58 protein-coding genes, 3 tRNA genes, 1 rRNA gene, 1 other RNA gene and 1 riboswitch (1 of these 64 only partly in view) are annotated in these 53,478 nt (G+C 71.0%); of the genes, 31 read left to right on the forward strand and 32 right to left on the reverse strand.

Going from position 1 to position 53,478, the window contains the following annotated elements:
* Nucleotides 1-80: ribosomal RNA gene (locus tag F8S09_RS12250) — 16S ribosomal RNA — on the forward strand; the annotation flags it as partial.
* A gap of 111 nt (nt 81-191) precedes the next feature.
* On the opposite strand, the gene F8S09_RS12255 is transcribed toward F8S09_RS12250, so the two are convergent.
* Both F8S09_RS12255 and F8S09_RS12260 read right to left on the reverse strand, forming a co-directional pair.
* On the reverse strand, nt 192-695 hold the full coding sequence (locus F8S09_RS12255; protein WP_152871788.1) for a CarD family transcriptional regulator: 504 nt from the start codon (nt 693-695) through the stop codon (nt 192-194).
* A 140-nt stretch (nt 696-835) separates the two neighbouring features.
* Nucleotides 836-1,579, reverse strand: coding sequence for a HesA/MoeB/ThiF family protein (locus tag F8S09_RS12260; protein WP_152871789.1), 744 nt, complete (start codon nt 1,577-1,579; stop codon nt 836-838).
* Between the two features lie 68 nt (nt 1,580-1,647).
* Here F8S09_RS12260 and F8S09_RS12265 point away from each other — a divergent pair, with 68 nt between their 5' ends.
* From F8S09_RS12265 to F8S09_RS12275, 3 genes are all read left to right on the forward strand, one after another.
* A complete protein-coding gene (locus F8S09_RS12265) occupies nt 1,648-2,214 on the forward strand; it encodes a glycerol-3-phosphate acyltransferase (RefSeq protein WP_152871790.1) in 567 nt (188 codons plus the stop codon).
* On the forward strand, nt 2,211-4,304 hold the full coding sequence (locus F8S09_RS12270) for a hypothetical protein (RefSeq protein ID WP_322618790.1): 2,094 nt from the start codon (nt 2,211-2,213) through the stop codon (nt 4,302-4,304). The genes F8S09_RS12265 and F8S09_RS12270 overlap by 4 nt, the downstream gene beginning before the upstream one ends.
* Nucleotides 4,305-4,390: 86 nt before the next feature.
* A complete protein-coding gene (locus F8S09_RS12275; protein WP_152871910.1) occupies nt 4,391-6,124 on the forward strand; it encodes a stalk domain-containing protein in 1,734 nt (577 codons plus the stop codon).
* Between the two features lie 90 nt (nt 6,125-6,214).
* Here F8S09_RS12275 and F8S09_RS12280 read toward each other — a convergent pair whose 3' ends face one another.
* The 3 genes from F8S09_RS12280 to F8S09_RS12290 are packed head-to-tail and all read right to left on the reverse strand — an operon-like array spanning nt 6,215 to nt 8,315.
* Complete coding sequence (locus F8S09_RS12280; protein ID WP_152871791.1) at nt 6,215-7,078, reverse strand: 4-(cytidine 5'-diphospho)-2-C-methyl-D-erythritol kinase; 864 nt, start codon at nt 7,076-7,078, stop codon at nt 6,215-6,217.
* The gene (ispD, locus tag F8S09_RS12285) at nt 7,075-7,752 is read right to left on the reverse strand and encodes a 2-C-methyl-D-erythritol 4-phosphate cytidylyltransferase (protein WP_322618791.1); all 678 of its coding nucleotides are present in this window, start codon (nt 7,750-7,752) and stop codon (nt 7,075-7,077) included. The genes F8S09_RS12280 and ispD overlap by 4 nt, the downstream gene beginning before the upstream one ends.
* Nucleotides 7,749-8,315: a UbiX family flavin prenyltransferase gene (locus tag F8S09_RS12290; RefSeq protein ID WP_152871792.1), complete on the reverse strand. Its 567-nt coding sequence runs from the start codon at nt 8,313-8,315 to the stop codon at nt 7,749-7,751. The genes ispD and F8S09_RS12290 overlap by 4 nt, the downstream gene beginning before the upstream one ends.
* A gap of 124 nt (nt 8,316-8,439) precedes the next feature.
* Here F8S09_RS12290 and F8S09_RS12295 point away from each other — a divergent pair, with 124 nt between their 5' ends.
* Nucleotides 8,440-9,666 carry a cytochrome P450 gene (locus tag F8S09_RS12295; protein WP_152871793.1) on the forward strand — a complete coding sequence of 409 codons (1,227 nt, stop codon included), beginning with the start codon at nt 8,440-8,442 and terminating at the stop codon, nt 9,664-9,666.
* A gap of 203 nt (nt 9,667-9,869) precedes the next feature.
* Here the strand turns inward: F8S09_RS12295 and F8S09_RS12300 are convergent, their stop codons facing one another.
* The 4 genes from F8S09_RS12300 to F8S09_RS12315 all read right to left on the reverse strand — a co-directional run bounded on the left by F8S09_RS12300 (nt 9,870) and on the right by F8S09_RS12315 (nt 13,421).
* Nucleotides 9,870-10,472, reverse strand: coding sequence for a response regulator transcription factor (locus tag F8S09_RS12300; RefSeq protein WP_322618792.1), 603 nt, complete (start codon nt 10,470-10,472; stop codon nt 9,870-9,872).
* Nucleotides 10,469-11,620, reverse strand: coding sequence for a sensor histidine kinase (locus F8S09_RS12305; RefSeq protein WP_152871794.1), 1,152 nt, complete (start codon nt 11,618-11,620; stop codon nt 10,469-10,471). The genes F8S09_RS12300 and F8S09_RS12305 overlap by 4 nt, the downstream gene beginning before the upstream one ends.
* A gap of 80 nt (nt 11,621-11,700) precedes the next feature.
* Nucleotides 11,701-12,498, reverse strand: a complete 798-nt coding sequence (locus tag F8S09_RS12310) for an ABC transporter permease (RefSeq protein ID WP_152871795.1) — start codon at nt 12,496-12,498, stop codon at nt 11,701-11,703.
* Nucleotides 12,499-12,530: 32 nt separating this feature from the next.
* Entirely contained in the window at nt 12,531-13,421 is an 891-nt protein-coding gene (locus tag F8S09_RS12315; protein ID WP_152871796.1) for an ABC transporter ATP-binding protein, read from the reverse strand.
* Between the two features lie 384 nt (nt 13,422-13,805).
* Here F8S09_RS12315 and F8S09_RS12320 point away from each other — a divergent pair, with 384 nt between their 5' ends.
* The 4 genes from F8S09_RS12320 to F8S09_RS12335 all read left to right on the forward strand — a co-directional run bounded on the left by F8S09_RS12320 (nt 13,806) and on the right by F8S09_RS12335 (nt 15,430).
* Nucleotides 13,806-14,408 carry a single-stranded DNA-binding protein gene (locus F8S09_RS12320; RefSeq protein WP_152871797.1) on the forward strand — a complete coding sequence of 201 codons (603 nt, stop codon included), beginning with the start codon at nt 13,806-13,808 and terminating at the stop codon, nt 14,406-14,408.
* A gap of 4 nt (nt 14,409-14,412) precedes the next feature.
* Entirely contained in the window at nt 14,413-15,174 is a 762-nt protein-coding gene (locus F8S09_RS12325; protein ID WP_152871798.1) for a metallophosphoesterase, read from the forward strand.
* Between the two features lie 101 nt (nt 15,175-15,275).
* Nucleotides 15,276-15,351 (forward strand) — tRNA-Asp (locus tag F8S09_RS12330).
* Nucleotides 15,352-15,354: 3 nt separating this feature from the next.
* Nucleotides 15,355-15,430, forward strand: a tRNA-Phe gene (locus F8S09_RS12335).
* A 37-nt stretch (nt 15,431-15,467) separates the two neighbouring features.
* Here F8S09_RS12335 and F8S09_RS12340 read toward each other — a convergent pair.
* Together F8S09_RS12340 and F8S09_RS12345 are read right to left on the reverse strand one after the other, a co-directional pair.
* Nucleotides 15,468-16,061: a ferredoxin reductase domain-containing protein gene (locus F8S09_RS12340; RefSeq protein WP_152871799.1), complete on the reverse strand. Its 594-nt coding sequence runs from the start codon at nt 16,059-16,061 to the stop codon at nt 15,468-15,470.
* Complete coding sequence (locus tag F8S09_RS12345) at nt 16,051-16,473, reverse strand: group III truncated hemoglobin (protein ID WP_152871800.1); 423 nt, start codon at nt 16,471-16,473, stop codon at nt 16,051-16,053. The genes F8S09_RS12340 and F8S09_RS12345 overlap by 11 nt, the downstream gene beginning before the upstream one ends.
* Nucleotides 16,474-16,655: 182 nt before the next feature.
* On the opposite strand from F8S09_RS12345, the gene F8S09_RS12350 reads away from it, so the two are divergent.
* The gene (locus F8S09_RS12350) at nt 16,656-17,099 is read left to right on the forward strand and encodes an RrF2 family transcriptional regulator (RefSeq protein ID WP_152871801.1); all 444 of its coding nucleotides are present in this window, start codon (nt 16,656-16,658) and stop codon (nt 17,097-17,099) included.
* Between the two features lie 73 nt (nt 17,100-17,172).
* Nucleotides 17,173-17,529: an MmcQ/YjbR family DNA-binding protein gene (locus tag F8S09_RS12355; protein ID WP_152871802.1), complete on the forward strand. Its 357-nt coding sequence runs from the start codon at nt 17,173-17,175 to the stop codon at nt 17,527-17,529.
* Between the two features lie 49 nt (nt 17,530-17,578).
* On the opposite strand, the gene alaS is transcribed toward F8S09_RS12355, so the two are convergent.
* Nucleotides 17,579-20,257 (reverse strand): alanine--tRNA ligase, encoded by a 2,679-nt coding sequence (alaS, locus tag F8S09_RS12360; RefSeq protein ID WP_152871803.1) that lies wholly within the window; start codon nt 20,255-20,257, stop codon nt 17,579-17,581.
* Between the two features lie 110 nt (nt 20,258-20,367).
* On the opposite strand from alaS, the gene F8S09_RS12365 reads away from it, so the two are divergent.
* Nucleotides 20,368-21,162, forward strand: coding sequence for an aminoglycoside N(3)-acetyltransferase (locus F8S09_RS12365; protein ID WP_152871804.1), 795 nt, complete (start codon nt 20,368-20,370; stop codon nt 21,160-21,162).
* A gap of 61 nt (nt 21,163-21,223) precedes the next feature.
* Here the strand turns inward: F8S09_RS12365 and F8S09_RS12370 are convergent, their stop codons facing one another.
* Both F8S09_RS12370 and F8S09_RS12375 read right to left on the reverse strand, forming a co-directional pair.
* Nucleotides 21,224-21,772 carry a hypothetical protein gene (locus F8S09_RS12370; RefSeq protein WP_152871805.1) on the reverse strand — a complete coding sequence of 183 codons (549 nt, stop codon included), beginning with the start codon at nt 21,770-21,772 and terminating at the stop codon, nt 21,224-21,226.
* 172 nt (nt 21,773-21,944) lie between these two features.
* Entirely contained in the window at nt 21,945-22,979 is a 1,035-nt protein-coding gene (locus F8S09_RS12375; RefSeq protein WP_152871806.1) for a response regulator, read from the reverse strand.
* A 77-nt stretch (nt 22,980-23,056) separates the two neighbouring features.
* Here F8S09_RS12375 and F8S09_RS12380 point away from each other — a divergent pair, with 77 nt between their 5' ends.
* Nucleotides 23,057-24,562: an amidohydrolase gene (locus tag F8S09_RS12380; RefSeq protein WP_152871807.1), complete on the forward strand. Its 1,506-nt coding sequence runs from the start codon at nt 23,057-23,059 to the stop codon at nt 24,560-24,562.
* Nucleotides 24,563-24,572: 10 nt separating this feature from the next.
* On the opposite strand, the gene F8S09_RS17690 is transcribed toward F8S09_RS12380, so the two are convergent.
* The 4 genes from F8S09_RS17690 to F8S09_RS12395 all read right to left on the reverse strand — a co-directional run bounded on the left by F8S09_RS17690 (nt 24,573) and on the right by F8S09_RS12395 (nt 27,944).
* Nucleotides 24,573-24,743, reverse strand: coding sequence for a hypothetical protein (locus F8S09_RS17690; protein ID WP_194165331.1), 171 nt, complete (start codon nt 24,741-24,743; stop codon nt 24,573-24,575).
* 72 nt (nt 24,744-24,815) lie between these two features.
* Nucleotides 24,816-25,550 carry a YebC/PmpR family DNA-binding transcriptional regulator gene (locus F8S09_RS12385; protein WP_152871808.1) on the reverse strand — a complete coding sequence of 245 codons (735 nt, stop codon included), beginning with the start codon at nt 25,548-25,550 and terminating at the stop codon, nt 24,816-24,818.
* Between the two features lie 97 nt (nt 25,551-25,647).
* Nucleotides 25,648-26,295 (reverse strand): carbonic anhydrase, encoded by a 648-nt coding sequence (locus tag F8S09_RS12390; protein ID WP_152871913.1) that lies wholly within the window; start codon nt 26,293-26,295, stop codon nt 25,648-25,650.
* A 161-nt stretch (nt 26,296-26,456) separates the two neighbouring features.
* Nucleotides 26,457-27,944 (reverse strand): NADP-dependent isocitrate dehydrogenase, encoded by a 1,488-nt coding sequence (locus F8S09_RS12395; protein WP_152871809.1) that lies wholly within the window; start codon nt 27,942-27,944, stop codon nt 26,457-26,459.
* A 143-nt stretch (nt 27,945-28,087) separates the two neighbouring features.
* On the opposite strand from F8S09_RS12395, the gene F8S09_RS12400 reads away from it, so the two are divergent.
* From F8S09_RS12400 to F8S09_RS12410, 3 genes are read left to right on the forward strand one after another with little or no spacing between them, the layout of a single operon-like run.
* Complete coding sequence (locus F8S09_RS12400) at nt 28,088-28,393, forward strand: helix-turn-helix transcriptional regulator (RefSeq protein WP_152871810.1); 306 nt, start codon at nt 28,088-28,090, stop codon at nt 28,391-28,393.
* A 34-nt stretch (nt 28,394-28,427) separates the two neighbouring features.
* Nucleotides 28,428-28,808 carry a hypothetical protein gene (locus tag F8S09_RS12405; RefSeq protein ID WP_152871811.1) on the forward strand — a complete coding sequence of 127 codons (381 nt, stop codon included), beginning with the start codon at nt 28,428-28,430 and terminating at the stop codon, nt 28,806-28,808.
* A 5-nt stretch (nt 28,809-28,813) separates the two neighbouring features.
* A complete protein-coding gene (locus tag F8S09_RS12410; RefSeq protein ID WP_152871812.1) occupies nt 28,814-29,752 on the forward strand; it encodes an aminoglycoside phosphotransferase family protein in 939 nt (312 codons plus the stop codon).
* 16 nt (nt 29,753-29,768) lie between these two features.
* Here the strand turns inward: F8S09_RS12410 and ffs are convergent.
* Nucleotides 29,769-29,867, reverse strand: an RNA gene (ffs, locus tag F8S09_RS12415) — signal recognition particle sRNA small type.
* 103 nt (nt 29,868-29,970) lie between these two features.
* Nucleotides 29,971-30,055: transfer RNA gene (locus F8S09_RS12420), tRNA-Leu, on the reverse strand.
* Nucleotides 30,056-30,239: 184 nt separating this feature from the next.
* On the opposite strand from F8S09_RS12420, the gene rpsO reads away from it, so the two are divergent.
* On the forward strand, nt 30,240-30,515 hold the full coding sequence (gene rpsO / locus F8S09_RS12425) for a 30S ribosomal protein S15 (RefSeq protein ID WP_322618793.1): 276 nt from the start codon (nt 30,240-30,242) through the stop codon (nt 30,513-30,515).
* Between the two features lie 43 nt (nt 30,516-30,558).
* On the opposite strand, the gene F8S09_RS12430 is transcribed toward rpsO, so the two are convergent.
* Nucleotides 30,559-30,981, reverse strand: a complete 423-nt coding sequence (locus F8S09_RS12430; RefSeq protein ID WP_322618794.1) for a gamma-glutamylcyclotransferase family protein — start codon at nt 30,979-30,981, stop codon at nt 30,559-30,561.
* A gap of 96 nt (nt 30,982-31,077) precedes the next feature.
* On the opposite strand from F8S09_RS12430, the gene F8S09_RS12435 reads away from it, so the two are divergent.
* On the forward strand, nt 31,078-32,223 hold the full coding sequence (locus F8S09_RS12435) for a S1C family serine protease (protein ID WP_152871814.1): 1,146 nt from the start codon (nt 31,078-31,080) through the stop codon (nt 32,221-32,223).
* Nucleotides 32,224-32,329: 106 nt separating this feature from the next.
* Nucleotides 32,330-32,809, forward strand: coding sequence for a multidrug DMT transporter (locus F8S09_RS12440; RefSeq protein ID WP_152871815.1), 480 nt, complete (start codon nt 32,330-32,332; stop codon nt 32,807-32,809).
* Nucleotides 32,810-33,200: 391 nt separating this feature from the next.
* Here F8S09_RS12440 and F8S09_RS12445 read toward each other — a convergent pair whose 3' ends face one another.
* Complete coding sequence (locus tag F8S09_RS12445) at nt 33,201-33,926, reverse strand: GNAT family N-acetyltransferase (RefSeq protein WP_152871816.1); 726 nt, start codon at nt 33,924-33,926, stop codon at nt 33,201-33,203.
* 70 nt (nt 33,927-33,996) lie between these two features.
* On the opposite strand from F8S09_RS12445, the gene F8S09_RS12450 reads away from it, so the two are divergent.
* Complete coding sequence (locus tag F8S09_RS12450) at nt 33,997-36,423, forward strand: glutamine--tRNA ligase/YqeY domain fusion protein (protein ID WP_152871817.1); 2,427 nt, start codon at nt 33,997-33,999, stop codon at nt 36,421-36,423.
* Between the two features lie 72 nt (nt 36,424-36,495).
* Nucleotides 36,496-37,257 carry an ABC transporter substrate-binding protein gene (locus F8S09_RS12455; RefSeq protein ID WP_152871818.1) on the forward strand — a complete coding sequence of 254 codons (762 nt, stop codon included), beginning with the start codon at nt 36,496-36,498 and terminating at the stop codon, nt 37,255-37,257.
* Between the two features lie 64 nt (nt 37,258-37,321).
* Here the strand turns inward: F8S09_RS12455 and F8S09_RS12460 are convergent, their stop codons facing one another.
* Nucleotides 37,322-38,725 carry a tetratricopeptide repeat protein gene (locus tag F8S09_RS12460; RefSeq protein ID WP_152871819.1) on the reverse strand — a complete coding sequence of 468 codons (1,404 nt, stop codon included), beginning with the start codon at nt 38,723-38,725 and terminating at the stop codon, nt 37,322-37,324.
* A gap of 126 nt (nt 38,726-38,851) precedes the next feature.
* Between F8S09_RS12460 and F8S09_RS18175 the strand changes: the two genes are divergently transcribed.
* The 3 genes from F8S09_RS18175 to ftsH all read left to right on the forward strand — a co-directional run bounded on the left by F8S09_RS18175 (nt 38,852) and on the right by ftsH (nt 41,188).
* A complete protein-coding gene (locus F8S09_RS18175) occupies nt 38,852-38,977 on the forward strand; it encodes a hypothetical protein (RefSeq protein ID WP_265469061.1) in 126 nt (41 codons plus the stop codon).
* Between the two features lie 49 nt (nt 38,978-39,026).
* Nucleotides 39,027-39,197, forward strand: a complete 171-nt coding sequence (locus tag F8S09_RS17695; RefSeq protein WP_194165332.1) for a hypothetical protein — start codon at nt 39,027-39,029, stop codon at nt 39,195-39,197.
* Between the two features lie 122 nt (nt 39,198-39,319).
* Entirely contained in the window at nt 39,320-41,188 is a 1,869-nt protein-coding gene (gene ftsH, locus F8S09_RS12465) for an ATP-dependent zinc metalloprotease FtsH (RefSeq protein WP_194165333.1), read from the forward strand.
* A gap of 61 nt (nt 41,189-41,249) precedes the next feature.
* On the opposite strand, the gene F8S09_RS12470 is transcribed toward ftsH, so the two are convergent.
* From F8S09_RS12470 to F8S09_RS12485, 4 genes are read right to left on the reverse strand one after another with little or no spacing between them, the layout of a single operon-like run.
* The gene (locus tag F8S09_RS12470) at nt 41,250-41,768 is read right to left on the reverse strand and encodes a DinB family protein (RefSeq protein ID WP_152871821.1); all 519 of its coding nucleotides are present in this window, start codon (nt 41,766-41,768) and stop codon (nt 41,250-41,252) included.
* A complete protein-coding gene (locus tag F8S09_RS12475; protein WP_152871822.1) occupies nt 41,768-42,289 on the reverse strand; it encodes a DinB family protein in 522 nt (173 codons plus the stop codon). The genes F8S09_RS12470 and F8S09_RS12475 overlap by 1 nt, the downstream gene beginning before the upstream one ends.
* A gap of 40 nt (nt 42,290-42,329) precedes the next feature.
* A complete protein-coding gene (locus F8S09_RS12480; protein ID WP_322618795.1) occupies nt 42,330-42,638 on the reverse strand; it encodes a DUF1905 domain-containing protein in 309 nt (102 codons plus the stop codon).
* Between the two features lie 5 nt (nt 42,639-42,643).
* Nucleotides 42,644-43,126: a DinB family protein gene (locus F8S09_RS12485; RefSeq protein WP_152871823.1), complete on the reverse strand. Its 483-nt coding sequence runs from the start codon at nt 43,124-43,126 to the stop codon at nt 42,644-42,646.
* A gap of 88 nt (nt 43,127-43,214) precedes the next feature.
* On the opposite strand from F8S09_RS12485, the gene F8S09_RS12490 reads away from it, so the two are divergent.
* Together F8S09_RS12490 and F8S09_RS12495 are read left to right on the forward strand one after the other, a co-directional pair.
* The gene (locus F8S09_RS12490; protein WP_152871824.1) at nt 43,215-44,201 is read left to right on the forward strand and encodes a helix-turn-helix transcriptional regulator; all 987 of its coding nucleotides are present in this window, start codon (nt 43,215-43,217) and stop codon (nt 44,199-44,201) included.
* Nucleotides 44,176-44,715 (forward strand): (4Fe-4S)-binding protein, encoded by a 540-nt coding sequence (locus F8S09_RS12495; protein WP_152871825.1) that lies wholly within the window; start codon nt 44,176-44,178, stop codon nt 44,713-44,715. The genes F8S09_RS12490 and F8S09_RS12495 overlap by 26 nt, the downstream gene beginning before the upstream one ends.
* 23 nt (nt 44,716-44,738) lie before the next feature.
* Here F8S09_RS12495 and F8S09_RS12500 read toward each other — a convergent pair whose 3' ends face one another.
* Nucleotides 44,739-45,542 (reverse strand): hypothetical protein, encoded by an 804-nt coding sequence (locus tag F8S09_RS12500; RefSeq protein WP_152871826.1) that lies wholly within the window; start codon nt 45,540-45,542, stop codon nt 44,739-44,741.
* 135 nt (nt 45,543-45,677) lie between these two features.
* The gene (locus tag F8S09_RS12505; protein ID WP_152871827.1) at nt 45,678-46,082 is read right to left on the reverse strand and encodes an ACT domain-containing protein; all 405 of its coding nucleotides are present in this window, start codon (nt 46,080-46,082) and stop codon (nt 45,678-45,680) included.
* Between the two features lie 32 nt (nt 46,083-46,114).
* On the opposite strand from F8S09_RS12505, the gene F8S09_RS12510 reads away from it, so the two are divergent.
* The 5 genes from F8S09_RS12510 (at nt 46,115) to F8S09_RS12530 (ending at nt 51,558) form a co-directional block, all read left to right on the forward strand.
* Nucleotides 46,115-47,422: a thymidine phosphorylase gene (locus tag F8S09_RS12510; protein ID WP_194165334.1), complete on the forward strand. Its 1,308-nt coding sequence runs from the start codon at nt 46,115-46,117 to the stop codon at nt 47,420-47,422.
* Nucleotides 47,423-47,484: 62 nt separating this feature from the next.
* Nucleotides 47,485-47,943, forward strand: a complete 459-nt coding sequence (locus F8S09_RS12515; protein WP_152871916.1) for a LapA family protein — start codon at nt 47,485-47,487, stop codon at nt 47,941-47,943.
* Nucleotides 47,944-48,049: 106 nt separating this feature from the next.
* Nucleotides 48,050-48,913: an acetyl-CoA carboxylase, carboxyltransferase subunit beta gene (accD, locus tag F8S09_RS12520; RefSeq protein WP_152871829.1), complete on the forward strand. Its 864-nt coding sequence runs from the start codon at nt 48,050-48,052 to the stop codon at nt 48,911-48,913.
* Nucleotides 48,910-49,857: an acetyl-CoA carboxylase carboxyltransferase subunit alpha gene (locus tag F8S09_RS12525; protein WP_322618796.1), complete on the forward strand. Its 948-nt coding sequence runs from the start codon at nt 48,910-48,912 to the stop codon at nt 49,855-49,857. The genes accD and F8S09_RS12525 overlap by 4 nt, the downstream gene beginning before the upstream one ends.
* A gap of 87 nt (nt 49,858-49,944) precedes the next feature.
* Nucleotides 49,945-51,558, forward strand: coding sequence for an aspartate:alanine exchanger family transporter (locus F8S09_RS12530; RefSeq protein ID WP_152871830.1), 1,614 nt, complete (start codon nt 49,945-49,947; stop codon nt 51,556-51,558).
* A gap of 53 nt (nt 51,559-51,611) precedes the next feature.
* Here the strand turns inward: F8S09_RS12530 and sugE are convergent, their stop codons facing one another.
* The 3 genes from sugE to F8S09_RS12545 all read right to left on the reverse strand — a co-directional run.
* A complete protein-coding gene (sugE, locus tag F8S09_RS12535) occupies nt 51,612-51,932 on the reverse strand; it encodes a quaternary ammonium compound efflux SMR transporter SugE (RefSeq protein ID WP_152871831.1) in 321 nt (106 codons plus the stop codon).
* A 9-nt stretch (nt 51,933-51,941) separates the two neighbouring features.
* A riboswitch (guanidine-III (ykkC-III) riboswitch) is annotated at nt 51,942-52,001 on the reverse strand.
* 116 nt (nt 52,002-52,117) lie between these two features.
* On the reverse strand, nt 52,118-52,825 hold the full coding sequence (locus F8S09_RS12540; protein WP_152871832.1) for an ABC transporter ATP-binding protein: 708 nt from the start codon (nt 52,823-52,825) through the stop codon (nt 52,118-52,120).
* Nucleotides 52,818-53,478, reverse strand: the 3' portion of a protein-coding gene (locus F8S09_RS12545; protein WP_152871833.1) for an ABC transporter ATP-binding protein. The gene runs 173 nt beyond the window's last position; 661 of the gene's 834 nt are visible here — the last part of the coding sequence; its start codon lies beyond the right edge, outside the window; it ends in the stop codon at nt 52,818-52,820. Before F8S09_RS12545 ends, F8S09_RS12540 begins: the two co-directional genes overlap by 8 nt.

Genomic DNA, 53,478 nt, shown 5'->3' on the forward strand with positions numbered 1-53,478 from the left:
CGTCTAGACTGTGGCGCATGACTGGGGTGAAGTCGTAACAAGGTAACTGTACCGGAAGGTGCGGTTGGATCACCTCCTTTCTATTGCGCTCCGCTCCTCTTCCCATCCCTCTGGCCTCACCGCCAGATACAACCCACGCTGACCTCGCCCCCCCGGCTCCCGCCGGGGGGGCGCGCCTTTTGGATCTCTCGTCAATTTGGCGTCTCGGTCCAGGCGTGGTCCAGCAGGGAACGCACGTCGCAGGCGCAGGGGTCTTCCAGGCCGCGCACCTCCTGTTCCAGCAGCCGGATCGCGCGGCGCAGGGCCTGTCGGTCGAGGTCAGGGAGGCCGCGCTCGACATTCCAGCGCCGCAGTTCGCAGGTGAGGGTGGCGAGTTCGTAGGGGTCGCCACCCGCCAGAATTTCGGTTACGCGGCGGTGCCGCGCCGCCCACTGCCGGGGCAGGTTGAGGGTCTGGCTGTCTTGCAGGTGGCCCAGCAGCGTGGGGAGTTCCGCACTCGTCAGGGCCGCGCGGAGCCCGGTGCCCTGGGGGGCGTCGACGGGCACATACGCCTGACTCGCCGTGTTGGGGAACTCGATGCGGTAGTAGGCCAGCAGCTCGCCCGCGACCGGACGCTGGCAGGTGTCACGCACGACCCCCAGGCCGTAGGGCGGGAGGACGACGCGGTCACCGGGCTGAAAGGACGCAGTTTTCAAGGCGGATCACCCCTGATTGGAGAAGACGCGGCGCCCCCGGCCACCGCAGCAAAAAGCCCAGCGTGAAGCTGGGCGGGGAATCAAGACAACAGGTGACTTCCGGGCCGAGGCCCAGAGACAGTCACGCAGCGAAGCATGGATCACAGTTTAGCAGAGGGCGGCGCCACTTCCGGCCGCAGGCGCAGGGTCCGCACCCCCGCCGTCAGGCCGTCGAAGGTCCACAGGCGCCCCCGCAGCGGCTCGCCCACCTCGCCCAGCAGCTTGAGCGCTTCGAGCGCCATGACGTGTCCCACGACGGCGGGCACCGGGCCGAGGACCCCTACCTCCGCGCAGGAGAGGGCGTCGGCCGGATCAGGAAAGATGTCGCGCAGGCCCAGCGAAGGGCCAAACACGCTGACCAGCCCCGAGGTGCCGCTCGCCGCGCCCCAGACCCACTCGCGCCCCTGCGCCGTGCAGGTGTCCGCAATGAGATACCGCGTGTCGAAGTTGTCGGTGGCGTCCACCACGAGGTCGGCCTCCGCGATCAGGGCGGCGGCGTTGGCGGCATTCAAGGCGGGCACGGTCTCCACCTCCACCCAGGGATTGAGGGCCTGAAGTCGCTCAGCGGCCGCCTGGGCTTTCGGGCGTCCCAGGTCGTGACTGCTGAAGTGCGTCTGGCGGTGCAGGTTGCTGAGGTCGACCGTGTCCCCGTCCGAGATGACCAGCTGCCCCACCCCCGACCCGGCGAGGTGAAGCAGCACCGGCCCCCCCAGCCCCCCCGCGCCGACGACCAGCACGCGGGCGGCCTTCAGGCGCTCCTGTGCTCCCGCCTCCAGCCATTCGGGCACGAGGAGGGAACGCGAGTAGCGGCGCAGTTCCTCGCGGGTGAGGGGGTCCGGGGTCATGGGCAGAGTCTAGTGGGCTAGGTCCGGAGCGGCACCGGGGGCGTTGCCGCACTAGACTGCCCGCTGACATGGCGTTCCTCGTCCTCGTGCTGTCTTACCTGCTCGGCTCGCTGGTGGCCGGGGTGCTGTATTCGCGGGCGCGGGGGGAGGACATCCGGGACCGGGACCTGCCGGGGGGCAGCGGCACCTTCCGGCAGTACGGACCACGGGCCGCCCTGATGGTCGGCGTGCTGGACGTGCTCAAGGGCATCGCGGCGGGCCTGCTCGCACGGGCGTTGTTGCCGGAGGCGACCTGGGTGGCGACCCTTGGGGTGGTGCTGGGGCACTGCTACCCGGTCTTCTTCCGCTTCCGGGGCGGGGGCGGGATCGCGCCGCTGCTGGGGGCGCTGGCGGTGACCGCGCCCGTGACGCTGGGCGGCACCCTGCTTGCCGCCCTCGTCCTCATCCCGCTGTACCGGGTCACCCTGCAACGCCGGGTGGGGATGAATGCTGTGCCGGTGGCGACGGCGCTTGCCCTGCCGCTGGGCCTGTGGCTGGCGACCCGGACGGGTGGCCTGGCCGACCTGCTCGCCGGGGGCAGCGTGATGGCGCTGCGGGCCGCGCACCTGCTGACCGGGCGGGGAGGACGCGCGTGAGGGGAACAAGGCGCAGTCTGCTCCTCGCCCTTGCCCTGCTGGGGAGCGGGGTGGGGGCCGAGCCGGTCGTGGAGGGCCGGACCCTGCGCGACGAGGACGGGGCCACCCTGCGCTGGGCGCGGACCTTTCCCGTGGCGCTGGGGGAACTCAGCGTTCCGGCGACCCTGGGGGACACGGTGTACCTGGGAGTGGGTCCCGTCGTGTACGCGTTTGGTCCGCAGGGGCAGACCCTGGCCCGCTACGACCTGCCCGCCCCGGTCAGCACCCTGGACTCGTCCGGCGGCAACCTGCGGGTGAGTGTGCGCGGCGACGGGTACGAAGAACGCTTCACCCTGACGCCCGTGCAGACCGGCGGCGGGGTGCAGGAGCGGGTGGTCTTTCCGCCCGACCCCTGGGTGACGGGGTGGCTGCGCCGGGCGGCGGCCCTCCCCCCCGAGGAGGCGCTGGCGCAGGCGGCGGCCGAGTTCCCCCTCAACCCCTTCCTGGCGGTGCGCGAGGCGCGGGCGGCGCGGGGCAACCGCCTCGCGGAGTTGCGGGCGGTGCGGCGGGCGCTCTCGGGGGAACTGCCCTTTCCGGCCTGGGTGCAGCTGGCCGCCGACCTTGACGCGCTGGGGTTTCCGGCCGCCGCCGACGTGGCCCTGGACCGGGCGCGACGTGACGCGGCGGCGCGGGGCTACGACCCGGAGGTGCGGGTGAGCCGCGAGGCGCTGGGGGCCTACGGCAATCCCAGCGGCTATGTGGGCACCCTGCTGAGTCAGGGCCGTCTGGCGCGGGCGGACGTGTGGCTGCGGTACCTGCGCGAACTGCATCCCCGCTTCGAGGGGGGCGACGCGCTGTACGCCCGCTACGCCTCCCTGCTCGAAGCCCAGGGCCGGGGCGGGGAGGCCGAGGAGTGGCGGCAGTTTCGCCGGGAGCTGCGGGCGGGGACCCTTTACAACCTGGGACCCCAGGCTCCCGACCTCGTGCGGGCGGCCACCCGCACCCTGACCCTGGCCCTGCTGCTCGCGCTGGGGGCGGCCCTGCTGACCCTGACCGCGCGGGCTTGGCGGGCACAGGGCGTCCAGACCCGCCCACTGGGAGGGCGCTGGCGCGGCTGGCGGCGGCCCCTGCTGCGGCTGCGGCATACCTCCGTCCTGTACGCGACCTGGACCGAGCGGCTGGGCCTGACCGTGTTGGCGGCCGGACTGGTGCTCGCGCTGGCCGCCTGGGGCTGGGCGAACGCGACGGCAGCGCGGCTCCAGGAGCCCGCCCTGAACGCGGGCACCTACGGGGGCGGGTGGGGCGCGGCCCGGCTGGGCGACTTGGGGTTGCGGCCCGGTCCCGACGCTGCGCTGCTCTCGGGCCTCGCCGCGCAGCTTGATGGGGACGACACAGCGGCTCGCACACGCTATGCCCAGGCGGCGGGGGACCCCTGTGCCCGCAACAACCTCGCGGTGATCGCCCAGGCGCGGGGGGACGCCCCGCAGGCCCGCGAGGGGTACCGCGCCGCCCTGGCCGAGCGCCCCGACCTCGCCGCCGCCGCCTACAACCTGGGGCTGGACCCCGGGACCCCCGGCACCGACTTTCAGCGGGCGCTGCGGCCAGGGCAGCCCCGGTTGTGTTTCCCCGACGACCGCAGTCTTGCCCGCGCGGTAAGCGGCGACCTCGGCGTAACGCTGGGCCGCCTGGCGGGCGAGCCGCTGGCCGCCGGGGAGACGTTGGGGAGCCCCCGGCTGGGCTGGGCCTTCCTGGCCGCGCTGGTGCTGGTGGGTGCCCTCGCGCTGAGCCTGCTCGTGCCGCGCCCGGCGGGAGCCGCGCAGCAGGGGCGACCGCTCCTCTACCGACTCGCCGCGCTGCTGCTGCCGGGGGCCGCGCTGCTGGACAGTCCCTGGGGCGGGGTGCTGCTGCTCGCCTGGGGCGGCGCGGTGGCGACGCTGCTGCCGCTCGCCGGACTGACCCGCTTCGCCCCGCCGCTGAACCCCGCCGACCCGGCGGTGCGGGCCGCGCTGCTGGCCGTGCTGCTGGCGACCTATGCCCTGAACACCGTGGTCCTGGTGGGCGCCGAGGTGCGGTACGCCCGCGACCGACGCCGCGCCGCGCGGGCCGAGTAGGGACAGCTCACCCGCAGACAAGCGTCAGCCTGGCCCGCCATACTGCCCGGATGTTCAGACGAGAAGGCCCGCTCCGCCCTGTGACCATGGAGGACCACCGCCGAAGGTCGCAGGCCATCCTGACCGCACTGCTACTGGGGCTGTCCCCGCTGGCCTCGGCCCAGGGCGCGGCCCAGCTCACCGTGACCACCGACCAGACGGTCGCCTATGTCAACGGCGTGGCGACCCCCTTTCCCGCCGCGCCGAGGCTGATCGGCGGGCGCACGCTGGTGCCCCTGCGCGAGACGGCGGCGCTGCTGGGCCAGCCTGTGACCGAGGTGGGCGGGCAGCTTCAGGTGGGGCGCCTGAACGTGGACCCGGCGCGGTCAGCGGCGTTCCTGGCGGGGGCCGCGCAACCCTCCGGCAGCGTGGCGGACGTGGGGGGCATCGTCTACGTGCCCGTGCGCCTGCTGGCCGACGCCCTGAACGCGAACCTCAGCGTGGGGGCGGACGGGCGCACCCTGACCCTCTCGGCGCTGGCGCAGGGCACCAACCCCCTCGCGCCCCAGGCCCGCTTCTCCACCGACAAGACGACCTACGCGCCCGGCGAGCGGGTGGTGTACACCGAGTACGCCTTCGACCCCGACGGAGCGGACCTCACCGCGCGGCGCTGGACCGGACGGCAGGAGGTCTTTTTCCAGCCCGGCACCTACACGGTCAGCTTGCAAGTCACCAACAGCCGGGGCCTCCAGAGCGTGCCCTTCTCGCGGACCATCCGGGTGGAGGGGCAGGCGGTAGACACGCCACTGACCTACGCCCTGCGCTACGCCGAGCCCGGCGACCGCTTTCCCGACCCGCAGATTCGCGGCTACCCGCTGGCGACGACCCAGCCCACCTTCCGCGAGAACCATCCCCTGATCTTCAGCAACAGCCCCGAGGTGCCCACCCAGAGCGGCATCCTGTACCAGGACAGCGTGTCGGGGCGGGTGCGGCTGCTGGGGTACCACCTCAACGGCCTGAAGACGGGGGCGCGGCTGCACATCCTGGCCCGCAACCTGGAAAGTAGCCCGGTGGAACTCCGCACCGAGCGGCAGGGTGAGACGGCCCCCACCCGCATTGAGACGCTGCTGGGACAGGTCACGCTGCTGGACTACTTCGCCAGCACGGGCGGCCCCACCCTGACCCTGCCGCCCGGCGAGACAGTGCCGGTGTACGCCAGCCCCACCCTGACCCCCGGCACCGGGGTGAACGTGATGCAGGACCTCGTGGCGTCGGGGCGGGTCGAGCTGACCTTCCTGATGCTGGAAGAGGGCCTGCCCGCCACGGCGCAGGTGGCCCAGCAGCTTCCGTACCTCCCGCATGACGGCAAGCACCAGCGCGGCACCTTCGAGAACGCCGTGCGCGGCCTGCGGGTCAACCTGACGAGCCTGCCCGCCCGACTGGTCATTGGGGACGGGCAGGTCGACCCCGCGATCACCGGGGTGGACAAGCTCACCGGGCAGCCGCAGCGCCTCCTGGGAAACTACGGGGTGCGCTACCACCTGGAGGTCTACGGGGCGGGCGGCACGGCGGTGGCCTTCAGCCCGCGCGGGGGCCTCTACCGGGGGGCGATGCATGTGCAGGACGGCCCCCTGGCCCAGACCATCAAGCTGCCGCGCACGGGTAACGCCATCGAACCTGACCAGCCCGTGCTGCTGTGGCGCACCCAGAGTGACCGCCTCGACCTCGACCTCGTGCCCGCGAGCGGGAGCAACCTGCCCGTCAGCCTGATCTTTTACAAGACAAACGGGCTGGGGACGGGCGTGGGGTACGGGGGACTGTTCAAGCCGTATCAGCCGTAGCAGGGGGGGTCGATAGGTCCAGAAGTCGAGGAGGGTGGGATGTTCTCGACGCCTCGACCTCTCGACTCTTCGACGGGCGCGTCAGCGCCCCTACAGTGTCCGCGTCGCCGCCACCCACCAGTCCGGATGCTGCGCTCGCAGGGTGGCCGCCGCCGCGTGCGCCGCGTCGTCGTTCGGGGCGAGGGCAAAACAGGTCGCGCCGCTGCCGCTCATGAGGGGGGCCCGGAGGCCCGCTGCCGTCAGCGCCGCGAGCGCCTCGCGGATGGGGGCGTGCCGGGCGGCGACGGGGCCTTGCAGGGCATTGAAGTACGGCACCGGCCCACTCCCCGCCAATCCTGTCAGAATGCCCTCCACGTCGAGTTCGGGGGTAAATTCCTCCTCCCCGTCCAGCCAGGCGTAGGCGTCGCGGGCGCTGACCTCCACGCCGGGGTTGACGAGGACCAGGGGCACGTGCGGCACGGGCAACGGCGTGAGGACCTCGCCCATGCCCTCGGCGAGCGCGGCCTGTCCCAGCAGGAAAAAGGGCACGTCCGCCCCCAGCGAGAGGGCCAGCTCGGGCAGCCGCACCCCCGCCGGGTAGAGCCGGGCGAGCGCCATCAGGGTGGTCGCCGCGTCGCTGCTGCCGCCCCCCAGCCCGGAGGCGAGGGGCAGCGTCTTGTGCAGGGTGATCGCCGCGCCGCCCGGCGCCCCCGCCGCGTCCAGATAGGCCCGCGCCGCCCGGTAGACGAGGTTACCCTCGTCAGCGGGCAGCCCCGGCGCCCCCTCCACCCGCAGGGTCAGCTCCGGCGCGGGGGCGATTTCCAGTTCGTCGCCCACCGCCAGCGGCACCATGACCGTGTGCAGGTCGTGGTAGCCGCCCTGCCGCAGCCCGCGCACGCTGAGGCCGAGGTTGACTTTGGCGGGGGCGAGGTAGGTCGCCGGGCCAGTGGGGGAGGCAGGGGCAGGGGCGGTCATCGCGCCCCAGCATCCCACACGCGGGCCAGCGCTTCCGCCAGGGCGAGGTCGCCCGGCGTCGTCACCTTGAACAGCCGCGCGTCGCCGGGGACCAGCCGCACCGGGAGGCCCAGCCGCGCGACGAGTCCGGCATCGTCGGTGGCGCTCACTTCCTGCGCCCCCGCCTCGGCGTGTGCCCGCACCAGCAACTCGCGCCGGAAGGCCTGCGGGGTCTGGACCGCCCACAGGCCCTCACGCGGGACTCCCTCGGCCCAGAGGCCACCCTCCCCGCGCACCAGGGTGTCCGCGACCGGCAGGGCCACCGTCGCCGCGCCCGTCCCGGCCACGGCCTCCAGCAGCGCCCCCACCACCGCTCCTGGCAGGAAGGGCCGCGCTGCGTCGTGGACGAGCACCACGTCAGCGTCGGTGTCGGCGAGCAGCCGGGCCACGCTCTCCTGCCGCGTCCCCCCGCCCTCGACCGCACGGGCGAGGAGGCCGGGGGGCAGGTCCGACCCGGCGGGCAGGGCGACGAGCACCTCGTCCACCCAGGGGGCGAGCGCGGCCACGCTGCGCGCCAGCAGGCTCAGCCCCGCGACCTCCACGAACGCCTTTGGCCCCCGCCCCAGCCGCGTGCCCGACCCGGCGGCGGGAATCAGGGCGGCAGTGCGGCTCCCGGGCAGGCCGGTGCCCGTCACGCCCCCGAGTCCTTCCAGCGCCGGAAGCCCGGCACGTCCAGCCCAAACTGGTCGAGCACCCGCGCCGTGACGAAGTGCAGCAGTTCCTCCACGTCCTGCGGGGCGTGGTAGAAGCCCGGCGAGGCGGTCATCAGGGTGGCCCCGGCGTCGTGGGCGGCGAGCATGTTCGTCAGCATGGGCCGGGGCAGCGGGTCCTCGCGCAGCACGAGCACCAGCGGCCGCCGCTCCTTGAGGGTGACGTGCGCCGCCCGCGACAGCAGGTTGTCCGCGAAGCCGCCCGCCACCTTTGCCAACGTGCCCGCGCTGCACGGCACGACCAGCATCCCGTCCGTGCGAAAGGACCCGCTCGCCACGCTCGCCGCGAGGTCGCGGTCGTCATGGACGGTGTGCGCCAGGGCCGTGAGGTCGGCCAGCGTGGGGCCGCCCGCCTCGGCGGTCATGACCCGTTTGGCCCCGCTCGTCACGATCAGGTGCGTCTCCACGCCCAGCGCGTGCAGCGCCCGCAGGATGCTCCCGGCATACGGAATCCCGCTGCCTCCACTCACGCCGACGACCAGCCGCATGGGGGAGAGGGTAGCAGGAGGGCGGCGGGGCACAGCGGGCGGAAAGATACGGATAGATCGGCCCCGAGCACCGGGCCACCCTATTTGCCCCGCCCACCCCTCGGCCGATGCTTTAGCCTGACCCATGACCACCCTTCCCACCGCCGCCGACGTCCTCCAGGGGTACTGGCAGGGCGCCCACTTCGCCGACCCGCCCCCCTACCTCGACCGGGCGCGGGAGCTGTCCCCTGTCCTGTACGACCCGCCCAGCGGCATGGCCCTGCTGACCGGCCACGCGGCGGCGGGCGCGGCCCTCAAGAGTCCGCACGTCCGCACTAGCAAGTACGCCGCCGACCCTTCCCTCGCCAGCAGCGAGGCCGCCCGGTTGATGGCCCCGATGATGCTGTTTCACGACGGCGCCTCGCACACCCGGCTGCGGTCGCTGGCGCAGCGGGCCTTTACCCCCAGGGTGCTGGTGGAGAGCCGCGAGTTCGTGACCGGCCTGACCGACACCCTGCTGGACGGGGCCGCGCGGCAGGCGGGCGCGAACGGGGGAGAGGTGGATGCCGTGGCTGCCCTCGCGGTGCCGCTGCCCGTCGCCGTGATCGTGGAGATGCTGGGGCTGTCGGGCACCGACGCCGACCGCTTCAAGACCTGGGCGGGCAGCGTGGCCGACCTGATCGGCGGCCTGAACGTGCCCCCGGAGCGATGGGCACAGGTGGAGGCCGACGCCGGGGCCATGCGCTCGTACTTCCGCACCCTCGCTGACGACTTGCGTGCCCATCCCCGCCCCGGCCTGCTCTCGGCCCTCGCCGCCGCCGAGGACGGGGGCGAACACCTCAGCGGGGACGAACTGCTCGCCAACGCGGTGCTGCTGCTCGTCGCGGGCCACGAGACGACCTCCAACCTGCTCTCGGGCAGCTTGCTGGCCCTGCACGAGTGGCCGGAGGAACGGGCCTGGCTCGCGGAAGCTACAGAAGGACAGGTGGGGAACGCCGTTGAGGAACTGCTGCGCTTCCTCTCGCCTGTGCAGGGCACCGCCCGCTTCACGGCGGCGCCGCTCACGCTGGAGGGCGTCGCGCTGCCGCCGGGCCTCCCGCTGCTGGTCAGCCTCGCGGGGGCGAACCGCGACCCCGCCGTGTACCCGGACCCCCACACCCTGCGCCTCTCGCGCGAGAACGCCCGGACGCACCTCGCCTTTGCCGCCGGGGCGCACTACTGCCTGGGGGCGGGGCTGGCGCGGATGGAGGCGGCGGTGTTCCTGACCCGCTTCCTGGCCCGCTTTCCGGAGTACCGGGTGCCCGAGCAAGCGCTGACCTACCTGCCCAACCTGACCCTGCGGGGCCTGCGGGCGCTGCGCGTGGCCCTGTAGGGCGGGCCATGCCCCCGGAGGGCCATGCCCCCGGAGCCGTTCGCGTACACGCTGGGGCGGATGGTCCGCCTCTCGCTGGGCGGGGCCATCGCGCTGTCACGCGGACGCACCCGTCAGGCGGCGCCCCCTCGGCGTCTCTGTAGCTGTGGAGGAAAGAGGGGTGTTCCCAGTGAGGGGGTGAGGAGACAGGTGGAGGCTCCCCCTCACAACCATCCCTTCTCCCTCGCCTTTCTCGCTGCCTCAGCCCTATTCCCAGCGCCCACCTTGCTGATCGCCTCCGAGAGGTAGTTGCGCACCGTCCCCTCCGACAGCCCCAGCCGCGCGGCGATGGCGGCGGTGCTCGCCCCGGCCTCGGCCTCGCGCAGCACCTGACGCTCCCGGTCAGTGAACGGGTCGCGCTCGCCCCACGCCTCCTCGGCCAGCGCGGGCGCAATCGCCCGGCCCCCGGCGTGAACCCGGCGGATGGCCTGGGCCAGTTCCGAGGCGGGCGCGTCCTTGAGCAGGTAGCCCCGCGCCCCGGCGTCCAGCGCCCGCCGCAGGTACCCGCTCCGGGCAAAGGTCGTGACGATGACCACCCGCACCCCAGGAAGGTCCTCCCGCACCCGCGCGGCGAGGTCCAGCCCGCTCAGGCGCGGCATCTCGATATCGGTGACGAGCACGTCGGGCAAGAGGGTCCGTACCAGCCCCAGCGCCGCCTCCCCATCCGTCGCCGTGCCCACGACCTCCAGATCGCCTTCCAGCGAGAGCAGCGCGGAGAGGGCGCCCAGCACGAGGGACTGGTCCTCGGCCAGCAGGACCCGGATCACGCCGTCACCAGGCCCGCGCCCGTGCCCTCGCCGCCCACGTCGTCGGGGAAGTCGGCGGTCAGGGTCGTGCCGCCCGTGCCGTCGCGGGTGAGCTGGCCGCCCAGCGCCCGCAGCCGCTCGCGCATCCCCGTCAGGCCGCTCCCCTCGGGCCCCTCGCCGCCCACCCCGTCGTCGCGGATGACGAGGCGGTGGCCCCCCTTGGTGCGGGTCAGCGTGACCTCGACCTCGCGGGCGTGGGCGTGCCGGACCACGTTCGTCACGGCCTCGCGCAGCAGCATGGCGGCGCCCGCCTCGGTGGGGGCGGGGAGGTCGGGGAGGGGACCCGTCACGCTGAGCCGCACCCCCGCCGCGTCGAGGGCCACCTTGGCGCGGGCGAGTTCGGCATTCAGGCCGCTGCCCCGGTAGCCGTGAACGGCGTCGCGGACCTCCGTCAGCGCCTCCCGGCTGATGCGCTCGACCTCGCGGATTTCCTGCGCGGCGCGAACCGGGTCGCGCTCGGCCAGCTTGCCCGCCAGTTCGCTCTTGAGGACGATCACGGAGAGGGTATGCCCCAGCAGGTCGTGCAGGTCGCGGGCGATGCGTTCGCGCTCGGCGTCGGCGGCCAGGCGCTCCTTTTCACGCTGCACCACCTCCAGTTGGGCGCGGGCGATCCGCTGCCCGTAGCTCGCGTGGTTGGCATAGGCGGCGACGAGGGTGAAGAGGAGGTTGGGGGCCAGCCACCACAGGTCGTCGGGCTGGTAGGTGCCGGTCCAGAAGGGCCAGACCATCACCGCCGCGTTGAGGAAGGCCAGCCACAGGGCGAGGGCAGTTCTGGCCTGGAAACCGATCATGCTCGCCCCGTAGATCAGAAAGGCGCTGCCCGTGCCGCTCGTCAGCGGAAAGAGGACAAAGTAGGTCACCAGGCTCAGGACCCACCCGGCCACGGCCCACCGTTCCTGCACTCCGGCGCTGCGGCCCGTGGGGACCCGGAAGCGGAAGACGTTCAGGTACACGGCCAGAAACAGGGCCAGCAGGCCGACGAACAGCGCCGTCTCGCTCCACGTCCGGGGACGCTCCAGAAACCCCGCGACCGGAAAGGCCAGGAATGCCAGCCAGAACATCGGGAACAGGTCCCAGACCAGGGTGCGGCGCGGGGCCGGGCGGGTCATCGGCACACCGTCAGAACCGGGGGGAGAGGTGCCATGCTCCATGATGCACCCCTCTCCCGGCCCCGTCTCGCGTGCTTGCCTCACTGCCCGCGTGCCTCGTCCCGCCGCAGCGCCCAGAGCGCCAGCGCCCCGAAGACGAGCGCGTACCCGGCCAGCCACAGCCAGTGCGTCCCCTCCCCGCCCGTCTGCCCGGCCACCGTGCCCCACCCGACTCCCGCGAGGTGATAACTCGGCAGATACGGCGCGATCTTCTGGATGAAGTTCGGGAGCCCGTCCAGCGGCACGAACAGCCCCGACGCGAAGGCGATGATGAAGCTAACAAGGTTTGCCAGGACCTGCGCGGCCTGCGGGTTTGCCAGAAAGCCGATGCTCAGGCCCACGGCAATCAGCGACACCATGCCCGCGAGCAGCTTGACGAGCAGGCTCAGCGCCAGCCCCAGCGGCAGGGTCACGCCGCCCGCGAAGTGCGCGAAGGTGTACAGCAGCGTCAGGCTCAGGGCGCTGAAGCACAGCGCGGCGATCACCTTGCCCGCGAGGTACATCCACGTCGGCATGGGCGAGGCCCGCAGCAGCCGCAGCCACCCACCCGTCCGCTCCACGGCCACCGCCGACCCGAAGGAGAACATGGCGAGGCTCAGCAGCGAGTAGGTCCCGAAGCTCACCAGAATGATCTGGCCCACGTTCACCCCGCTGTCCGTGGTTTCCTTCACCGCGGGCAGGCCGAACAGCCCGAAGAACATGATCGGAAAGCCGACCGTGCCGATGAAGAACATGGGGTTGCGAATCATCCGCCGCAGCTCGGCCAGGACCAGTTGCCCCAGGGCGGGCAGGAGGGGCGTGCGGTGGGTGGCGGGGGCGGCGGTGGTCAGGGTCGTCATCATCATCACCTCGGGGGGAAGCAGGGGAGGGCTCAGGCGCGGGCCACAGGAGCGGTCAGGCTCAGGAAGGCGTCTTCCAGGCTCGCGCGGGTGACTTCCAGCTCGGTGAAGGGGGTGCCGGATTGCACGAGCGCCCGCACCAGCGCCTCCGGCTCGCGAGTCCGCAAGTCGGCGTGGCCGCGCGGATTGACCTCCACCGACTCGACGCCGGGTAGAGCGCGGAGCTCAGTCAGCACCAGGTCGGAGGTGAAGCGCACCCGCCCCGTCGCCACCCGCCCGCGCAGGCTCTCGGGCGTGCCGTCGGCGAGGACACTGCCCGCGTTCATCACGACCACCCGGTCGGCGGTGCGCTCGGCCTCCTCCAGATAGTGCGTGGTGAGGAGGATGGTGCGGCCCTGGGTCTTCAACCCCTCGGCCGCGTGCCAGAAAGCGAGGCGGCTCGCGGCGTCCATGCCGGTCGTCGGCTCGTCCAAAAAGAGGACCTCCGGGTCGCCCACGACCGCGAGCGCGAAGGCGAGGCGCCGCGCCTGCCCTCCTGACAGTGCTCCCGCCCGCCGCCCCGCCACGCCCCGCAGGTCCGCGAGGTCGAGGGCCGCGTCCACCGTCAGCGGCTCCGGGTACAGCCGCGCGAACAGCGTGACTGCCTCGCGCACGGTGAGGGCCTGTGGGATCGCGCTCTCCTGCGGCATGGAGCCGATCTGCGAGCGCACCCCGCCCGCCTGTGGGTCCCCGCCCAGCACCCGCACCTTGCCCGAGGTGGGCCGTGCCAGCCCCAGCATCAGACTGATCGCGGTCGTCTTGCCCGCCCCGTTGGGTCCCAGCAGCGCCGTCAGCTCGCCCGCCCGCACGTCCAGCGTCAGGTCCCGCAGCGCCTCCACCGCCCCGAACCGCTTGTCCACCCCGCTCAGCTCTATGGCGTTCATGGGCGTATCGTGCGCCGCGCCGGATGCGGGCCCCAGTGCCGGGCGTCAGGGGGAAGGGGTGACAATTGTCAGGGAGGGGACCATCTCGCGGTACACAGCCTTTGCCTACGGGCGGGTCGCATGACAAGCGGGGGACGGGAGGCCACACCTCGTCTAAGAGAAAAGGGCAGACGCTGCGACCAACAGCAAATACCGGAAAGGTGGTGCTGCTGATCACGGCGGTCCTGACCATGCTGAAGCTGCTGGTCGAAATCCAGTCCCTCACCTGAGCGAAACGCCTCTCGTGCGTGCCCGCCGTGTCCAGACCCGCTCCATGACAGCCCCGGCCACCGGTCGGGGTTTTTCCTTTCACCTTCGCGGCCGTGCCCGCTAGACTCGGAGCCTATGGCCGACCCTGACCGCATCCGTGAAGCGCTGCGAGCCGCCATGACCGCCTGGGCGGTCGCGGAGGTGCGCGGCGACCAGGCCCGCGTGACCCTGGCCCCCCACCCCCAGAGCCTCGCCCGGCACCTCGAGGCGGTGGACCCGCAGTGGGCGCTTGGCTGGGCCTGCGACAGCGTGACGCCGCCCGTGGTCCGCGCCCGCCTGACCGTGGGGGGCGCCACCCGCGAGGGGCTGGCGACCGGCCACACCCTCCCCGACGCCCGGCTGCGGGCGCTGGCCGACGCTGCCCGCTTCTTCGGCTTGGACCTGCCCGAGGAGGCGCAGTGGGTCGAGTATGACCTCGAGGACGGCCCCAACACCACCGACCTCGACGCCGAGGTGGAGGAGGTGGCCGCCCCCGCTCCCCGCGCCGCCCTGCCCCCGGCCCCGCCCCGCGACCCCCAGATGGAAAAGGCGCGGCAGCATATTCAGGACCTGATCGAGCAGCTCAAGGCGGCGGGCAAGGCGCGGGAGGCGACCCAGGCCCTGATGCGCGGCTACGGCGAGTCGCTGGAGGAAAGCCGCGCGATCTACAAGGAACTCCAGGGCATCTTGCGCGGCTAGGGAGATGCTCAAGGTCATCGCGGTGGGGGACGTGCACGCCGACTGGCCCGCGCTGTGGGCGGCGCTGCGGGCGGCAAGCTGCCTGGACGCGGCCGGGCGACCCACGCCCCCGGTGCTGGCCGGGCTGTATCAGGTGGTGCTGATCGGCGACCTCGTCCACCCCAAAAACGAGCGGGCCTACGAGCGCCTGACCGGGCTGCACCGCTTCGACGTGCGCGACCGCGACCACCTCCTGCTGGCGGCCCGCGAGCAGGTGCGTGAGCTGGAGCGCCTGCGCGAGTACCACGCGGCGGCCCCCCACGCCGTTCACCTCATTCTCGGCAACCACGACGCGGCGGTCCTGAGCCTCGACCACGTGCTGGGCACCGGGGGCGGCCTCGTCCATGTGGAGTTCGATCCCAAACGGGGCGGCACCCTGCTGCCGGAAGGGCTGCGGCGTTGGATGGAGGGCTTCTTGCGCGAGCTGCGCCTGGGCAGCGTGCAGTTCGCCCACGTCTCGCCCCTGCCCGCCCACGCGATCTACGACGACCTCTTCTACAGCGACCCCAGTTCCAAACGCTGGTTTCGTGAGACGCCCGAGTACGTGCGGCAAGCGGGCCTGAGTCTCGGGGTCTACGGCCACACCCAGATGCCCAAGGGGATTTCCATCAACCGCGACGCCGGACTGTGCCTGATCGACGCCCTTCACGCCCGGCAGTATCTGGAACTGCTGCTCGACCCTGCCGCACCCGACCCGGTGCAGGGGGTCCGGGCTATGCCCTTCTGATGGCTGGGTGCCCTGCTTCCAGTGCTGAAGTGTGGCCGTGTTGACAGGGCGGGGGGTGACCGCTATCCTTGACCCCGCTGCTTTTCGCGGCAGCGCGGAGTGGTCCGGTAGTGTAGCGGTTAGCATAACTGCCTGTCACGCAGTAGGTCGCGGGTTCAAATCCCGTCCGGACCGCCACCCGGCTAGGTAGCTCAGCTGGTAGAGCAAACGACTGAAAATCGTTGGGTCGCCGGTTCAAGTCCGGCCCTGGCCACCACGCAAGAAGACTCCGCCACGCGCGGAGTTTTTGCTTTTCAGGCTGAATGGGCGAACCCCCGGCCAGCTCCAGCCGAGGGGCGAGGTCGCGGTGTCCCTCGGCCAGCCGCGCCCGCTGGGGCCAGAACCGGCGCGAAGGTCTGGCTGGGGCCGAAGGTTTCGGTGAAGCGGCGCTCGGCGGGCACGTTCAGGCGGCCCAGGATGGTTTCCACCGCCCACGTGAACCCCTCGGGGCCGCAGTAGTAATACTCGGCGTCGCCCGGCGGCAGGTGGGGGCGCAGCGTCTCCAGCCGGATCAGCCCAGCCTCGTCGTGGTGCTCGCCGGGGCGGTCCCCTGCGCCCACCTCGGTGTAGTAGACCAGCTTGCGGACCGTCGGGTGGGTCCGGGCCACCTCGTTGACGTGCTCGCGGAAGGCGTGGGCCGAGGCCCCCAACGTCGCGTGAACGAACAGGACCGGGCGGGTAGACCCGGAGGTGACCAGAGTGTTGAGCATGCTCAGCATCGGCGTGATGCCGACCCCACCGCTGAGCAGCACGACCGGGCGGTCCGAGTCCTGCAGGGAGAAGTCGCCCGCCGGGGTCTTCACGAGCACCTGCGGGGAGACGGGGCGGGGGGAAGGGTCAGTGGACACGGACAGCCTCCGGCGGGGTGGCGAGGGCGTGGCGTTCGAGGTTGGGGTGCATCCGGCTGGCCAGCCCCAGCAGGGCGGCGGCCTCGGCGGCGGGCAGTTCCTCGCCCAGCGTCTGCTCCCACAGGGCCAGCCAGCGACCGAAATGGGCCGGGCCGATACCCAGGCCGGTGTGCGCCGGGCCAGGGTGCCCCCGGTACGCGCTCGGCCCGCCCGTCACCGCCCGCCAGAACCCTTCCAGCCGGGCGATGTGCAGCGGCCAGCCGCCGCGCGGGAAGGGACCGATCCGGGCGAACACCGGGCCGAGCAGATCGTCGGCCGTGGCCCTCGCGTAAAAGGCCCACAGCACCCGACGCAACCGTTCTTCGCCCACGCGCGCAAACAGGCGGTCTTCTGGCGTCAGGGAAAGGGTCATGGTCAAGCCTCTGCCTGCTGCTGGAAGGCGCCAGCGATGGGGCGGGAAGAAAAGAGGGAGGAGGCAAACATCGAAAAATCCATTCCGGATATGCAGGTCCACATATCCATTGACCGGCTCAGCGTAGTCGCCTATAAAGTGGATGTCAAGGTCCACCACTCGCGGACCCAGGAGGCACCCCTTTGTTTTCCCAGACCACCGAATATGCGCTGCGGGCTGTCGTGACCCTCGCAGGAGCGGAGGGCCAGCCGCTCACCACCGCCGAGATCGCCGCCCGCACGAAGGTGCCGCCGGGCTACCTCTCCAAGGTGCTTCAGACGCTGGGGCGGGCCGGGCTGATCAAGGCGGCGCGGGGACTGCGCGGGGGCTACCGCTTGAGCCGTCCGGCGGCGAATATCTGCATGCTGGAGGTGGTCAACGCCGTCGAGCCGCTGGCTCGCATCAGCGAGTGCCCGCTGGGGCGGCCCGACCACACCAGCCTGTGCCCGCTGCACCGCCGCATCGACGAGGCCGTCGCGGCCACCGAGCGCCAGTTGGCGAGCACTACCCTTGAGGAACTGATCGAACCGGTTCCCGGCCATCCGGAAGCGCCGGTGTGGCCCGTGCCAGAGCAATCCATTTCCTGAAGCTCAGAGGAAACGGACGCGGACCGCTTCGGCCCCCGCGTCCTTCGCCATGTTCCACCTGCCAGACTGCCCCATGCACTCCACCGCCGATGTGCGCGGCGTCTGCGCGGCCCTGCCCGGCTCGCGCGAGACGTTTCCCTTTGACGCAACCACGCTGGTCTTCAAGGTCGCGGGCAAGATGTACGCCCTGACCGACCTCACCGCCGATCCGGTCACCCTCTCGCTGAAGGTGCGGCCCCAGGACGGGGAAGCGTTGCGGGCGGCATACCCCGCGATCACGCCCGGCTACCACCTCAACAAGCGCCACTGGGTCACGGTGACACTGGACGGGACAGTGCCGGAAGGGGTGGTGCGCGAATTGCTGGAGGCGAGCCACGCGCTCGTCGTGGCCGGGCTGACGCGGGCGCAGCGGGCGGAGTTGGAGGAGTAAAACGGGAAGGGAGCCGGGACGAACCTGGCTCCCTTCCCGCGTCCTGGCCTCAGAACGCCGTGTCCAGTGCCTCCAGCGCCGCCTGCGGGTCCGCGATTCCCGCCTGGGCCATGTCGGGCCGCCCGCCGCCCTTGCCGCCCGCCGCCGCCGCGAGCTTGCCCACGAGCTGCCCCGCGTGCGCCCCGCGCGAGACGGCGTCCTTCGTCGCCTTCACCACCAGGCCCTTGTCGCTGGCGATCACGGCGAGGTCGGCCCCGCTGGTGTCGAGCAGCTTGTCGGCGGCGCCGCGCAACTCGTTGCCCTCGATGCCCGAGAGCTTCAGCGCGGCGATCTTGAAGCCACCCAACTCGCGGACCTGCTGGCCCGCGCCGCTCCCCCCGCCCATCTGTGCTTCCGCGAGCTGACGGCGGACCTGGGCGGTTTCCTGCTGAGCGGCCTTGAGCTGGGCTTGCAGGCCCTGCACGCGGGCTTCCAGGCCCTCCACGCCGGTGTTGAGCAGTCCGGCCACCCTTGAAGCCGCCTCCAGCCGTCCGCGCACCCAGGCGGTGGCGGCCTCGCCCGCGAGCGCTTCCACGCGCCGCACGCCCGCCGCGACGTTCTCGTCGGACACGATCACGAAAGCGCCGATGTCCCCGGTCCGGCGCACGTGCGCCCCGCCGCACAGCTCCTTGCTGGTCACGGTCGCGCCGCCGAAGGGCACGCCGCCCTCCACGCTGACCACCCGCACGGTGTCGCCGTACTTCTCCCCGAACAGGGCCGTGGCGCCCGCCGCCTTCGCCGCCTCAATGGGCATCTCCTGCCACGTCACCGGGAAGTTGGCGGTGACCCAGCGGCTGACCAGGGCCTCGACCTGCGCGATTTCCTCGCCCGTGAGGGCCGCCCCGTGCGCGAAGTCAAAGCGCAGGCGGTCGGGGGCGACCAGCGACCCCGCCTGCCGCACCCCCGACCCCAGGACTGCCCGCAGCGCCGCGTGCAGGAGGTGGGTGGCCGTGTGGTGGCGCTCAGTGGCCCGGCGTTCGCCCGAGACGACCCCGCGCACGCGGAGGCCGGGGCGCAGCTCGCCTTCCTCGACCAGCACGTCATGGAGGAACACGCCCGCCGGGGTCTTGCGGGTGTCGCGCACGCGCCCGGCGCCGCCCTCCCACTCCAGCCGCCCGGTGTCGCCCACCTCGCCGCCGCCCTCCGCGTAGAAGGGGCTGCGCGAGAGGACCACCATGCCCTCGCTCGCGGCGGGCAGATGCTCCAGCCGCTCGCCTGCGCTGAGAAGGGCCAGCACCTCGCCCTCGGCCTCCAGCTCGTCGTAGCCGACAAACTCGGTGGCGGGCAGGCCGTCCAGGGCCTCCTGGGAGCCGCCGAACAGCTCGGACTTGCCGTACTTGCTGCCCGCGCGGGCGAGGTTCTGCGCGTTTTCCAGGCTCTCGGCGTATCCGGCCTCGTCCACCGAGACGCCGTACTCCTCCGCGATCTCCTTGGTCAGGTCCACCGGGAAGCCGTAGGTGTCGTACAGCACGAAGGCGTCCTCGCCGCGCAGCGTGCCGCCCTGTCCCAGCCCGGAGAGCAGCCCGCCGAGGCGCTGGATGCCGCCCTCCAGCGTCTTCAGGAAACGCTCCTCCTCGGCGCGGATGGCCGCCTGCACCCGTTCCTGCTCGGCGCGGAGTTCGGGGTAGGCGTCCCCCATCTTCTCGACCACCAGGGGAACCAGCGTATGCAGCGTCGGCTCGCGCAGGCCCAGCAGGTAGGCGTGGCGACTGGCGCGGCGCAGAATCTTGCGGATCACGTAGCCGCGCCCGGTGTTGCTGAGGGCCACGCCGTCCGCGATCACCATGCTCACCGAGCGGACATGCTCGGCCACCACCCGGTGCGACACGCTCTGCGGCCCCTCGTAGGGCTTGCCGCTCAGCTCGGCCACCCGCGCGATCAGGGGCGCGAACACGTCGTTGGAATAGAAGTCGTACACGTCCTGCACGACGGTGGCAATGCGCTCCAGGCCCATTCCGGTGTCGATGTTCTTGAACGGGAGGTCGGCGAGCACGGGCGTGCCGTCGGGCAGCGGGTCCTGGCGGTCGTACTGCGGAAAGACGCAGTTCCAGATTTCCAGGAAGCGGGCACTCTCGCGGGTCTGCGCGTAGTCGGCCCAGGTGTCGTCGCCGTAATCGGGTCCCCGGTCATAGAAGATTTCGGAGCAGGGACCGCAGGGACCGTTGGGGCCTTCCTTCGGCGCGTCGGCGGGCCAGAAGTTCTCGTCGGCGCCGAAGCGCAGGATGCGGTCTTCGGGGAGGCCGATTTCCCGCGTCCAGATGCCGAAGGCTTCCTCGTCCTCCTCGTAGATCGTCGCGTAAAGCCGCTCGGGGTTGAGGCCCATCCACTCGGGCGAGGTCAGGAATTCCCAGGCCCAGGTCAGTGCGCCCTGCTTGAAGTAGTCCCCGAAGGAGAAGTTGCCCAGCATCTCCAGCAGCGAGCAGTGGCGCAGGGTGCGGCCCACGTTCTCGATGTCGCCCACGCGCAGGCACTTTTGCACGGTGGTTACCCGCTTGTTCTCGCCGTGGCCGGGGAACTTCGCGGGGGCGCCCATGAATTGCGGCTTGAAGGGCTGCATCCCCGCCACCGTGAACAGCGTGGTGGGGTCGGGGGCGATCAGCGAGTGCGAGGGCAGCCGCAGGTGCCCCTTGCTCTCGAAGAAGTGCAGGAATTTCTCGCGGATTTCAGCGGTGGTCAGCGGCCCGGTCATGGGGCTGAGTCTATCAGCGGCCTCCGCTGGCGAATCTGCCGGAGACACGCTCGGCTCCCCCGCCAGAGGGCGGATGTGCGGCCCCTTCCTCCTCCCGTACCCTGCGGAGGATGCCCGAAGCCGACGCCATCGCCCGCACGTCCCAGCCTCACACCCGCGGGAGCCTGGGGGCCGACCTGCGGGCGCTGGGGGTCGGGGAGGGGGAGACGCTGCTGGTCCACTCCAGCCTGAGCGCCCTGGGCTGGGTGGTGGGCGGCCCGGTGGCCGTGATTCAGGCCCTTCAGGACGTGCTGACGCCCGCTGGAACGCTCGTCATGCCCGCCCACAACACTGACCTCACCGACCCGCAGGGCTGGAGCCGCCCGCCCGTGCCGGAAGCCTGGGTGCCGGTCATCCGGGAAGCGATGCCCGCCTTCGACCCCGCCCGCACCCCCACGCGCGGCATGGGCCGGATTGCGGAACTGTTCCGCACCTGGCCGGAGGTGCGCCGCAGCAGCCATCCCCATTCGTCGTTTGCCGCCTGGGGCCGGTTCGCGGAGGCGGTCACGGCGGGGCACGGGCTGGCCTTTTCGCTGGGCGAAGAGTCACCGCTGGCCCGCGTCTACGATCTGGACGGGCGGGTGCTGCTGCTGAGAACAAGGAAGAACACCAGCCTGCACCTCGCGGAAGTGCGGGCCGGGCGGCGGGGCACGGTGACCCAGGGCGCCCCGGTAGCCGCGAAGGGCGAGCGGCGTTGGGTCACCTTCGACGATCTCGACTACGACGACGAAACGTTCCCCCCCGTCAAGGCCGCCTTCGAGGCGAGCGGGGCGGTCACGCGCGGGAGGGTGGGCTCCGCCGAGGCCCGGCTGATGCGGCAGCGTGAACTGGTGGAGTTCGCGGTGGCGTGGTGGCGGGCGGAGTAACGCCCTCCCCTCCAACGAAAAAGGCGGGGCCGTAGCCCCACCTCCCGAACCGCATCCGGCTTTAGACGAACTGGCCGCCGTGCCGTGCCGCCGCCGCCTCGACCGCGTCGGCGGGCACGCTCTCCTCGACGGCCACCGCGCGGCCACTCTCGTTCATGCTACTGCTGAGGCGCTCGTACTGCTCGTCGCTCACGTCGTAGGAGCGGGCGTAGGTGCCTCCCGTGTCCTCCGCCCCCGCCGCGCCGCCGATGGCACCCACCGCCGCGCCCACACCGCTGCCCAGGGCGGTCATGCCCAGGATCACCGGAAGAGCCAGCCCGCCCGTCGCTACCGTGGCGGCGGTGCCCAGGACGCCCGCCGCCGCCCCGACCGCCGCGCCCACGCCGGTTCCCGCGATGGCGCCGCCGCCAGCGGCCTCGGCCACCTCGTCGTCAGTGGCATACCCCGCGTTGGCAGCAGTCGCCGTGTCCACCGCGCCCCCCGTCATGGTGCCCGACATGCGGCGGTTGACCGTGGTCTGCCCGACTTCCGGCTGCACCAGCCCCTGGCGGCGAAGATCGTCGATAAAAGCGTCGGCCTGGGCCTTGCTAGGAAAAAGGAGGTGTCGCATGGGTCACAGTGTGCGTCCCTTTCCCTGCGGCCGGTATGAGAGAAGGGCCAAGCGTGGGCGCCCGGCGGGTGGGCGTTGCCCCCGGCACGGGAAGGAACAGACAAGGCGACAGAAACCCTCTTCCGGGGGAGAGGGTCTTGCGAAAGCTCGGGAAAGAGGTCCCCGCCGGGCTTCAGTCCAGGTCCACCGACCACCACGCCTCGCGCCGGGCGGCGAGTTTGGCGCGGGGGTCGCCCAGGGTTTCCATTGCGCGGGAGAGGCCCCGCCAGTCGCTCTCGCTCATGGGGTCGAGGGCCAGCGCCCGCTGGTGAAACTGCGCGGCGTCCTTGGGACGGCCCGCCGCCGTCGCGGCCTCGGCGGCCAGCCCCAGCACGCTGAGCTGCTTGGCCTCCAGCCGGGCGCGGACCTCGTCCACCCAGGGGCTGTCGGCGCCGGGCAGAAACAGGCCGTACAGGTCGGCGAGTTCGCGCAGCTCCTCCAGCCCCAGGCTGCCCGACTCGGCCTGCTTGGCGAGCAGCTCGAAGCGCGAGACGTCGTAGTCGGGCTGAAGGTCGGCGGCCAGCGCGTAACGGCGGTTGGTGCTCACGACCGCCTCGCTGCTCAGGCTGCGGCGCAGGCGGTGCAGGGTGGTGTGAAAGAGGCTGCTCGCGCGGGCCTCGTCCTTTTCCGGCCACAGCGCCTCGGCCGCCTCCCAGGAGGTCACCTCGCGGCGCTCAAGCAGGTAGAAAAACAGCTCCAGCGCCTTGCGCGACACCCACGCGACGGCCGTGCCCTGCCACACGACCTGCGCGGTTCCCAGGGCGCGGGCCGACATGCCGCTCTCCTGCGTGCGGGTCAGGCCCACGCGGCGCAGACGGGCGTCCACGGCAGTGGTCAGGTCCTGCGGGGTAAAGGGCTTGGGCACGTAGTCGTCGGCCCCCAGATTCATGCCCCGCCGCACGTCGCCGCGCTCGGCGTGACTGGAAAGCAGCACGAAGGGCACCGCCCCCAGTTTCTCGTGACTGCGGACCTGCTCCAGAAACTCCAGGCCCGTCATGTAGGGCATCACCACGTCGCTGATGACGAGATCGGGGGTAAAGACCTTCAGGAGATCGAGCGCCTCCACCGGGTGGCTGCTCGTGCGGACCTCGTGCCCGGCGCGGGACAGGATCACGCTGACGAGCTTGAGGATGGCGGCGTCGTCATCCACGACCAGGATGCGCGGCATGGGAGGCAGTGTAGCAGCGGCCGGGGCCACGGCACGTACCGGGATTCACACGCCCCGCCGCCGGGCTAGGCTGGGGCATGACCACGTCTGCGCCCCTGACCATCCTGCACGCCCGGACCCTCACCCTGGACCCGCAGCAGCCCGAGGCCGGGGCCGTGCTGGTGGGCGGCGGGCGCGTCCTGGGGGTGGGGAGCCGCGAGGAGCTGCGGGCGCTCGCGCCGGGAGCCGAGGTGCAGGACCACCGCGACCTGATCCTGACGCCGGGACTTGCGGAGGCGCATATCCACCTCGTGAGCTACGGCTTCTCGCTGTCCGAGCTGAACCTGCACGGCGCCCGCAGCGTGTCGGAGGTGCAGGCCAAAGTGGCGCAGCGGGCGATGAACACGCCCCCCGGCACTTGGATTCGCGGCGGGGGCTTCCTGCTCTCCGAACTGGGCCTCTCCGACTACCCCACCGCCGTCGTGCTGGACGAGGTGAGTCCCCACCACCCGGTCCTGATCTACTCGCGGGATATGCACCTGAGCTGGGCGAACTCGCTGGCGCTGCGGCTCGCCGGAATCACCGAGCAGACCCCCGACCCCGAGGGGGGCCGCATCGTGCGCCCGCTGGGCACGCTGCTGGAGGGCGCGAGTGGGCTGGTCGCGCGAGTGCGCCCGGTGCCCAGTGACGCCGAGTACCTCGCGGCGGCGAAGGCGGGCGCCGAGGATCTGGCCGCGCGGGGGTACGTCAGCGCCCACACGATGGCCTTCGAGCCGGTGGAGGCACCACGTGCCCTCCAACTTCTTGCCCAGCGGAGCGAACTGCCGCTGCGGGTGTGGGCCACCCTGCCGCACGACCGCCTCGCGCACGCCCGCGACCTGGGGCTGCGCCGGACGCCGGGGGGCCTCTTCCAGTGGGGCGGGGTCAAGTTCTTCGCGGACGGGGCGCTGGGAAGCCGCACCGCGTGGCTGCACGCCCCCGGCTTCGCGGACGGGTCGGGCACCGGGATTCCCCTCGACCCCCCCGAACTCATCCGCGAGCGCGGCGAGGAGGCGCTGCGGCTGGGCCTGACGCCCGTGACCCACGCGATCGGGGACCGGGCGAATACCGAGGTGCTGGACGTATACGACCAGCTTCGCCCCCTCGCTGACGAGGCGGGCGTGCGGCTGCGGATCGAGCACGCGCAGCACCTGCGCCCCGAGGACATCCCCCGCTTCCGGGGCCTGACCGCCAGCGTGCAGCCCATCCACCTCCAGGCCGACGGCCCGATGATCCGGGAACTGCTGCCGCACCTGCTGAACACGAGCTACGCCTTCCGCTCGCTCATGGAGGCCGGGGCCGTCCTCGCCTTCGGGTCCGACGCGCCGGTCGCCCCGCCCGAGTACCGCGCCAACTTCGCCGCCGCGATCACCCGCCGCGACGACGCGGGCGAGGCGCTCGCGCCCACCGAGGCCCTGACCGAGGAGGAGGTGCTATGGGCGCACACGCGCGGCCCCGCGCTCGCCGCCGGATGGGACGACGAGGGCATCATCCGCCCCGGAGCGCGGGCGGCCTTCACCCTGTGGGACCGGCTGGGCGGCACCGCGCAGGCGCTGGTGCTGTAAGCGGCGGCCCTTAGAACCCGGTCGTGCCACCGGGTCCGGGCAGATTCGGACCGACGTGCCCCGCCTCTAGCTGGGGCCGCGCGTCGTCCATCGCGCTCATGGCGCGGTTCAGCCTCGCCTGACGCGCCGCGAGGAAGGCCAGTGTCCCCAGGAACAGCCCAAGCAGCAACAGTCCAATCATGGTGCCTCTAAGGGGAGGGGAGACAGGTCCGCTCCCTGTCTCCCCATGATGGTGCCCGGCCGGGCGCTCTGCCTACGCCTCAACTTCCTCCGGCAGTTCCGCGTTGGTGTACACGTTCTGCACGTCGTCGAGGTCTTCGAGGGCGTCCACGAGCGCCATCAGCTTGCGGGCGTCGCCCTCGTCCACCGCCACCGTGTTGCTGGGAATCATGGTGATTTGACCGCCCTCGGGCCGGAAGCCTGCCGCCGCGAGCGCGTCCTGCACGGCATACAGGTCGTTCGGCGCGGTGCTGATCTCCAGCCCGTCCTCGGACTCCTGAAAGTCCTCGGCGCCGTGTTCGATGGCGGCCTCCTGCGCGGCCTCCGAAGTGTCGGGGAGCAGCAGGACGCCCTTTTTCTCGAACTGCCACGCGACCGAGCCGCTGGTGCCCAGGGAACCGCCGCGCTTGTTGAACACCGCGCGGATGTCGGCCACCGTGCGGTTGACGTTGTCGGTGAGCGTCTCGATAAAGATGGCGGTGCCGCCGGGGCCGTAGCCCTCGTAGGTGACTTCCTTGAACTCGGCGGCGCCCGCCTCCGCCCCCAGGGCACGCTTGATCGCGTTCTCGATGTTGTCCACCGGCACGGTGTCGGCCTTGGCCGCCGCGATGGCGTTTTTCAGGCCCAGGTTCCCCGCCGGGTCCCCGCTGCCGCCCGACCGCACGGCGGCCTGGATGGCGCGGATGTGCTTGGAATACATCGCGCTGCGCTTCTTGTCGTTGGCACCCTTCTTGCGCTTGATCTGTGACCACTTGCTGTGACCGGCCATGTTCAGTGTCTCCTTACCGTAAAACCGCGCCCGCCTGGAAACCGGGGGCGCGTGATGAACGCATTCTAGCGCGGGGGCCGCTGGCCCGCAGGAGCCGTCACACCCGCAGGTCCTCTTCCTCGGTCAGGAAGTCCACCGCGCCCGAGCCGATCTCGTAAAAGGCCCCGATCACCCGCACCTGCCCGCTCGCCTCGGCCTCGCGGATCACGGGCTGCTCGCGCAGGGTCGCCGCCTGATGGCGGACATTGTTCAGCACGGCCTCGCGCATCCGGGCCTTCTTGTCGCGGATGGGGGGGAGGTCCCGCACGCTGGGCTGAATGCGGGCGATCAATCGGCGCAGGTGCTCGGGCTCGCGGGCGAGGTCGTCTTCGGGCAGCAGCGCGGCGGCGACGGCCCCGCAGCCCTCGTGGCCCATCACCACGATCAGCCGCACGTCGAGGTGCCGGATGGCGTATTCCAGCGTGCCCAGTTCCGAGTCGCCCACCACGTTGCCCGCCACCCGCGCCACGAACAGGTCCCCGAGCCCCTGATCGAAGACGATCTCCACGGGGACCCGGCTGTCGCTGCACGCGAGCACCGCCGCGAAGGGCGTCTGGCCCATGATCTGGGCGCGGCGCTGGTTGGCGTCGGCCTCGGGGCGGGTGGCCTGCCCGGAAAAGAAGCGGGCGTTGCCGTCCTTGAGGGCCTCGATCGCGTCCTCCGGCGTGGTCATGCGGCCCTGGCGCAGCGCCGCGATGTCCTTCATGCTGGCCCCGCGCCGCACCGCGTCCAGAATGCGCCGTTCGAGATCGGAGACGGGAGCCGGGGTCCGGGCGTCGGGAACGGAAGTGCTCACCCGGTCATCCTAGACCCGGAGGCCCAGGATGACCGGATCCGCTGACCGTTCCTATCTGGGGAACGCCCCGGTCACTGGCCCTGCCCGGCGGTGTACCCCGGCTGGCCGTCAAAGGTGTAGAGGTGTTCGGTCTTCACGAAGTCCAGCCCCGAGTCCGCAACGCGGGCCAGCAGCGCCAGCACGTCGGCGTGCGTGGCGGGCCGCTCGCCGCGCCACAGGAAGCGGCAGCGCCAGTGGTCCGAGCAGGTCGTTTCGGGCAGGCCCTGCGGCCAGACCTTGACCCCCCGGTTGGAGATCATGTCGAGCGTCCAGTCGGTGCCCTCCGCTCCCCGCAGCCGCTCTCCGAGTACGTCCGGCCGCCGCCCCGCGTCCCACCATTCCAGAAAGACATCGGTGCCCACCAGCACCTTCTCGGCGCGGGGACGGGGCGTGAGGCTCACTCGGATCTGGGAGGCCGCCTCGCCCTGCACGGCGGGCAGTCGCTCCGGCACCTGGCCCAGGCGCTCGATCACCGCGTCCGCGAAAGCCTGGGTGCCGACCCGCCGGGCCGTGTGCTCGCCCGCGATGTCCCCGGTGTGGATGCCGTCCTCCAGGGTACGCAGCCAGGCGTTCAGAACCCGCGCCGCCACGTCCCCCTGACCGATGTGCGTGAGCATCAGCGCCGCCGCGTTCAAGAGGCCGCTGGGGTTGGCCTTGTCCTGCCCAGCGATGTCAGGAGCGCTGCCGTGAACCGCCTCGAACAGGGCGACCGACTGCCCGATGTTCGCGCTGCCCCCCAGCCCCACCGACCCCGCGACCTCGGAGGCGATGTCCGAGAGGATGTCCCCGTAGAGGTTGAGGGTCACGATCACGTCGAAGCGCTCGGGCTGGGCGCCCAGCCGCGCCGCGCCGATGTCCACGATGAGGTGGTCAGCCGTGATTTCCGGGTACTCCCGCGCCACCTCGTCAAAGACCCGATGAAACAGGCCGTCGGTGAGCTTCATGATGTTGTCCTTGCTCATCGCCGTGACCTTGCGCCGCCCGTGGGCGCGGGCGTACTCGAAGGCGTAGCGCACCACCCGCTCGCAGCCCTCGCGCGTGACGAGCTTGAGGCACTGGTAGACCTCGTCGGTCTGGCGGTGCTCGATGCCCGCGTACAGGTCTTCCTCGTTCTCGCGCACGATCACGAGGTCCATGCCGGGGTGGTGCGTGGCGACGAAGGGGGCGTAGGCCCGCGCCGGGCGCACGTTGGCATACAGCCCCAGGGCTTTACGCAGGGTCACGTTCACGCTCTTGTACCCGCCGCCCTGCGGGGTGGTGATCGGCCCCTTGAGCAGCACCCCGGTGCGGCGCAGTTCCTCCCACGCCTCCGGCGCGACTCCCGACGACACGCCCCGCAGGTAGACCTCCTGCCCCACCTCGACAGGGCGCGGCTCGATGCGGGCGCCCGCCGCTTCCAGCACCCGCAGGGTGGCCGCCATGAGTTCCGGGCCGATCCCGTCGCCGGGCGCGACGGCGATGGGCGTGAGGGTGGGGGGGGTGGGCGCCTGCGGGGCAGGGTGGACATCGGTGCTGTTCATGGCCTCTCCTTGAAACGCCCGGCGACGAGGCCGGGAACGCGACCAATATAACGAAAAAGATGTCGCGTATCTGATGTCGTAATTTGAACCGCGTCCAAGCAGGCGGTACGGTGGGGCGATTGCACCCGCACATTCCTCCTGCCATGACTGACCCCGCCCCCGACCGTCCCTGGACCTTTCTGACCAACCACACCCATGTCCTGTTGTGTCTGGTGCGGGAGCCGGGCGGCACCCTGCGGCAAGTCGCGGAGCGGGTTGGGATCACCGAGCGGGCGGTGCAGCGCATCATCCGCGACCTGGAACAGGCCGGGGTGATCACGCGCACCCGCGAGGGCCGCCGCAACCGCTACACGGTGAACCCTGGCTTTCATCTGCGTCACCCGCTGGAAGCCCGCCGCACTGTAGGCGAACTGCTGACGCTGCTGGAGGGAGAGGAGACGGGGGCCTGAGCGGGAGGCCGGGGTCATGCTCTAGGCTGACCCCATGACGGCGCCGCTCGACCCCACCGAGGCCCTGACCCTGGACGACCTGCTCGAACGCTACGCCACCCTGCGCGACACCCTGCTGGGGCTGGAGGTCGAGCGCGACGAGCTGGCCGCCCGCATCAAGGCGGCGCTGGCCTCGGGGGAGAAGGCCGAGACGGACCTCTACCGCGCCGACCTCAAGGTGTCGCGCCGGGTCGAGTACCCCCTTGACCGCTTCCGCGACGTGTTCGGGGACGCGGCGGCGCTGGAGGTCGCCACCATCGACCGCAAAAAGGCCGAGGCGCTCGCCAAGGCAGGCGACCTCGACCCCGAGCGGCTGCGGGGGCTCGCCGTGGTGAAGGAGACGCAGGCGCTGGTGCTGGTGCCCAAGACGCGCTGAGACTCATGAACGACGCTCCTTCCGTGGAGGTCGAACCCACCGTACGGGCCTACGCGGGGAGCCTGGGCGCTGCCGGGTGGCAGTGGCTGGACTCGCTGCCGGACGCGGTGGAGCGGCAATGCCGGGACTGGGGACTCCAGAGGGGCGAGGCCCTGACGGGGGGCAGCCGTTCTTACGTGTGCCGGGTCACCCGCGCGGACGGTGGACGGGCCGTGCTCAAGCTGGCCTTGCCGGAACCCGCGCTGGAGACGCAGATGTCCACCCTGCTGGCGGCCCAGGGGCAGGGCTACGTGCGGGTGCTGAAGCACGACCCCGGCCGGGGAGCCCTTCTGCTGGAGGCCCTCGGGCCGTCGGTGGAGGTCGGCCAGGATCTGCCCACCGTGCTGACCCTCACCGCGGAGACGCTAAAGCGGGCGTGGCAGGTATCGCCCGAACGCTGCGCCCTGCCGAACGGGACCGAACACAAGGCGGCCAGCCTCCTGACCCTCGTGCACGACCTAGCCAGGGAGAACCGGGAGGTTCAGGCAGCGGTGGAACAGGCCCTGCGGTACGCCCGCGAGCGGTGGGAGGCCCGCGACCCGGCCCGGCAGGTCATCGTCCACGGCGACCCCCATGTCGGGAATCTGCTGCGGATAGAGGCGGTCCGACCCGGCGCGGAGACGGGCTACGTCTTCGTGGACCCCGAGGGCTTCTTATGCGAGCCCGAGTATGACCTCGGGGTGGCGCTACGGGGCTGGAACTCGCATCTGCTGGCCTCAGACGATCCACAAGCAGAGGTGCGCGGTTGGTGCGGGCAGATGGCGGAGGCGACCGGAACCGACCCCGGAAGCATCTGGCAGTGGACTTACCTGGAGCGGGTGTCAACGGGCCTGTACCTGAACCATCACGGGTTGCCGCAGCTCGGCGCCCTCTATCTGGCGGTGGCGGTGCGGCTCCTAGACTGACCCGAGCACAAAAAAAGCATTGCCGGGAAGCAACGGCACCCGAGAATCATCCCTTATGGCTGCTGCCTTCCGGCCCTGACCAGGTTCGGGCGTTCCCGCTGCGCTGCACCAGCAATGCGCCGCAGAGCATAGCACACCTGTGGAGCCTTGCCGGAGCGGGCACAAGGAGCGGGACACAAAAAGCACCGCCGGAACCCTGAAAGATTCCGGCGGCCCGTTGGTGCTGGAGATGGGACTTGAACCCACACGCCTCGCGGCGCTAGCACCTCAAGCTAGTGCGTCTACCAATTCCGCCACCCCAGCAACGGTTGAAGCGAAAAGGATGATAGGGGGCGGCCTCACGCTTGTCAACCGCGCGGCCCCCTGTCTGCCCCTCCCGGTGTGCTAAGCTCGCGTTTGCCGCCGCGAGTGGTGGGGCCGGGCTGGGCTATTCCTGCCCTTTGCCCCGGCTGCTGCGTGCGGGACTTCACAACAAGAGAGGTACACCGTGATCGACAAACAGCAGACCATCCAGACCTACGCCAAGAGCGCGAACGACACTGGCAGCACCGCCGTGCAGGTGGCGCTCCTGACCGAGCGCATCCAGAACCTGTCCCGGCACCTGACCGAGAACAAGAAGGACAAGCACGGCCAGCGCGGCCTGCAACTTCTCAACGGCCAGCGCCGCCGCCTGCTGAAGTACCTGGAGCGCACCAACTACGACGAGTACATCGCCCTGACCGACCAACTCGGCATCCGCCGCGGCCAGCGCATCGTCCGCTAAACGCCCTTTATTCCCCGCTCCTGGCCTGTCCGGGGGCGGTTTTTTATGGGTGCTGGAACCAATCGCCGCCGGGCACGGGAACTGCGCCGGGAAGGGTCAGCCGCTCTGTCCTGGCGTACACGTAGACCCAGACCTCCTCCGCCTCGCCCGACGCGAGTGCCACGGTCACCCGTTGCCGGTGATACAGGGGCGGCGTCTCGTCCACTCCCTCCAGCGCGTCGAGCAGGGGAAAAACCTGTGCCCAGACCTGCGGCGGGTAGGTCAGCACCTCGCCCTGGACGCGCTCGCCCGGCTCTCCCGGCACGATGGCAGGGTAGTTTTCCGGCGAGAGATGCAGCAGCCGGAAGGCGGAAAGGGTCGCTGCCTGCGTCTGGGGCTGGCCGCACCGCGCCGCCAGCCCCGCGTTGCGCCCGCCGGGGCGGAGGGTGCCGTAGACGAAGACGCGGGGAGGGCGCTCGGGACTCACCCGGCCAGCCTACGCCGAGCAGCGGAAGGGCACATGCGGGCCTCACAAGGAAAGACCGCGCACACATCCCCCCCGGCGGGGGGGCCACACTGCGGCATGAACGCCAACCGGACCGCCGCGCCGCGCGGCCTGATCCTCCTGGCCGCCCTGCTGGTCGCGGCCGAACACGGGCAAGCTCAGCCCGCCGCTCCCGCTGCCGCCCCGGCGGCCCCCGCCACTCCGGCCCGCGCCACCCCCGCGCCCCTCACGGCCGCCGAAACCGCGTCGCTGCGGGCGCTCTACGAGAAGCTGCGCCCCGCCACCCTGCGGATCGAGGACTGCCCGCCCAACGACTGCACCGAGCCCGACGGGGTGGGCACCGCCTTTCACATCGGGGACGGCTACGCGCTGACCGCCTACCACGTCGTATCGGAGGGGCGCAACCTCAGCGCCGTCACGCTGGGCAAGGGACGCTACACGCTGGAGGTGGTGGGCTTCGATGAGGCGTCGGACACCGCGCTCCTCAAGGTGAACCTGCCCGCCCAGATTCCGTCCATGCCGCTGGCGACGGCGCGTCCGGCGGTGGGGGCGCCTACGCTCGCCATTGGCAACGGCAACGGCACCTTCCTGACCCTCAAGACCGGGCGCGTCACCGGGCTGGACGTGGCGTCCGATCAGGCCGATTTTCCCTCGGGCGTCATTGAACTCAATACCCGGTTGCAGCCCGGCGACAGTGGCGGCCCGATCATCAACGCGCAGGGCGAGGCGGTCGGCGTCATCAGCTATATCAGCGTGGCACGGCGGGGGGCAATCACCTCCTACGCGGTGCCCGTCACCCGCACCGACGCCCGGCTGGCCGAGTTGCGCCGTGGGGTCAAGCGCGAATACCCGGTGATCGGAGTGGGGCTGGACCCACGGCTGGACTTCCTGATCAACCTGCCTGCCGACCGCTTTGCCGAAGCCGACGAGCTGCTGGGCCTGGGCCTGGGGACCACGCCGGGGGCTTTTTTCACCCGCGTCTCGCCCGGCAGTCCCGCCGCACGGGCCGGGCTCCGCGCCCTCGACTACGACCAGGACGGCAAGCGGATCTCCGGGGACATCGTGACTGCCGTGAACGGGCAACGGATCAACAACTTCTCCGACTTTCAGTTCGCGGTGCGGCGCTACCAGCCCGGCGACACCATCACCCTGCGCGTGTTGCGCGATGGCAAGACGCTCGACCTGCGGCTCACGCTGGTGCCGCGCACTGCCGTGCAGAACTGAACTCAGGTCAGGAGATGGGCGGGTCTGCCTGCGGGTGGCCCGCCCGCATTTCATGAATTGCGGGAAGAGGACTTGACAATTCTGCCATAAACATAACAATGCAGCTATGGATACCCTGCTGAAGAAAGCGGGCGCGATGCTCGCCCACCTCGACCTCTTCACGCACATGCTGCACCTGCGGGGGCTGCTGCAACTCGCCGCCCACATGGAGGAGCGGGGCGACCGCGTGACCCTGATCTCGCCAGAGGCGATCACGCTGGTCGGGGCCGACATGACCACCGACGAGCGCGTGACCACCAGCAAGGGCGCGACGGTGGAGGCGGGCAACGCCTACAGCGTGCTGCGGACCCTCAAGGGCCACGACGCGCCCGAGTACGCCGTCACCCGTGAGGAACTCAAGGCGCTAAACGCCCGCGCGGTGTCGGAGTTGGAAGCCAGCGACGCGATGCGGGCTTTCGGGGACACGCTGGCGCGAATCGGGGCTCCGGCGGTGGCCCCGGCTCCTGCAGAGGCAGCGGCCGAGCGACCGGGGCGGGGGCGGCGCGGAGCGGAGGTCGAGGTGCCGACGGATCAGCCTGCTGCCTGAAGGGTTGGATGTGGGCGTCACGTCTTCTTCGGGGGACGTGGCGCTTTTTTTGGGGCGGGGCATCTTGATTGCGGCCCTGCCCCCACCCCCAGCCCCTACCCCCAGAGGGGGCAGGGGAGCAGCGCTGCGCTAGGCAAAGGGTGTCCCCCCATGCCCCGGCTTTGCTCGGCCCGTCCCTGTTTCCCCCTCCACGCCATCCTGCCGCCCAAGGGAAAGGCCTCGGCGCTGACGCGCCGAACGGCTCGTCTGCCTGGAACGTGGGCTTGAGGGGTGGGGACGTTGAGGGCGGCGGACACAGGAAAAGAGGGCTTGAGCAATCGCAGGGTTCCATCCCTCTCCTACGGGGAAGAGGGGCAGGGGGGCAGGCGCCACCGAGTAACCTCCCCAGCCGCTACTGCTGCTGCCAGTACCTCGGCGTCTGCGTCGCGGGGAGGAGAATCACTTGATCCGTTCCCGCCCGCTCGGCCAGGTCTTGCGCTTCGCGGTGGGCGCGGCTTTTGCCCAGCCAGCCCGACCAGTACGCTTCCATCGTGGCGGCGATCAGGGCGGTGGGCACGGTGTCGGCCCCGTCCAGCGGGTGAAACAGTAGGTCGAGGTCGGTCAGGGGGCCGCCGTCCGGGCCGCCCACGGGCTGCCAGTAGGGGAGGTCGGCGGTGCGGTAGCCCAGCGCGTGCAGGGCGCGGCGGCGGGCGTGGGGGTCGGTGCCGATGCGGGCTTCGGCGGCCCGTTCCTCGCCGCTCTGGCGACCTGCGAACACGCTGTCGGCAAAGAGGCCCGCCAGGCCGTGCGAGCGCACGTCCTCCAGCCGTATTTCGTTCAGCGCGTGGCCGACCCCTTGCCCCCGCGCTTCCGGGGCCACCGCAAGGAAGGAGCTGAAGCCCGCCTCCGGCAGCAGGTGGTACACGGTGCCGCCCAGTACGTGGCCGGAAGCGTCCTCGGCCACCAGGATGCGGTCGCGGCGCGGTCCCTGGCCCCCGCCCGACACCAGGCGCGGGAAGGCGGCAGGCGGAATCAGCATGTCGGGGGCGTAGTAGCTGCGCTCCTGAATCTCCCCGAAGGCGGCGAGGGCGGGGTCCTGGGGGTCAGTGACGCGGCGGACGGTGGGCGAGGCGGTCATGGGCGGCAGCCTACGCCCGCCTTCCGCCCACGACCGGAAGGCGGGCACGCTGGGCCGCTATCCTGCCCGCATGACCGCGCCCGAATCCTCCGCCAAGTCCGGCGCCGCCGACACGCCCCGCGTGGCGCCCAACTTCATCACCGAGATCATCGAGCGCGACCTCGCGAGCGGCAAGTACCCGCAGGTCGTGACCCGCTTTCCGCCGGAGCCGAACGGCTACCTGCACCTCGGGCACACCTTCGCCTCCTTTCTCGACTTCCAGACGGCCGTGCAGTACGGCGGGCGCTACCACCTGCGGCTGGACGACACCAACCCCGAGGGCGAGAGCGTGGAGTTCGCCGAGGCCATACAGGACGACCTGCGCTGGCTGGGCTGGGACTGGGGCGAACACCTGTATTACGCCTCGGACAACTTCGAGCGGTACTACGAGCACGCCGAGCGGCTGATCCAGCAGGGCGACGCCTACGTGGACTCGGTGAGCGCGGACGAGATGGCGCGGCTGCGCGGCAACGCGACCACGCCCGGCACCCCCAGCGAGTACCGTTCGCGCACGCCGGAGGAGAACCTCGACCTCTTCCGGCGGATGCGGGCGGGCGAGTTCCCGGACGGGGCGCATGTGCTGCGCGGCAAGATCGACCTCGCCGCCGCCAACATGAAGCTGCGCGACCCGGTGCTCTACCGCATCGTGCGCGGGCACCACTACCGCACGGGCGACGACTGGTGCATCTACCCCATGTACGACTTCCAGCACCCCCTGCAAGACGCGCTGGAGGGCGTGACCCATTCGCTGTGCAGCCTGGAGTTCGTGGACAACCGCGCGATCTACGACTGGCTGATGGAGCGGCTGGGCTTTGACCCGCGCCCCCACCAGTACGAGTTCGGGCGCCGGGGGCTGGAATACACGATTACCAGCAAGCGCAAGCTGCGGCGGCTGGTGCAAGAAGGCCACGTCTCCGGCTGGGACGACCCCCGGATGCCCACCCTGCGGGCGCAGCGCCGATTGGGGGTGACGCCGGAAGCGGTGCGGGCCTTCGCCGCGCAGATCGGCGTGAGCCGCACCAACCGCACGGTGGATATCGCCGTGTACGAGAACGCCGTGCGCGACGACCTCAACCACCGCGCCCCCCGCGTGATGGCGGTGCTGGACCCGGTGCGGGTCGTGCTGACCAACCTGCCGGAAGGCGAGACGCGCCCGCTCTCCCTGCCCTACTGGCCCCACGACGTGATCCGCGACTCGCCCGACGGCCTCGTGGCGCTGCCTGGCGGTGAGCGGGTGGCCCCCGAGGCGGCGGTGCGCGAGGTGCCTCTCTCCCGCGAGCTGTACATCGAGCGCGAGGACTTCTCGCTCACCCCGCCGAAGGGCTACAAGCGCCTGACGCGGGGCGGCACCGTGCGCCTGCGCGGGGCGGGCATCATCCGCGCCGACGAGGTGGAGACGGACGAGGCGGGCCACGTGACCACCATCCACGCCACCCTGCTGGGCGAGGACGCGAAGGCGGCCGGGGTCATACATTGGGTGGGCGCCGCGCACGCCCGGCCCGCCGAGTTCCGCCTCTACGACCGCCTGTTCCGGGTGGCGCACCCCGAGGGCGAGAACCCCGACGACATCGCCCCCGATTTTGACCCCGAGCGCATGAGTCACGAGAACGAGGCCGTACCCCTCGACGCGGGCTTCCTGCGGTTCCTGAACCCGAACAGCCTGCGCGTCACACGGGGGTACGTCGAGCCGAGCGTAGTGGGCGACCCGGTGGACACCCGGTATCAATTCGAGCGCCAGGGGTATTTCTGGCGCGACCCGGTGGACAGCCGCGAAGATGCGCTGGTGTTCGGGCGGATTATCACCCTGAAGGACACCTGGGCGAAGGAGGCACAGAAGGACGCGCCGAAGGCGGAAGCCAAAGCGCCCAAGCCTGCCCCGAAAGCCGAGGCTTCCCAGGCCACCCCCCCGAAGCCCCAGGCCGCCTCCCTCACCCCCGAGCAGGAGGCCGAGGTTGCCCGCCTGACTGGGCTGGGGGCCTCGGAGGGCGACGCCCGCACGGTGGCGCGGGACCCGGCACTGCTCGCCTTCCTGGCGGGAGCGCAGCCCGGCGCCACGTTCGGGCAGGTTGCCTCGTGGACGGTGAACGACCTCGCGGGACCGCTGCGGGCGGGCGAGATGCGGGTCACGGCGGCCGACCTCGCGCCGCTGGCCGAGCGGCTGGCCTCGGGCGGGCTGACCACCCGCGTGGCCCGCGCCGTGCTGGCACGGGCGGCGGCGTCCGGCGAGGCCCCGCTGGCGATCATCGAGCGCGAGGGCCTGGGCGCGGGCCTGAGCGACGAGGCGCTGGCGGCAGCCGTGGCGGAAGTCATGGCCGCCAACCCCGACAAGGTGGAGGCGTACCGGGGCGGCCGGGCGGCGCTGATGGGCTTTTTCACCGGGCAGGTCATGCGGGCGACCGGGGGCAAGGCCGACCCTGCGAAGGTGGCGGCGGCGCTGCGGGAGGCCCTGGCGGGCTGAGGGGAGGCCCCTGTCCCGCCCACCCGACCCCCACATAGGCGCGTCAGATTCATGCGCTATAACCTTCCGTTGATGCATAAGTATGCGCTCGCCTCCCTGATCCTGCTCTCCGGTGCCCTCGGCACCGCCTCGGCCCGCGACCTCGCGGCGATCAAGGCGTCGGGGGTGCTGTACGTGGGGACCGAACCCACCTACGCGCCCTTCACCTACACCCAGGGCAAGAAGGTCGTGGGCTTCGAGGCCGAACTCGCCGAGGCGATCGCCCGCAAGCTCGGCGTCAAGGTGGAGTGGCGGCCCAGCGGCTTCGACACGCTGCTGATCGGCCTAGACCGCGACCGCTTCGACCTCGTGGTCTCCAGCCACGGCATCACCCCCGAGCGGCAGAAGGCGGTGGACTTCGCCACCCCGCACTACTGCTCGGGCGGCGTGGTGCTCGCCAGATCGAACGGCCCCCTCACCGTCGCGGCGCTGAAGGGCAAGGCGGTCGGGGTGCAGCTCGGCACCACCTACGCGCAGCGGGCGCAGAAGCTCCCCGGACTGGGCAGCGTGAAGACCTACCCCACCAACGCCGACGCGCTCCAGATGCTGCTCGGTGGCCGCGTGAACGCCTTTGTCACCGACCGCTTCGTCGCGCTGGAGGCCCGCAAGAAGTTCCCGCAGGCGAACCTCAAGCTGGGCGAGATGCTCTTTCAGGAGAAGATCGGCATCGCCGTGAAAAAAGGCAATACGCCGCTGCGCAACGCCGTCAACGCCGCCCTGCGGGGCGTGATGGCCGACGGCACCTACAAGAAGATTTCGACCAAGTACTTCGGGGAAGACATTCGCTGCAAGTAAGTCCCGAAAAAGCCGGAGAGCGGAGGGCCGCGTCGCCTTCCGCTCTCTGCATAGTGTTCCCGGCTCAATTCAGCGTGCGCCCGCCGCTCTGCCCCATCAGCGTCTCGGCCTTGCGGAGGTGGTCTTCCAGGGTGCCGCGCCAGTCGTCGCTTTCGGGGGTAAATTCCAGCGCCTGCTGGGCATGGGCGTAGGCGGCGGCGGGGTCGCGGAAGCCCTGCTGGGCCATCACGTCGGCGGCCATCTGGTGACCCATCACCCAGTCGCGGGTGCCCTGGGCGGATTCGCGCACCACCCGCTCGAAGTGGTCGAGCGCCTCGTCGAGGTGGTAGTACTCCAGCGCCACGTTGCCCAGCACCATACTCGCCGGAATCACCGCGCCCTGCGCGAGCGCCTGCTCGGCGGCGGTCTGCGCCTCCTGCAAGCGGCCCAGGCGGTAGTCGCACTCCGCGAGGTCGGCCAGCACCTCCGGGCGGTAGGGGTAGTCGGGGTCCGAGAGGGCCGCTTCCAGATGCTCGCGGGCCTCCACCGGACGGTCGAGGTCGAGCAGGGCCACCCCCAGTTCATGCTGCGCGAAAGGGCGGTCGCCGTCCCCTGCCAGCGCCAGCGCCCTCTCGAACTGCGCCAGCGCCTCGTCGTGGCGGCCGAGGTGGGTCAAGACCTGGCCCCACACCAGCGCCACCCCGTAGCTGGGGTCGCCGTGTTGCCGCTCCAGCCTGTCAGCCTCGCGGATGCTCTCCAGCGCGTCCTCGGGCTTGCCTGTCTGAAGCAGGGCCTGTGCCTGAAGGTAGTGCCAGGTGGCGAGGTTGAGGCCCTCCTCTTCCGCGTTCTGCCCGCTGTAAAGGGGACGCGCCTGCCCCAGCAGAGAAAGCGCCGCTCCCATGTCCCCGAGTTGCAGTTCCAGCGCCGCGCCCTCCTGCAGCATCACCGCCCGGTTGAGGCCGGAAGCGTGGTGCGCGGCCTCCGCATAGAGATGCCGGGCCTCGGCCGTGTGCCCCAGGCTCTCCTCGGCGTCGGCCTGCCAGCTTCGCAGCCGCCAGCGCAGGTGGGCGGGCAACTCCGCGAGGGGCAGGTGAAGCTCCAGGGCGTCCTGCGGGTGCCCGGCCAGCGACAGCGCGGCGAGGGCGTGGTAGCGGGCCAGCGGCTCGGCGGCTTCCCTCACTTCGGGCGGGGGCAGGACTGCGTCGGGGCCGCGCAGCCGGGCGTCGAGTTCGGCGCTCAGGGCGACATACAGCGGATCGGTGCGAATCGCCGGGTCAAGGGTGCGGGCATCGCGCAGCGCCGCGCCGACTTCGGTGGTGGCGGGGTCGCCGTAAAGGGCCTGCACGCTGGCGAGGTACAGCGAGAGCCGGGCCTTGCGGGGGCGGTCGGCCTCGTGCAGGGCACCCTCCAGCACGCTGAAGGCCGTGTCGTAGTCGTCCCCCGCGAGCGCCGTGCAAGCCTGCTGCCAGGTGGTGGCGACATCGATCATCACCCCCCAGGATAGCGCGGGCAGGCAAGGGGGCGGGGGGCCACCTTTCGGCGGACGACGCCCCCCGCTCGCCCCGTGGTCAACTCGAGCTGTTCCCGGAGGTTTGCCCCATGCCACTGACCCGCCTTGCCCGGCCCCTCGCCCTCCCCCACCGTTCCCTACGCCGAATTCGCGCGGCTGCTGGAGGCGGGCTGGATTGAGCGGGTGGTGGTGCGCGGCGAGCGGGCGGAGGTCACGCTGGGCCCCCCCTGAGCCGGGGCAGGTGGCTGTGCGTCTGCCGCCAAATCAGGATGCCGCCCTGATGTCGCAGCTTGAGGGGCAGGGGGTGGACTACCGCTTCGAGGCGCCGAATCAGTGGCTCTCCATCCTGTTGAACTTCCTGCCCGTGCTGCTGTTTTTCCTGCTGCCGCTGGCCCTCTTGGCCGTCCTGCTCGTCGTGCTGGCACGGCGCGGGCGACCCCACACGCCTTAACCGACGCTCCATGAACCAGAGGTGTGATGCGGAATACGCACACACATCTTGAGTCTGGTACACTCAACCCTAGTGGGACGGATGCCGTCCCAATCGTTCTATTTTCCCTGGAGGCACCACTCTTGAGGCGGCTCAATCCCTGGCTGATCGTCCTGTTCGTTCTGGCTCTGTTCCTGATGTTCTCCCAGGCCCCTGGCGGATCGCGGGCCACCGTCGGTTACAACGTCTTCAAAGATCTGCTCGCGCAGGACCGGGTCGAGCAGGTCGTCGTGCGTGACAGCGTGGCGACGGTGCGCCTGACCGAACCCACCGAAGTCCCGGTCGTGGGGGGCCAGCAGCCAGTCCAGACCGACCGCGTGACGGTGCGTCTGCCCGGCAACCAGGCCACGCCCGACCCCACCCTGATCTCGCAACTTGAGCAGCAGGGCGTGGATTACCGCTTCGATGCGCCCAGCCAGTGGCTCGCCATCCTGCTGAACTTCCTGCCCATCCTGCTCCTGATCGGCCTGATGTACTTCTTCTTCATGCGGGCACAGGGCGGCCAGAGCGGCGTGATGCAGTTCGGGCAGTCGCGGGCCAAGAAGTACGGCAAGGAAAACCGCGTGCAGACCAAGTTCACCGATGTGGCGGGCCACGAGGAAGCCAAGCGCGAGCTGATCGAGGTCGTGGACTTCCTGAAAAACCCCGCCAAGTACCATCAGATCGGTGCCGAGATTCCCAAGGGCGTGCTCTTGGTCGGCCCTCCCGGCACCGGTAAGACGCTGCTGGCGCGGGCGGTGGCGGGCGAGGCGGACGTGCCTTTCTTCAGCGTCTCGGCCTCCGAGTTCATGGAGATGTTCGTGGGCGTGGGCGCCAGCCGCGTGCGGACGCTGTTCGAGGATGCCCGCAAGAGCGCCCCGGCGATCATCTTCATTGACGAGATCGACTCCATCGGCCGCAAGCGCGGCGCGGGCATCGGCGGCGGCCACGACGAGCGCGAGCAGACCCTGAACCAGATCCTCTCGGAGATGGACGGCTTCGACAAGTCGAGCAGCGTGATCGTGCTCGCGGCGACCAACCGCCCCGACGTGCTGGACCCCGCGCTGCTGCGCCCCGGCCGCTTTGACCGTCAGGTGACCATCGACCTGCCGAACCTCAAGGAACGCGAGGCGATTCTCAAGGTCCACCTGCGCAACAAGCCCCTCGCCCCCGGCGTGGACGTGCCGGAAATCGCCAAGAGCACGCCGTACTTCTCGGGCGCCGACCTGAAGAACGTGACCAACGAGGCCGCGCTGGAAGCCGCCCGATTGGGCAAGACCCAGATCGATATGAGCGACTTCTACCGGGCGCTCGACAAGATCACCCTGGGTCTGGAAAACGGCTCGCTGAGCGTCAGCCCTGAGGAAAAGAAGGCCATCGCCTACCACGAGGCCGGGCACGCCGTGACCTCCGCCGTGATTCCTGGCAGTGACAAGCTCCAGAAGGTTTCCATCATCCCGCGCGGGCGGGCGCTGGGCGCCGCGTTCTACCTCCCCGAGGAACAGGTGCTGATGAGCAAGGAGCGGCTGGAAAACCAGCTCGTGGTCGCGCTGGGGGGCCGCGCTGCCGAGGAAGTCTTCATGGGCAGCGTGACCTCGGGTGCCGCCGACGACTTCCGCAAGGCGACGAACATCGCCCGCAAGATGGTGCTGGAGTGGGGCATGGGCGAGAACTTCAAGAACATGGCCCTGACCACCGATTCCGGCCCGGTCTTCCTGGGCGAGGACATGGCCAAGCCCAAGGCCTTTTCCGAGCACACCTCGCAGCTTGTGGACGAGGACGTCAAGCGCATCCTGAGCCGTGCCTACGAGCGGGCCAAGGGCCTGGTCACCCAGTACGGCACGGCCATGCACGAGGTCGCGGACGCCCTGCTCTCGGAGGAACTGATCACGGGCGACGTGGTGCGCGAGGCCGTCTCCCGCGTGGGCGGCAGCCCGCAGACCGGCACGCCGACCCCGCAGCCCACGATGTAACCCCGCCGCAGGTGCCAGCCCCCCGTCCGAGTGGCGGGGGGTTTTGCTGTACTGGCGGGAATCAGGCCCTGGAGACGTTCGGCAGGTAGAAGAACAGGTCCAGCGACGGCGGCCTGATCCCCTGCGTCCGCAGCAGCGCCGCGATCTGCGCCGTGTGCCGGACCTCGTGCAGCAGGACATGCCACAGCAGGCCGTCCAACTTGAAGTGCTCCCCCGGCGCGTCCTCCACGACGCGCTCCAGATCGGCATCAGTGAGCGTGGCGAGATAGGTCAGGGTGCTCGCCTCCACCGCCCGCCAGTAGTCCAGCAGCTCCGGGAGGGGAAAGGCCGCGTAGACTGGGCCGTCTCCGGCGGCTTTGATGGCGGGAAAGGTGTCCTCCACGGGTGTGTCACGCAGGACCGTGTAATGAATCCAGCCGTCTTCCACCGCTGCCGTGTGCGCCACGAGGTCCTTGATGCAGCGGAACCGCTCGCCGTCCAGCAGCGGGCGCGACAACACCTCATCCGGCACCCCTTCCAGCGTGGCCCACAGGTCCCAGCGGGCGCGGACGAGGTAGGCGTAAAGATCAGGGATATTCATCACTCCCGCCAGATCGCCCAGTGGTCGTCCAGTGCGTCCATCTCCTCTTTCGTCCGGCCACCCAGCCGCAGCAGGGCCATGATCTGCCCCCGGTGGTGGCTGTCGTGAACGATGGTGTGCTGGAGGAAGTGGGCTGGGTGGGAACGGTAGGCGCCCTCGTTCCAGGGGTCCGCAAAGGGCTCGCCCGAGTCCAGATGGGCTTGTACCGCGTTCACGGTGGCCTCGTCGCCCGCAGCGAAGGCGGCGGCTAACTCGGCCGGGGGACAGTCGTGCCAGCGCCACTGGGGGTCGCCGTCTGCGTCTCGTTGCGTGTGGTCGAGCAGCGGGTCCGCGTGTTCGCGCGACAGGTTCCACAACCAGCCCACGCGGAAGCCCGCCATATGCCGCAGATGCCGCTCGATGGTCCAGCCGCCCCGACCGTCCGACAGGTCGAAGTCGGCGGGCGTGAGGGCCGCCAGCACCGTTTCGTTCACGCGCCCATTGCGGCGGAAGGAGTCGAGCAGGAGAGAGAGTTCAATCATGGACACCTCTGGGAAGAGTGGAAGTCGTGCGGAAGAGTCATCAAGCCACCTCCAGGTGTACGCTCACGAGGTCGCCTTCCTCCAACCCCTCGGCCTGCCGAACGCTGGCCCGAACGGGCAGCACATAGAGGTCCCCCTTGGGAAACAGCGAGGTCTTCCATGCGGTCGTGCCGACCTGGACGCGCACCGGAATCATGCCCCAGCCGTAAGTGACGAGGCCGGAGGTGGCCTTCAACTCGCCGGACTGCTCCGCCGGGACGGTCACGAAATACCAGGGGGCCGGACCGCGCCAGAACCACAGCGGGCCGCTGAATTCCAGCCGCGTGGACGGACGACTCGGGCCCGACACGTTCCTCACCGCTCGTAGAAGGCGGGAGGCTCGATTCCTAACGCCCGCAGGTACACGTAGCCCTGGCCCCGGTGGTGAATCTCGTTGTCGATGGTGTAGATGGCGGCGGCCCAGCCGGTCATCTCACCCCAGGGAAGCGTGTGCGTCTGTGGGAAAAAGGCGAGGTCCACTTTCAGGAACTCCCGTTCCAGCCGCCCAGAGAGCGCGTCCCAGGCCTTCAGCAGTTCGGCGCGGTCCTTAGAGACGCCTTCCCGCCAGTCGGGCTCGGGCCACTTGCCGGTCAGCAGACCATTCAGGGTCAACTCGCTGACCTGGTGAATCTCCCAGGCCATCACCCCGAATGGGCGCATGGGCGGCGCGGCACTGAAGGTGAACAGTTGATCTTCCGCGAAGACCTCAATCACACGGCGGGTCAGGGCGCGGTGGCCCTGCCAATAGATAAGGAACTCCTCAAGCGAGACGATGGTTGCCGTCGCGGTGTTCGTCATCTTGCTCCCTCCTGGGATGGTGTTACGTCCCTAACGTAAACGAGATTCCCGTCAGGGCATGACGCTTTTGGGTGTCATGCTGTCTTCCATGTACGACCCCTCCATGCGGGTGCTGACCGTGCTGGAACTGCTGCAGGCGCGGGAAACCGTGACGGGCGCGGAGCTGGCGCGGCGGCTGGAGGTCAGCCCGCGCACCGTGCAGCGGTACGTGGCGCGGCTGCAAGACCTCGGCATCCCGGTGGAGGGGCGGCGGGGGGTGGGCGGCGCGTACCGCCTGAAACCCGGCTTCCGGCTGCCGCCGCTGATGTTCACGGGGGAAGAGGCCCTCAGCCTCGCGCTGGGGCTCCAGGCGCTGCGGCACCTGGGCTTGCAGGCCCTGGCTCCGGCGGCGCACTCGGCGGGCGCCAAGCTGGGGCGCACCCTGCCCCACGCCCTGCGCGAGAGCGTGCAGGCGCTGGAGGACGCCGTGCAACTGGACGCCTCGCCCTGGGTGGTCACGACGGACGCGGCGCTGCTCTCGCAGGTGCTGGAGGCGGTGCGGGCCGCGCGGACGGTGCGCTTCGAGTACGTCTCACACCAGGGTCAGACAACCGCGCGGGACGTGGACGTGTACCGCGCCGTTCATCTCGGCGGGCGCTGGTACACGGTGGGCTGGTGCCACCTGCGCGGCGAGCGGCGCTGTTTCCGGCTGGACCGGATGCGCGGCCTGAGCGTGCTGGACCTGGGCTTCACCCCGCCCGACGCCTTCGACGCCCTCGCGTACCTGCGCGACACCCTCACCGACTTACCCCCCGCCCACGCGGTCAGCGTGTGGCTCGCTGCTCCGCCGGAAGAACTGGCCGGGCGCGTCTCGCTGTGGCGCACCGACCTCACCCCCGAGGGCGGCGGCTCCCGGCTGCGCTGCCAGCGCGAGGACCTGGAGAACTTCGCCGCCTTTCTGCTGGGGCTGGGGTGCGCCTTCCGGGTGGACGGCCCGCCCGAGTTGCGCGGGGTGTTCGGGCGGCTGGCCGGGCGCTGCGCGGCGGCGGAAGCCGGGGGTACACTGGCCCATGACCCAGAACCCGGTGCCCCATGACGACCTGCTGCGCGGCAAGGCGTACACGGAGGGGGAGATCACTGTTACCTACGACGCCCCCCGCTGCACCCATGTCGCCAACTGCGTGCGCGGCCTGCCCTCCGTTTTCCGCCCCAAGGAGCGGCCCTGGATTCAGCTCTGGAACGAGACGGACGCCGCGCGGGTGGCCGAGGTCGTGCGGACCTGCCCGACCGGGGCGCTGCACTACGCGCTGCACGGCGCTCCCCCCGAAGCGCCCGCCATGCCCACCACCGTCATGCCCGTGAAAGACGGTCCCCTCGTGATGCGCGGCGACCTCGTGATTCAGACCCCGGCGGGCGAGGTGCGCGAGGTGCGGGCCGCCCTGTGCCGCTGTGGGGCGAGCGGCAACAAGCCCTTTTGCGACGGCACCCACGCGAAGATCGGCTGGAAGAGTGACCAGCCCGGCGGCCAGGCCACCCCCGACCAGCGCGGCGACGGGCAACCGGAAGAAGGCCAGCAGGCGGACGGGGCGCGGGGAGCAGAGGGACGCTAGGCGGGGAGGCTCTGCCCTGCGGCTCAGGGAAGCAGGGTCCAGGGCACACGTTCCCCCGTCTCGGCCACCTGCCAGAGATACGGCCCGGGCTTGAGACGGCTCAGTTCGGAGAGCGAGAAGCTGGGAAAGGTGCGTGACTCGCCCGGCTGGAACACGGTGCGGAGCAGCACGTCGGTGCAAATGATCGGCTGTTCGGCGTCCGGCAGGCGCTCGCCCCGGAGCGTCAAGACCCTGACCGGCAGGCTGCCTCCACACCCGTGGGCGAGCAGGGCGGGGCGGTTCAGGGGGTTGGTCAGCGTGACGTTCAGGCGGTTTTCTCCGAACGGCGTGGTCTTGAGCGCGGTTATGCCCGCCGGAGTCAGCGTCTTGGCCGTCACTTCGGCGCGGAATTGGGGCCGCTCATGCCGCGAGATGACCAGATCAGGCACCCCCACCGCCCGTGCCAGCCGCGCCGTCTCCGTTACGGAAGTGTTCACCACCACTCGGTTGAGCGCCGTGTCCACCCGCACGGTGGTCTGTGGGCGCACCCGTTTGACCGCCTGCGCCGCCCGCACGAGGTCGGCGAGGCTGTACTGCGCTTTCACGGCCTCTGCGAGGTCCACGCTGTACTTGCGCCAGTAAGGATCTGTCTTCAGCCGTGCCCGCACGCGCTCCGCCTGGGTCACGTCGGTCAGGGCAGGAACCAGCCCGTCCCTGAACGTGAGGCCCGCGAACGCGGGGAGTTGCTCAGCGATTCGCAGCAAGGCCGGCCACTCGGCGGGCGCGTAGCTCAGTCCGAAGCCCTCGCTGCTCTCGGCAGCCGCCACAGGAGCCAGCAGGACGCTCAAGAAAGACAGGCTCAGCAGACAGCGCATCATGCCCCAGCCTGACACGTCCCTCTGACTCTGCGCTTTCAGGGGCAGAAGGTCGGAGGCAGACAGCGCCCGGGTGAGGTTCTGCCTTCTGTACCTTTCTTGGACGCTCTATTCCTCCACCGTGTGCCCCGCCCCCCGCAGCGCCGCCAGCGCGTCTGGCAACCGCGCCGCCGGGACCAGCACGTAATCGGTGTCAAAGGTGCTCAGCGCGAAGATGCCCACCCCGGCCTCCCGCAGCGGCTCCAGCACGGCGGTCAGGATGCCCGTCAGCCCGAAGTCAAAGGGACCGTGCAGCTTCAGCGCGGCCCACCCCGCCTGATGCCGGACACCGGGCGGGAGGTGCGCGGCCTCGCACAACAGCGACAGTTCCTCGGCGGTGCGCGTCAGGCTAAAGAACTCTCCGCCGAGCGGCGGCAGGGGAGCCTCCGGCGGAAGCTGGGCGACGGCGAACTCGGTGGGCGTGGCGCCCCCCAGGACCGAGAGCGTGAGGTGGGGGCGGGCCGGAGGAGTCATGGGGGAGGATGGCACGCCCGCTACACTGCCCTATGACCTCCGCCTTGAACATCCCCGACCTGATCCGCAAGAAGCGCGACGGCGAAGCCCACACCCGCGCCGAACTTGAACAACTTGTGCTGGGCTACACGCGCGGCGACGTGCCCGACTATCAGGTCAGCGCGTGGCTGATGGCCGTCTACCTGCGCGGCATGACCGCCGGGGAAACCGCCGACCTGACCCTAGTGATGGCCGACTCAGGCGACCAGATGGACCTTGGCGACTTGCCGCGCACCGTGGACAAGCACTCGACGGGCGGCGTGGGCGACAAGACCAGTCTGATCCTGACGCCCATGCTCGCCGCCCTCGGCCTGACCGTCGCCAAGATGAGCGGGCGCGGGCTGGCCCACACGGGCGGCACCATCGACAAGCTAGAGAGCTTTTCCGGCTGGAGCCCCGACCTCCCCGAGGACCGCTTTCTGGCCCAGGCGAGCGAGATCGGCCTCGCGCTGATCGGGCAAACCAGGGACCTCGCCCCTGCCGACGGCAAGCTCTACGCCCTGCGCGACGTGACCGCCACGGTGGACTGCCTGCCGCTGATCGCCTCTTCCATCATGAGCAAGAAGCTGGCGTCGGGGGCGCACACGGTCGTTCTCGACGTGAAGGTGGGGGCCGGGGCCTTTATGCGGACGCTGGAGGACGGCCGGGGCCTCGCCCGCGCGATGGTGGACATCGGCACCCGCGCCGGACGGCAGGTTCGCGCCGTGCTGACCGACATGGACACCCCGCTGGGGCACATGGCGGGGAACAGCCTGGAGGTGCAGGAAGCCCTGAGCACCCTGCGCGGCGAAGGCCCCGAGGACCTCACCGAGTTGTGCGTGGCCCTGGCGGTCGAGGCGCTCGCGGCCCACGGCGAGGACCCCGCAGAGGCTGAGGCCCGTGCCCGCGCGACCCTGACGGACGGCTCGGCCCTGGCGAAGTTCCGCGCCTTCGTGAAGGCCCAGGGCGGGGACGCCGCGCTGGTGGACTACCCCGAGCGGCTGGACGTGGCCCCCGGCCGCTCGGACGTGGTGGCCCCCGCTTCCGGCTTTGTCGAACGCCTTGATGCCCTCGCGGTGGGCCGGGCGGTCCTCGTGCTGGGAGGTGGACGGGAGCGCCAGGGCGAGGCCATTGACCACGGGGTCGGGGTGGAAGTGCTGAAGAAGCCCGGCGAGGCGGTGGGGGCAGGCGAACCCGTCTTGCGCCTCTATCACCGGGACGGCCGGGGACTGGAGGCGGCCCGCGCCCTGCTGGAGGAGGGGCTGGCGGTGACGGACCGGGCGCCCGAGCCCCAGCCGCTGATCCTCGACCGGGTGAACTGAGCCCCGGCCCCGACTTCGGGCCCGGCCCGGTGACGGGGGAATGCTAGGCTCACCCCATGCGGATGCGGACCATCGTGCTGATCGTCATCGTGGTGCTGGCGGCCATATTCGCGGTCATCAACCGCCACGCGCTGATGTTCGGGCATACCCTCAACCTGGGCTTCGTGACCTACCGGGGCGTGCCGCTGGGGCTGATCCTGCTGCTGACGGGCCTCTTCCTGGCGCTGATCTTTTACCTGTGGGGCAATGTGGACCGCCTGCGTGCCCAGGCCGACAGCGCCCGGCTGCTGCGCGACATGGAAGCGCTGCGGGCCAACCTCGACGCGCAGGAGGGCAGCCGTTTTGCCCAGCTTCAGGCCTATATCGACGAGCGCTTCGAAACGCTGGGCCAGAGCGTGAGCCGCCCGGCCCTGCCCTCATCCGATCTCTCGGAGACGAATGCCCGCCTCGACGCCCTGCAACGCGACCTGAACCTGCAACTCGCGCAGATGGACGATTACCTCAAGCGGCGGCTGAAGTAAGGCCCCCCACCTCCTTGCACCCGGTTCAGAACTGGGGTCCGGTCCTTCCCGGCGCGTCTAGAATGCGCCGGGAAGCTGGTTTTCCCCAAAGAGGAGTGAAAAGGCTATGGCGCTCGACCGTTTTTTCCGCAGACGCCGTCCCCAGCCGCAGGCCGGGGCGGAGTTGCCGGACCTGTGGACCCAGTGCCCCCAGTGCAAGGAGGGGGTTTACAACCGTGACCTCGAACTCAGTGCCCACGTCTGCCCGCGCTGCGGCCACCACCTGCGGCTGGACGCGGGGCGGCGGCTGGAGGTGCTGCTCGACGAGGGCAGCTTCCGGCAGCTCTCGGGCCGGGTGCAGCCCGTGGACCCCCTGGGCTTCGAGGACACCGAGCCCTACCCGGCGCGGCTGGCGCGGGCGCAGCGGAAGACGGGGCGCCCCGACGCGATCCTGACCGGAACCGGGACGATCCTGGGTCTGCCCGTCACCGTCGCGGCGATGGACTTCGCCTTTTCGGGCGGCAGCATGGGCAGCGTGGTGGGTGAGGAAATCGCACGGGCTGCTGAGCACGCGGCGGAGGCCGGAACGCCCTTCGTCCTCGTCGCGGCGAGCGGCGGGGCGCGGATGCAGGAGAGTGCGCTGTCGCTGATGCAGATGGCGAAGACGACGGTGGCGCTCGAGGGCCTGGCCGAGCGCGGACTGCCCTACGTCTCCATCCTGAGTGACCCCACCACCGGGGGCGTGACCGCCTCCTTCGCCACCGTCGCGGACGTGATCGTGGCCGAGCCGGGCGCCCTGATCGGGTTCGCGGGACCGCGCGTGATTCAGCAGACCATCCGGCAGCACCTCCCGGAAGGCTTCCAGCGCTCGGAGTTCCTGCTGGAACACGGCATGGTGGACGCGGTCGTGGACCGCCGCGAGCACCGGGCCTACCTGCACTCGCTGCTGGGCGTGCTGACCCGGCGGCCCGCGCCCGAGGGGGGCGCGTGACCGCCCCCGCCGACACCCTGCGCGAGCTCGAAGCCCGGCTGCGCGACCTGGAAGACACGGCGCAGCGCACGGGCCAGAATCTCGACGCCGCCTTGATTCCGCTGCGGGCCGAGGTCGAGCGGCTCCGTGGCGAGGGGCACGCCCGCCTGACCCGCTGGGAACGGGTGGGCCTGGCGCGGGCAGCGGGCCGCCCCACCGCGCTGGACTACGTGGAGCGCCTCTGCACCGACTTCACCGAGCTGCACGGCGACCGCGCCTACGGTGACGACCCCGCCCTGCTCGGCGGCCCGGCCCGCTGGGGCGAGACGCCCGTCATGCTCCTGATGCAGCAGAAGGGCCGCGACACCAAGAGCAAGATTCGCCGCCGCTTCGGCATGAGCAACCCCGAGGGCTACCGCAAGGCGATCCGGCTGATGGACATGGCCGACCGCTTCGGGCTGCCCGTCGTGACCCTGATCGACACGCCCGGCGCCTACCCCGGCATCGAGGCCGAGGAGCGCGGCCAGGGCTGGGCCATCGCGGAGAGCATTCAGCGGATGGTGCGCCTGCACGTGCCCGCCGTCTGCGCCGTGATCGGCGAGGGTGGCTCGGGCGGGGCGCTCGCGCTGGGGGTGGGCAACCGGGTGCTGATTCAGGAAAATGCCTGGTACTCGGTGATCTCGCCTGAGGGCGCGGCCTCCATCATCTGGAAGGACGCGGCCAAGGCCCCCGAGGCGGCCGAGGCGCTCAAGCTCACCGCCCCCGACCTGCTGGGGCTGGGGCTGGTCGAGGAGGTCGTGCCCGAACCCGTGGGGGGCGCCCACCTCGACCCCGACGCGGCGGCCCGCTCGCTGGGCGAGGCCGTGTCGCGGCACCTCGCGGAGCTGTCGGGGCTGGGGCCGGACGAGCTGAAGGCCGGGCGCTCGGCCCGCTTCCGGGCGCTGGGGGCGTTCCGGGAGGAATAACGCTTCTCGCTGGGGGGCCGCCGGGGGTGTGAGGCCTCCGGCGGCCCCTCTGCTGGGTCCGTTGCCCCTGCGCGGTAGGGTGACCCCATGCTCCCGCTGCTCGACCTGCTGGCCCAGAATCCGGTGCTGACCCTCTTCACAGTGCTGCTGCTGGGGTTCGCGCTGGGGGGCGTGCGGGTCTTTGGCTTTAGTCTGGGGGTGGCGGGGGTCTTGTTCGCAGGCCTGTTCGTGAGTGCGCTCGACCCGCGCATCGCGCTCGATCCCGCCGTGTACGAACTGGGGCTGGCCCTGTTCGTGTACGCCATCGCGCTGGCGAGCGGCGGGCACGTCCTGTCCTCGTTCGGGCGGGCCGGGCTGATTCGCAATGGGCTGGTGCTGGGGCTGCTCACGCTGGGGGCGGGGCTGACCCTGGGGCTGGGGCGGCTGCTGGGTCTGGAGCCCGCGCTCACGGCGGGGCTGTACACCGGGGCGCTCACGAGTACCCCGGCCCTCGCGGGCGTGATCGAGGCGGTCGCGGGGCAGCCCGGCGCGGGGGACCCGGTGGTGGCCTACTCCATCGCGTATCCCATGGGCGTGATCGGGGTGATGCTGGCCCTCTTCTTCTTCGAGCGCCGCTTCCGGCCCGACTACGCCGCCGAGGCGCGGGCACTAGGCGTCTCGGGCGAGGAACCCGTCACCCGCACCCTGCGGGTCACCGACGGGCGCGAGCTGACGGTGGAGTCCTTCGTGCGGGCGCACGGCGGGCGGGTGGTGTTCGGTCGGCTGCTGCACGGCGGGCACCTTGAGACGGCTGAGGCGGGGTCGGTGCTGCGGGGGGGCGACCTCGTGTCGGTGACGGGCGCTCCCGCCGACGTGGCCGCCGTGATCCGGGTGCTGGGCGAGGAGGTGGCGCAGTCCCTGAGCGAGGACCGCTCGGTGCTGGACTTCCGGCGCATCTTCGTGTCCAGCCCCGGGGTGGCGGGGCGGCGCCTGTCCGAGCTGCGGGTCAACGAGCGGCTGGGCGCCACCGTCACCCGCGTGCGCCGGGGTGACCGCGACATCGTGCCGGACGGCCGCACCGTGCTGGAACTCGGCGACCGGGTGCGCGTGCTGGCCCCGCGCGGGCGGATGGCGGAGGTCACCCGCTTTTTCGGGGACTCCTACCGCCACCTCTCGGAGATCAACCTGCTCACCTTCAGCCTGGGGCTGGTGCTGGGGCTGCTGGTGGGCACGCTGCCCTTGCCACTGCCGGGGGGCGGTACCTTCCGGCTGGGGGTGGCGGGGGGGCCGCTGCTGGTGGGGCTGGTGCTGGGGGCGCTGGGCCGCAGCGGGCGCGTCGTGTGGAACATTCCCTACAGCGCCAATCTCACCCTGCGGCAGTTCGGGCTGGCCCTCTTTCTGGCTGGGGTAGGCCTGCGCAGCGGTGGGCGCTTCGCCGCGCAGCTCGCCACCGCCGAGGGACTTGCCCTGCTGCTTGCAGGAGCGGCGGTCACCCTGAGCGTGACCGGCGCCCTGCTGTGGACCGGCTACCGGCTGCTGCGCTTGCCCTATAGCCTGCTCTCCGGCCTCGCAGCGGGGCTGGACACCCAGCCCGCCGTGCTGGGCTACGCCACCGAGCGCACCCGGAGCGAGGTGCCCGAACTGGGTTACGCCTCGGTGTACCCCGCAGCCTTGATCGGCAAGATTCTGCTCGCGCAGCTCATCTTGCGGCTGGCGGGGTAAAGGCCGGGGCGGACAGGCTTCCCAGTGAAGCCTGTCCGCCCCCAGTGGCCGGGTCAGTGCCCGCTCGTCGCCTTCAACCCAATAATCGCCACGATCATCATGCCCAGAAACAGCAGGCGGCTGAGGGTCGCGGGTTCCTTGAACAGCACGATGCCCAGAATGGCCGCGCCCACCGCCCCGATGCCCACCCACACTCCGTAGGCCGTGCCGATGGGCAGCGTCCGCGCCGCCAGCCCCAGCAGGCCCATGCTGGCGACCATGCTCAGCACGGTCAGCAGCGTGGGCAGGGGCCGGGTAAAGCCCTCGGTGTACTTCAGACCAATTGCCCAGCCGACTTCCAGCAGCCCGGCGATCACCAGCAGCGTCCATGCCATACGACCTCCCCCGCGCCGTCTTGTCGTGACCGGGTACGGCGGCGTCTCTCGTCCGGAGTTCGGCCCCCCCCCATCCTGTCCAGCGCAGAGGGGCGACTGAGAAGCAGTCTAGCGGCCCCATGTAAGCAAAGGAGGAGCGGCGTGTAAGCCTCCCGCTACACGCCGCTCCCGCTGGGGACTGACCGCTACACGCCCAGGTACGCGCTCCGCACCCGGTCGTCGCCCAGCAGCGCCTGCTGCGAGCCTTGCAAGGAGACCCGGCCCCCCTCCAGCACGTAGCCCCGGTGCGCGATGCCCAGCGCGGCGAAGGCATTTTGCTCGGCGAGTAGCACGCTGACCCCGGCCTCGTTCACGCGCTGCACAGCCTCGAAGACCTGCTCGACGACCAACGGGGCCAGCCCCAGCGACGGCTCGTCGAGCAGCAGCAGTTCGGGCCGGGCCATCAGCGACCGCGCGATGGCGACCATCTGCTGCTGCCCGCCGCTGAGGCTTCCGGCGGGGGCATTCCGCTTTTCCACCAGGATGGGAAAGAGGGCGTACACCCGCTCCAGCTCGCGCTGGGTGCCCGCCGCGTCCCGGCGGTGGACGAAGGCCCCCAGCCGCAGGTTCTTTTCCACGCTGAGGTCGGGAAAGAGCAACCGGCCCTCGGGGCACTGCGCGACGCCGTGCGACACGTTGAACTCGGGCCGCCCGCCCGTCAGCGGCACCCCGCGCCACGTCGCCGTGCCCGCCGAGGGGCGCTGGAGGCCGCTCAGCGTCCGAAAGAGGGTGCTCTTGCCCGCCCCGTTCGCCCCCAGCAGCACCACGATCTCGCCCTCCTGCACCGTCAGGTCCACGTCGTGCAGCGCCCGGAAGGGGCCGTAGTTCACGCTGAGCCTCTGCACCTCAAGCATGGGCGCCCTCCCCAGCCCCGGCTCCGGCGGCGCCCGGCTGCCCCATCTGCCCGCCGTGCGCGTGCCCGCCGAGGTAGGCCTCGATCACGGCGGGGTCGCGGCTCACCGCTCCCGGCGTGCCCTGCGCGATCTTCTGGCCGTGGTGCAGGACCACGATCTCGTCCGCGAGGCCCATCACCAGGCTCATCTTGTGTTCGACGAGGGCGACCGTCAGGCCTTCTGACACCAGTTCCCGAATCAGACCCATCAGGTTGACCGTCTCCTCGGGGTTCATCCCGGCGGCGGGTTCGTCCAGCAGCAGCAGCCGGGGGTCGCTGGAGAGTGCCATCGCGATGCCGACGCGCTTCTGGCCCTCCTGGGTCAGGGCACCGGCAGGCCGCCCGGCCTGTCCCGCCAGCCCCACCCGCTCCAGCGCCCGCATCGCGCCGTCGCGGCTCTCCGCCTCGTCACGGCGTTCGCGGCCCGTCCGCAGCAGGGCGTCCCACAGCCCCGCCCGCGTCCTCACCCGGTGGCCGATCATCGCGTTGTCCAGCACGCTGAGTTCCTTGTAGATGGTGGTCGTCTGAAAGGTGCGGGCGACGCCGCGCCCCACGACCTGATGGGCTTTCAGGCGGGTGATGTCCTCGCCCTGAAAGCGGATGCGCCCCGAGGTC

Source organism: Deinococcus terrestris, from assembly GCF_009377345.1.
GTDB lineage: Bacteria > Deinococcota > Deinococci > Deinococcales > Deinococcaceae > Deinococcus > Deinococcus terrestris.

Coding starts and splice junctions, on each gene's coding strand:
- F8S09_RS12310 (WP_152871795.1), bottom strand. CDS start 12,498: ATGACGACCCTGACCACCGCCGCCCCCGCCACCCACCGCACGCCCCTC.
- F8S09_RS12400 (WP_152871810.1), top strand. CDS start 28,088: ATGACTGACCCCGCCCCCGACCGTCCCTGGACCTTTCTGACCAACCAC.
- F8S09_RS12485 (WP_152871823.1), bottom strand. CDS start 43,126: ATGACGAACACCGCGACGGCAACCATCGTCTCGCTTGAGGAGTTCCTT.
- F8S09_RS17695 (WP_194165332.1), top strand. CDS start 39,027: ATGTCGCAGCTTGAGGGGCAGGGGGTGGACTACCGCTTCGAGGCGCCG.
- F8S09_RS12315 (WP_152871796.1), bottom strand. CDS start 13,421: ATGAACGCCATAGAGCTGAGCGGGGTGGACAAGCGGTTCGGGGCGGTG.
- F8S09_RS12440 (WP_152871815.1), top strand. CDS start 32,330: ATGGATACCCTGCTGAAGAAAGCGGGCGCGATGCTCGCCCACCTCGAC.
- F8S09_RS12410 (WP_152871812.1), top strand. CDS start 28,814: ATGAACGACGCTCCTTCCGTGGAGGTCGAACCCACCGTACGGGCCTAC.
- F8S09_RS12475 (WP_152871822.1), bottom strand. CDS start 42,289: ATGATTGAACTCTCTCTCCTGCTCGACTCCTTCCGCCGCAATGGGCGC.
- F8S09_RS12540 (WP_152871832.1), bottom strand. CDS start 52,825: ATGCTTGAGGTGCAGAGGCTCAGCGTGAACTACGGCCCCTTCCGGGCG.
- F8S09_RS12530 (WP_152871830.1), top strand. CDS start 49,945: ATGCTCCCGCTGCTCGACCTGCTGGCCCAGAATCCGGTGCTGACCCTC.
- F8S09_RS12470 (WP_152871821.1), bottom strand. CDS start 41,768: ATGAATATCCCTGATCTTTACGCCTACCTCGTCCGCGCCCGCTGGGAC.
- F8S09_RS12355 (WP_152871802.1), top strand. CDS start 17,173: ATGCACTCCACCGCCGATGTGCGCGGCGTCTGCGCGGCCCTGCCCGGC.
- F8S09_RS12260 (WP_152871789.1), bottom strand. CDS start 1,579: ATGACCCCGGACCCCCTCACCCGCGAGGAACTGCGCCGCTACTCGCGT.
- F8S09_RS12495 (WP_152871825.1), top strand. CDS start 44,176: ATGACCCAGAACCCGGTGCCCCATGACGACCTGCTGCGCGGCAAGGCG.
- F8S09_RS12380 (WP_152871807.1), top strand. CDS start 23,057: ATGACCACGTCTGCGCCCCTGACCATCCTGCACGCCCGGACCCTCACC.
- F8S09_RS12515 (WP_152871916.1), top strand. CDS start 47,485: ATGCGGACCATCGTGCTGATCGTCATCGTGGTGCTGGCGGCCATATTC.
- F8S09_RS12375 (WP_152871806.1), bottom strand. CDS start 22,979: ATGCCGCGCATCCTGGTCGTGGATGACGACGCCGCCATCCTCAAGCTC.
- sugE (WP_152871831.1), bottom strand. CDS start 51,932: ATGGCATGGACGCTGCTGGTGATCGCCGGGCTGCTGGAAGTCGGCTGG.
- F8S09_RS12280 (WP_152871791.1), bottom strand. CDS start 7,078: ATGACCGCCCCTGCCCCTGCCTCCCCCACTGGCCCGGCGACCTACCTC.
- F8S09_RS12305 (WP_152871794.1), bottom strand. CDS start 11,620: ATGACCCGCCCGGCCCCGCGCCGCACCCTGGTCTGGGACCTGTTCCCG.
- F8S09_RS12265 (WP_152871790.1), top strand. CDS start 1,648: ATGGCGTTCCTCGTCCTCGTGCTGTCTTACCTGCTCGGCTCGCTGGTG.
- F8S09_RS12325 (WP_152871798.1), top strand. CDS start 14,413: ATGCTCAAGGTCATCGCGGTGGGGGACGTGCACGCCGACTGGCCCGCG.
- F8S09_RS12370 (WP_152871805.1), bottom strand. CDS start 21,772: ATGCGACACCTCCTTTTTCCTAGCAAGGCCCAGGCCGACGCTTTTATC.
- F8S09_RS12295 (WP_152871793.1), top strand. CDS start 8,440: ATGACCACCCTTCCCACCGCCGCCGACGTCCTCCAGGGGTACTGGCAG.
- F8S09_RS12510 (WP_194165334.1), top strand. CDS start 46,115: ATGACCTCCGCCTTGAACATCCCCGACCTGATCCGCAAGAAGCGCGAC.
- F8S09_RS12275 (WP_152871910.1), top strand. CDS start 4,391: ATGGAGGACCACCGCCGAAGGTCGCAGGCCATCCTGACCGCACTGCTA.
- F8S09_RS12450 (WP_152871817.1), top strand. CDS start 33,997: ATGACCGCGCCCGAATCCTCCGCCAAGTCCGGCGCCGCCGACACGCCC.
- F8S09_RS12435 (WP_152871814.1), top strand. CDS start 31,078: ATGAACGCCAACCGGACCGCCGCGCCGCGCGGCCTGATCCTCCTGGCC.
- alaS (WP_152871803.1), bottom strand. CDS start 20,257: ATGACCGGGCCGCTGACCACCGCTGAAATCCGCGAGAAATTCCTGCAC.
- F8S09_RS12460 (WP_152871819.1), bottom strand. CDS start 38,725: ATGATCGATGTCGCCACCACCTGGCAGCAGGCTTGCACGGCGCTCGCG.
- F8S09_RS12290 (WP_152871792.1), bottom strand. CDS start 8,315: ATGCGGCTGGTCGTCGGCGTGAGTGGAGGCAGCGGGATTCCGTATGCC.
- F8S09_RS12405 (WP_152871811.1), top strand. CDS start 28,428: ATGACGGCGCCGCTCGACCCCACCGAGGCCCTGACCCTGGACGACCTG.
- F8S09_RS12455 (WP_152871818.1), top strand. CDS start 36,496: ATGCATAAGTATGCGCTCGCCTCCCTGATCCTGCTCTCCGGTGCCCTC.
- F8S09_RS12365 (WP_152871804.1), top strand. CDS start 20,368: ATGCCCGAAGCCGACGCCATCGCCCGCACGTCCCAGCCTCACACCCGC.
- accD (WP_152871829.1), top strand. CDS start 48,050: ATGGCGCTCGACCGTTTTTTCCGCAGACGCCGTCCCCAGCCGCAGGCC.
- F8S09_RS12320 (WP_152871797.1), top strand. CDS start 13,806: ATGGCCGACCCTGACCGCATCCGTGAAGCGCTGCGAGCCGCCATGACC.
- F8S09_RS12395 (WP_152871809.1), bottom strand. CDS start 27,944: ATGAACAGCACCGATGTCCACCCTGCCCCGCAGGCGCCCACCCCCCCC.
- F8S09_RS17690 (WP_194165331.1), bottom strand. CDS start 24,743: ATGATTGGACTGTTGCTGCTTGGGCTGTTCCTGGGGACACTGGCCTTC.
- F8S09_RS12505 (WP_152871827.1), bottom strand. CDS start 46,082: ATGACTCCTCCGGCCCGCCCCCACCTCACGCTCTCGGTCCTGGGGGGC.
- F8S09_RS12445 (WP_152871816.1), bottom strand. CDS start 33,926: ATGACCGCCTCGCCCACCGTCCGCCGCGTCACTGACCCCCAGGACCCC.
- F8S09_RS12390 (WP_152871913.1), bottom strand. CDS start 26,295: ATGAAGGACATCGCGGCGCTGCGCCAGGGCCGCATGACCACGCCGGAG.
- F8S09_RS12345 (WP_152871800.1), bottom strand. CDS start 16,473: ATGACCCTTTCCCTGACGCCAGAAGACCGCCTGTTTGCGCGCGTGGGC.
- F8S09_RS12385 (WP_152871808.1), bottom strand. CDS start 25,550: ATGGCCGGTCACAGCAAGTGGTCACAGATCAAGCGCAAGAAGGGTGCC.
- F8S09_RS12490 (WP_152871824.1), top strand. CDS start 43,215: ATGTACGACCCCTCCATGCGGGTGCTGACCGTGCTGGAACTGCTGCAG.